Origin of the sequence: Paenibacillus sp. SSG-1 (genome assembly GCF_002224835.1) — a bacterium.
GTDB classification, from domain to species: Bacteria; Bacillota; Bacilli; order Paenibacillales; family Paenibacillaceae; genus Paenibacillus_AQ; species Paenibacillus_AQ favisporus.
The window spans coordinates 5,633,199-5,690,869 of the sequence record NZ_MBRK01000001.1 but is presented as its reverse complement, the minus strand read 5'-3'; the positions used below and the strand labels follow the sequence as shown (position 1 = coordinate 5,690,869).

Sequence of the window (57,671 nt, the reverse complement as noted above, 5' to 3'; positions counted from 1 at the left end):
TGCTTTTTACACGGGACCGGCCGGTTTGAATCAGGAAAACACCTCAGTGTTTGGGTGAAACGGGCTTGGGCGAGTCCTGATGGGGCAGGATGCCGAAAGCTTCATGCAAAAAGCGGGAAGGCGCCGACGGCTTGCCGTGGTAGTACGCGGGCGAGCTGATATACAGCCTCTCCATGGCCCGCGTGACCGCGACATAAGCGAGCCGCCGTTCCTCCTCCAGCGCCGCGGCCGCCAGCTGCTGCTCGTCCGTCAGCGCTTGCCCGGCTTTGATATCGGCCGGAGGCTGCTTCTTCAAGGCGGAGCTGTGCGGCAGAATCCCTTCGCTGGCGCCGATCCAATACACCTGACGGAACTCCAGCCCCTTGGCCCGGTGGATCGTCATGAGCTGAACGGCGCTGCCGCTGCGTTCCTCCCGGGCCGCCTCCATCTGCTCATGGCGGGCCGTCAGCTCGTCCGCATAAGCCACGAACTCCTCAACGCTATCAAAGCGTCCCGCTGCGCTCTCGAACTCCTCCAGCGTATCGCTCACCATCTCTTTATACTGGGTATAAATTAGAGGATCGCCTGCCTGAAGGTACTTGTCGTAGAACTGTCTGCGCATTTCCTGAATGGCATAAGCCGGTTTGAGGGATTTCAGCGACTTGATGAACCGGATCCGCTCCTTGACCGCCTCCTGCTGAAAAGGCTGAAGCCGTTCCCACCGGGCGAGATGGATGAGCGGGTACTTTTTGGCCTGGAGCTTCTCCTGCTGCCGGATATAAGCCATACCGTCCTCTTTCGGTACATACAAAGGACCCAGCACGCTCTGCAGCGATTCCTTCCGCCGGGGCGTCAGGCTCAGCCGCAGGTGATCCATTAGCGGTTTGATCAAGGTCTGGTCGTAGAACACCGGTGCGCTGCCGAACTGGACAAAAGGAATCCCGCACAGCAGCAGCTGCTCCAGTACGGCACGGCTGCTGTCGGACGTCCGGTGCAAAATGGCGATATCGCCATAGTCCAGCCCGTCCCGGCCGACATGCTCCTGGATATGCTGAACGACCCAGCGGGCCTCTTCATCCGGGGTTGCAGGGGTCAAGTACGCGGGCTTAAAGCCGCGTGCTCCTGCCGCGAGCAGTTCCTTGGGCCGGCGCTGCCGGTTATGCCGGACGAGGGCACTCCCCAGGCCGAGAATCCGGCTGTCGCTCCGGTAATTGATGTTGAGATTCACGATTTTGGTGCCCGGATAGACGCGGTCGAACTCAAGGATCGATTCCTGCCGGGCTCCGTTAAACGAATAAATGGTCTGGTCATCGTCCCCGACGACCGCCAAATTGTGCCGGGGCTCCGCCAGCCGCCGGACCAGGTCGTACTGGATCGCGTTGGTATCCTGAAATTCGTCGACCATCAAATAATGAAAGCGGTCCTGCAGCCGTTTCAGCGTAGCCGGGTTGTCGAGCAGCTTCCGGGCATGCAGGAGGATGTCGTCAAAATCCCACTGGTTCCGCTGTGCCTTCCAATCTTCATAACCGAGCAGAATGCGTTTGACGGCGGATTCTTCTTTGGTTGCCTCAGGCAGGTCAGCCGGCCACATGCCCTGCATTTTCCAGGCGGACAGTGCCGCGAGCAGCGTCTCGGGCTGATAGGATCCGGTGTGATCCAGGCGGCGCAAAATCATTTTCATGATGGTGTGCTGGGCCGTGAATTCGCCAAAAATTTGCTCGGTATATCCGTGCTGGCGTAGCAGCAGCAGTCCGAAGGAATGGAACGTCCTCGCTTCTACGGCACGCGCCGCGGCTGCGGAAATGCCGGGCATGCGTCCGATTCTTTCCTTGATCTCCTTGGCGGCCTTGCTCGTAAAAGTGACCAGCAAAATCCGGGAACCCGGAATGCCGCGGACCGCGATCAGGTAAGCCGTACGGGCGGCCAGAACGGTCGTTTTGCCGCAGCCGGCACCCGCCAGGGCCAGCATTGGCCCGTCGCCGTGGCGTACGGCATCGATCTGCGGCGCGTTCAGCAGGATGCCCATCCGCTCCAGTTCGCGAAAGAAAAACGCGTCCGCGTCGCCTGCGCCCACCAGCTCCCGGCTGGTGGAGAGGGATGCGGGGCGTGCCTGGGGAACCGGAGAGGAAGAGGGCACCTTCGCAGGCACGCTATGTATCGAAACATTCAGATGTATGGGGGGCTGAGCCATCGATAGGACCTCCTTTTATGGCTGTAAGGGATTGCCTTTTTCACAAGTGCACTGTAAATTTGGTATGATATATGCACATCCGGAAAGGATGCGCCTCAGCCGCTCGATTCCAAGCTCCAAGATTCAAGGCCGTTTGACGGCAGGCCCGGATTTCACAGGAAAGCTCCGGCATGGTATCTTGGTAATAGGCAGCCCGGGCAGCGGCCTGGGCAGATGACATGGGCTCAAGGGCACAGATTACTATTGTAAATGATCATTTGGAATGAATAAATGGGATGACATGGAAACTGGAGGAGAGAACTCATGAACATTATTCAGCGCCTCAAAGAAGGGGCTAACCGCGCAACGGAAAAAGCTCAGGGAACGCTGGAGGTCAGCAAGCTGAACAGCCAGATTGCCGACATCGAACGGGAAATGGGCATTCACTACAGAGAGATGGGAAAAGTGTTCTACGAAGGCTACCGCATTGGCGATATGAGCAAGGCTGAGAAGGAAATGGTCGACCTGTGCAAATCCTGCGACCTGCTTCAGGAAGAAATCGATGAGCTGCGTACCCGGATTGCCGAGCTGAAAAACGAGCGGCTGTGCAAATGCGGATACGTCGCCACGCTGGATGCCAACTTCTGTCCGTCCTGCGGGAGAAAGCTGGCGGATGATGGGGTGAAACCGAGCGAGCCCGCCAAACCGGTCGGTTTTGCTTTTGATGAAGAAGCGATTTTCGGGAGCAAGGCCCAAGATGAGCCAACCTACCGGGAAGAACCGGAGGAGCGGGAATATTCCGGCCAGCAGGAAGCCGCAGCCGCGGTGGAACAGGATTATGACTATGAGTTTCCGATGAGGGAAGCGTGGGATGATCTTGACCTTACCGACGAAAATGATCCGGAAGCGGAGCGGGAGCGGCGCCAGGCCGAGGAGCTCGAACGCGAGCGGGAACGCCAGCTGGAGCTGGACCGCCGCATCCGCTATTGGAAGGAAAACAGCGGAGATGACGATACGGGGGCGCGTGAAGAAGGTCCGCGCGATACGGTCAAATGCCAGATTTGCCGTGCAGACCTGCCTAAGGGCTCGAAGTGGTGCCCGAGATGCGGTGCGGAACAGATTTAGTTGTACGAGAAACAAACACGATTACGCTTAATAGAAGCTTTTTTGGCGGGCAGCGGTTTTAGGCAGCTTTGGGAGGACAAAACGTAATGGAACAACTGCTACATCATCTGCGGAATCTGGGATTCACGGAGATGGAAGCGAAAATAATGGTGGAGCTGGCGGGCAAGGGCCCGTCCTCCGGATATGAGGTGGCCAAGGGGCTGGGCGTGTCCCGTTCCAATGTGTACTCTACGCTGCAGCGGTTATGCCAGCAGGGATATCTGCACCGCAGCGAGGGGGATCCGGTCCGCTACAGCATGCTGAAGACGGAGGAGCTCACCCGGATGATCGCCGGGCAGATGAAGGAATCACTTTCGTTCATCGAGAACCGGATGCCGCGGGTGGAGCCGGATCAGCAGCCCTTCTACAACGTGGAAGGGGACCGGAACGTTATGGAGGCGCTGGCCCGAGAGCTTGAGCGGGCGGAGCACGAAATCGTCGTCGACGTTTGGCGCGAGGAAGCGGCTTTGATGCGCAGCGAGCTGGAGCAGGCCGAGCAGCGGGGGGTGAAGCTGCTCTGGTCCTGTATCGGCAGCGATACGGGCATGGAGCGGCTGCTTCCCTGGCCGGCGTGGAATCAGGACGCAGGGGACCGGCATGCCTTAAAAGGCCGCAAGTTCTCCTTCGTCATTGACCGCCGCTGGTGCATGCTGGGCATGCGCGGGGAGGATTGCGCGACGCAGGCGCTGGTCACCGAGCATCCTGTGATGGTGGAGCTGCTGCTGCATCATTTTACACAGGAAATGGTGCTCTACGAGGTGGAGCAGGACCTGGGCGGCGAGCTGGCGGAGCGGTACGGTCCGGCTTACGAGCGGATCTACCGCAAGTACGTGGAAGTCGATCCGCGCGAGGCTGACTCGGAAGTCATCGGGGATTTTGACGGTACTGAGGATTCGGAGGAAGTATAAAACACGAAAACGGGTACCGTTGAGACGGGGCCCGTTTTGTCTAGTGAAGTCCGGCGTTAGATGGTTCATGGCATGAACGATTTTCTGCGACGGAGCGGCCGCAACGAGGTTTCGGGGTTTGGGGATGTGCTAATCCCGTTACAGTTCGCGCAGCTTCATAAAAACCGTGTGATAATAATCACTGTTATGCGGTACAAATTGCTGTAAGCTCACTGTACAGGCAAAGGTTTCGGCGTCGGAAGCAGGCCGCGGTTCCGAAAGGATGCCGGTTGCCTGCATCTCCCCGATCTCGCCATTCGCCAGTTTGAGGGCATCGTCCAGGCCGACTTCGTAGAGACCAGTCAGTTCCTCGGCCTGAAGCCGGTAGGCGGCTAACGGCAGATCCAGCTTGGCGCCGAAGATGAAGCATCTCTCCCTGTCGATAAAAGCCTTTCCCCCGGCTGTCCCCCGATTCTCATAATCGGCGGTTCCGAGCGGGATCAGCTGGTCCAGGCTGACGGTCACGCCGAGTTCTTCCTCGAGCTCCCGGACTGCATCGGCAACGGTTTCTCCAGCCGCCAGATGTCCGGCTGCGGTAATATCGTAATAACCCGGGAAGGTGTCTTTGGACGTCTGGCGCTTCTGGAATAGAACCTTGCGTCCATCCGGCGTATCGCGCACGATCCAGCAGTGGAACGTATGGTGGAGATAACCCTTGGCATGAACCTCTTCGCGCGGAGCGGTGCCGATCCATTCGTGGTCGTCGTTATAAATGTCGAAGAACTCTTTCTTCATGTGGCGAAAACCTCCATTCATATTTTTGAATTATGGAGGATTACCGGAAAAGTAGCAAGACTGGAGAAGGCTGCTGAAAATAAGCTTTTAAGTATAGCGTTTTGATCATGAACAGAGAAGGGAGGAAGCATTGATGGAATGCATCGTACGGTTTGAGGTCAAATATCCGGAAGGGAACAAGCAGCTGCGAGGCTTGATCTGGACGGGAGAGGACGGACACCCCACCGAAGACCAGCTTATTCAGATGTTTAAGGACATGAAATATAACGTGAGGGCATCCGAATGGGAGCAGCTGCAATTTGTTCCGCTCGATCCGGGCGCGGGGTATACGTCGATTCGGATCACGGAGCTGGACACCGGAAAAGAGAAGTACACGGAAGACCGCGATTTGAAAAACGTCATCAGCACGCTGATGCCAAAAGGACCGCTCGGCCTCTGATTCCGGAAGTGAATTCCGAAAGGGGCTGGCGGTCTTTTTTATGGAAAAGGATAACACCTGCAAACCATCAGGAGAGCAAGCTCTCCATCAAGTCCGCTCGGTTCAGTCTCTCTGCTTGAATGAGCCCCCTCAAGCCTGCTGCGGCTCGGGATCGGTATCCAGTACAGAGGTGCAGTGCGCACAGCGTGTAGCTGCTGCAGGAATTTCCGACAGGCAGTACGGGCACTCTTTGGTCGTTTTCTCCGGCTCGGGCTTTTCATGCTCCCGGTTTTTGATCCAGTTGATGCCCTTAACGAGCAGAAAAATACAGAACGAGATAATCAGAAAATCGATCACCGTGTTCAGAAACTGTCCGTAAGCAATGACTGGAGCCCCGACTTTTTTTGCTTCCGCTAGTGTGGTGACCTTGCTGTCGTTCAGGCGGATAATGAGATCGGAGAAGTTCACACCGCCAAGAAGCACCCCGATCGGCGGCATAATAATGTCGCTCACAATCGAGGAGACGATTTTCCCGAACGCTCCCCCTATGATGACCCCGACGGCCAGATCGATCACGTTGCCGCGCACTGCAAATTCTTTAAACTCATGAATAAATCCTTTCATTTCACCAAACCTCCTGAGTGTCATGCTTCTATTCTAGCAGATTTTCTATAGGGCATTGTAACATTGAAACTGGTATTTGTTTCTGAAATGTTTTCAAATTGTCCATCAAATACCTCTTTATTTTTCAGCCCATTATGCGTTATACTTCATGCATTGTCATTTCATCAGTCTATACATGAATATAGGTTTCTCGTATATGTGCAGGAATCGGCCTGCATGTCTCTACCCGATCACCGGAATGATCGGACTACGGGATGAACGATATGTTTCGGGCGCTTGTCCGGAATGTTTGAGTTTGTCCTGAGTCCGTCTGTTTCCGCCGATCAAGGCAGGGGGAAGAGATGGGCTTTTTTTGTATTTTTACAGAGGAATGGAACGTCATCAAAGGGGGAAGCAAGTTGCAATTACTTAAGCAGAAAGTACTGGATGAAGGGATCGTACTCAGCAATCAGGTGCTGAAGGTGGATTCGTTCCTGAACCATCAGATGGATCCTGTTCTGATGAAGGAAGTCGGCCGCGAGTTTACGCGCCGGTTTGCCGGGGAGGCCGTGAACCGGGTGCTTACGATCGAATCGTCCGGGATTGCCCCCGGAATTATGACCGCCTTGGAGCTGGAAGTGCCGATGATCTTTGCAAGAAAGCAGAAGTCATTGACGCTTCGTGACGATATTTTCGTGGAAAAAGTATACTCCTTCACCAAGCAGGAAACGAACGAAATTACGGTGGCCAAAAAGTTCATCCAGCCGGGGGACCGGGTGCTGATCATCGACGACTTTCTGGCGAACGGCGAAGCGGCCTTTGGACTGGCCCGGATCGTGGAGCAGGCGGGCGCGACCGTTGCCGGAATCGGCATCGTGATCGAGAAGGCGTTCCAGCCTGGCGGGCGGCTCCTGAAGGAAGCCGGCTACCGCGTCGAGTCGCTGGTCCGTGTAGCGGCATTGGACGACGGCAAAGTGACTTTTGCAGATCAAGACTAGCTCATTTATAAACAATACACGGGAGGAATGAAACCGGCATGGAACAGAATCATCAGGCTGACACGACTCAATTTTCAGGCAAACGCCATCCGCTTAAAACCTTTTCGCTCGGGATTCAGCATGTGCTTGCGATGTATGCCGGTGCAGTCCTCGTACCCCTAATTGTAGGAGGGGCCCTGGACTTTACGACCGAACAGTTAACCTACCTGATCTCGATCGACCTGCTGGCCTGCGGCGTGGCTACACTGCTTCAGGTATGGGGCAACCGTTTCTTCGGCATCGGGCTGCCGGTTATGCTGGGCTGTGCGTTTCAGGCGGTATCACCGATGATCGCCATCGGTCTCAAGGACGGGGTCTCGGCCATTTACGGCGCGATCATCGCGTCGGGGATTTTCGTTGTTCTGTTCTCAGGGATATTCGGCAAGCTGATCAAGCTGTTCCCGCCGGTGGTCACCGGCTCGGTCGTCACGATTATCGGGGTGACGCTCATCCCGGTCGCGCTGAACGATTTGGGCGGTGGCCAGGGTGCCGAGGATTTTGGCAGTCCGCTGAATTTATGCCTCGGCTTCGGCGTATTGATCTTTATCATTTTAATGAACCGTTTTGCTACCGGATTTCTGCGTTCCATCTCGGTGCTGATCGGCCTGATCGCCGGAACGGTCGCCGCGGCGATTTTCGGCCATGTGGATTTGGGGCCGCTGAAGGAAGCCGGCTGGTTCCATGCGGTCAAGCCGTTTAACTTTGGAAAGCCGACGTTCCATGCCTCCTCGATCCTGACCATGATTCTGGTGGCGATCGTCAGCGTGGCGGAGTCCACGGGCGTCTTTATGGCGCTTGGCAAAATTGTCGATAAAGACATTTCCTCCAAAGACCTGGCCCGCGGGTACCGCGCCGAAGGCTTGGCGATCGTGCTCGGCGGGATTTTCAATTCCTTCCCCTACACCACGTACTCGCAAAACGTCGGTCTGGTTCAAATGAGCCGCGTCAAGACGCGCGATGTCATCGTCGTGGCCGGCGGCCTGCTGATCGTGATCGGATTTGTGCCGAAAATTGCGGCGCTGACCCAACTGGTGCCGACATCCGTGCTCGGCGGGGCGATGGTCGCCCTGTTCGGGATGGTCGTTTCCTCCGGCATCCGTATGCTTGGCGGACAGGTTGACCTGAACCGCTTTGAAAATCTGTTCGTTATCGCCTGCTCCGTCGGTATGGGGCTGGGTGTCAGCGTCGTGCCGGATTTGTTCAAGGCCATCCCGGAAGATCTCCGCATCCTTGTGGATAACGGCATCGTGGCCGGCAGCGTGACGGCGATTGTTCTGAATTTGATGTTCAACGGTTTTAAAGGCGGGGTCTCCTCAGCGGAAAAGGGAGAAGCCGCCCGGAATGAGCACGCCGCCTAATTCCTCTAAATAAAATAGAAGTTCAAAGGCCCGCCCCGTAAGAACACGGGGCGGGCCTTTTGATTGTGCGTCGATAGACGGTTTTCTTTTAGATATCAGAAAGCGCCGAAAATACCCGGATGGCGCCAGGATCCGCCCGGAAATCCATCGGGAGGGCGGACACGTCTTCGCCGTCGCCCTGCGCCAGGCGCGGGCGGTCAAACCTGATGCCGACCGTGTCTCCGCGAAAGAGGGTCACGATCGGCAGCTTCACATGCGCTCCCTTCAGGACCGTCGGGAACAGGAACAGCAGCTGCAGCCGGGAGCAATCGTGCACTACGCAGACGTCCAGCATGCCGTCATCCACCTTCGCCTGCGGATTGATGAGCAGTCCGCCGCCGTAGCTGGGCACATTGCTGACCGCGGTCAGCCAGGCTGACGGATAGCTGACCGTCTGGCCGCCGCAGGTCACGCTTACGGGACCCGGCTTGAACGTGACCAGCGTATGCAGAACGCCGATGACGTAAGCGAGGCGCCCGGCACCGACGGCGTTGCAAATCTTTTTGTATCGGCTGCCGTTCACGTTCTCGCTCACCTGCGCATCGAAGCCGGCGGCCACCGCCGTCATGACGGGCACGCCCGCGACCGAGATGAGATCGGCCGCTCGGGCGCTGCCGGTAAGAATGAGCTCCAGCGCGGCGAGCGGATCGCGGGGAATGCCAAACCCCCGGGCGGTGTCGTTGCCTGAACCGGCAGGAATTACCCCGAGCGGGATGCCGGTCCGCTTCAATAACGGCAGGAGGCTGTGGATCGTGCCGTCGCCGCCGATGACGACGATAGCGTTCCAGCTGTCGTGCTGATCCAGCGTTTCCGTCACCATCGCATCAACTTCCTCCGCACTAGCAGTCAACAGCGTTGCGTATGCAGTCTTTTTCAAATCGAGAGCCTCGCGCACCCGTTTCCAGGTACGGAGGCTCCTGCCGTTGCCGGACTTTGGATTAATGATAAATAAGTACATTACTTTTTCCCCCAACGCCAACGTAAACCCTTCATTCTTATTGTAAGAAGTCCGGACCGAAAAGGGAACGGTTTAGTCGGGCAGTATCTATGCTGCATTAGATGGGGCATATTGATAGGGCTAGCTTAGTGATGGGGCATATTACAGGTGCCGCAGCTGCTTTTCCGCGATGTCGCCGATCCAGGGGAGCTTCAGCCATTTTCCCTGCAGGGACGTAAACAGCATGACCACCCACACGACAAGCGTCAGGATGGACAGCAGGGCGGCAATAACCGGGCCGATCAGCGGGATCAGGCCGGACAGAATGTGGGCGATCATAATCGCGCCAAAAGTCAGAACGGACTGTAAGGCATGAAAGAGGACGAAGCGGCTGCGCTTCTCAACGGCAAGGAAGACGATGCCTCCGACAAAAGCGAACAGGTAGCAGAGCGTGGCGGCCATATTTTCCGGCAGACCGGTGGATGATTTGAAAGGGGACAAGATAGACCACTCCTTCTATACGGCAGGATTGTCTTCTATCATATGAACCCCGGAGACAAGTTATGAGCAGTGAAAAAGGCACCCGGCCGCCTGGGGTTCAGGTAGCAGGATGCCCTTAGTAATCCACTCTGTCCATTTATAAAAGAGAGCATTAAGCGAGTGGAGCTGCTCTCATGCCTGGCCTCCGTGGCCGCCTTGGCCGAACTGGCGCCGCGGGCCGACGATTTTCTCGCGTTTGTTGGTGTCGTTTTCTTTGGGAACCAGGCGCGGGTCCGTACGGCCCTCATGATGGTTATCGAATGTAAATTCGCTCAGCTTCCACTCCGTCGAGCCTAAAATCAGGTCAGCCGGGAACTCGTCGCCCCGGTGAAGCACTTCCTCTCTGCCCGCTTCGTTGGTATATACGCCGTCGACCTCAACTTTATCGTGGGAAATCGGCAGCATGCGTTTATCTTCATTAGTCATGACAAGTCCTCCTTCGTTCCATAGGAAATCCTTCAACGAACTGATTCTCATTTAAGTTACCCGGACCGGGAGCGGATTATCCCGCCGGGCCTAATCATTCCATGCTGCCGAGAATATGCTGCTGAAGGAGGGACCGCGGGTTTCTCCAGCGGCTGACCTTGCTGTCCGCAGTGAACACCACTACCGCATCCAGCTCTGGAAAAAGGTAAATTTGCTGCCCGCCGTGACCATGGGCACAGCTGAACGGCTGACCGCACATCCGGCCTGTCCACCACTGATATCCGTAGTCGCCAAAGGCGGGGTAACCGTCGAGCTGCCGGGTCAGCGCCTGTTCGAGCCATGCTTCGGGAATGACCGGGCGGTTCTGCCACAGGCCTTTATTCAGGCAGCACAGACCGAACTTGGCCATGTCACGGGCGGTCAGATACAAGCCGATATGACCCATCGTATGGCCTTCGGGGCTGGAAGACCAGGCGGCATACTCGATCCCGAGCGGTCCGAACAGATGCTGGCGGGCGTAGCTGTATGCATCCGTGCCGCAGCATTCCGAGATCAGCACCGAGATCAGGTGCGAATCGATGCTTCTGTATTGGAAGACGCTGGCCATGTGCGCATCTACCGGCAGCGAGAGGGCGAACGATGTCCAGGCACGGCTACGGTGAAATCGGTGGATCAACGGTTCGCCGAGCGTTTTGCCCGTCTGCCAGCGGAACCCCGTCGACATTGTAAGCAGGCGCCGAAGCGTCAGCACCTCCTCTAAGAGCGGGTCGGTCGTTTTCCGCGCATAGTCCCGCAGATAAGGCATCAGCGGTTCGTCCAGGCCGGGAAGCTCTCGTCTGCTCACTGCAATCCCTGCGAGGGTGGACGTGATGCTCTTTGTCGCCGAGCGGAGATCATGCAGGGTGCCGGGTCCTGCTTCATTATAGTACCGTTCATAAATAAGCCTGCCGTGTCTGACGACGAGAAAGCTGCGCATTTTCGGATAACGCCTCAAGATCTGGGCGTGTGCCTCTTCAAGCGGTTCAGGCCTGACGACTTCCTGCTCCGGCGAGGAGGTGGGGAAGGCAGGCGTGTGAAGCGGCGGGGAGGATAACAGCAGAACGGGACGATTCATTGGGACCGGCTCCTCTCTTCTGGATCGTTCTCCGGTACGGGCGATGGTTGACCGGTATCATTAACTTAACCCGAAATGCCGATATCCAAATAAACGGGCAGTCTGGAAAGTACTTTGATCCGGCAGGACTGCACTCGAAAAAAAGTAATTCCTTACATTTTTTTGGAAAGCTGTTTTCGGCATTAGAATATGATACAATGAAGGGAGTGATTCAATAACATCCTCTTAGGGTATTCTTAGTGTCAGATACCTTTAGCGGCAGCCGGGAGCGTTCAGCCCAAACCTATAACTGCAAATGACGACTTCACAGATGTCAGGTAAGGTCTTTTCGGCATTCTCAAACTGGAGCAATCCATTCAAGTGTTTTGGGAGGGAACTATCATGGCAACGAAAGGTCACAATGAAGTTAAAGAAAGTCTGCGCGAGATGACACGAATTTTCCGGCCCAAGGATCCGAAGAAGTTTGTTAAGGAGTACGTCCGGAAATATCATATTATGGGGGGATACGAAGAGGAATTAACCTCGGTTGTGGAACATGAGTTAGGGCGGATGAATTCGTCTGTTTCCTGACAAAGCTGGCCGTAACGAGCGTATCGCTTATTGAATTGCAGTTGAAGATTTGGACACGATTACGATGAAGCTGAAGAACAGCCTGATAACATGACCGTATTCCGCGGAACCTGCGCGGGATACGGTTTTTTGTATTTCCTGTACCTGCCTGCATGGCTCCGGGCATATACTAAACCACGGTCTGATTCATCATTCTTTAGCATCGGAAAGGACGTGCGGCGCTTGGAGATTACGCTGAAGAGCAGGGAAGAGATCGGATACATGCAGGAAGCAGGACGCATCCTTTCGTCCTGTCATCGGGGAGTTGCGGACAAAATCACGCCGGGCATAACGACAATGCAGATCAACGACTGGGTTGAGGAATATTTGGCCAGGCAGGGAGCCGTTCCTGAACAGAAGGGGTTTAAAGGATATCCTTACGCCACATGTGCTTCGGTGAACGATACCGTATGCCACGGCTTTCCCGACGAGGTTCCCTTGGCGGAAGGGGACGTGGTCACCATCGACATCGTCGTCAACAAAGACGGCTGGCTGGCCGACTCCGGATGGAGTTATCCCGTCGGCAGGGTCAGCAAACCGCTGGAGCGTTTGTTGAAGCGCACCGAAAAGGCGCTGTATAAAGGCATCGCGCAGGCCGTCGCGGGCAACACGATCGGAGATATCGGCTATGCGTTGGAGAAGGTGGCCAGACGGAGCCGATACGGCATCGTCAAGCCATTGGTAGGCCACGGCATCGGCCGGTCGCTGCATGAGCCGCCGGACGTGCCGGCGTTTGGGAATCGTCACGAGGGGCTGAAGCTTGTTGAAGGACTGGTCATCACCATCGAGCCGATTTTTACCCTCGGGCCTTCGGGGGCGGTGCTCTGGAATGATGACGGCTGGAGCGTGCAAACGGCGGACGGAAGCAGGGGTGTGCAGTTTGAGCATACGGTTGCCGTCACCCGGGAAGGCCCGTTGATATTAACGCAGCAGTGACCCGGAAGGATTCGCCACAATTTGTCATATTTCGATCGACAAAAAGAACCTGTCCGCAGGTTCTTTTTTGTTTGAATTTGACGATTCAAAAATTCCAGAACAGGTAAAAATGAATGTAATCGTTGAAACTTGGGTATACGAAGGAGGATGGACCGGGTTGCACGTAAAGGGGCTGGCAAGCGGGATGTAAACCCGCTGAAAACGATTGCAAAAGCTTTTGTGGCGCGACTTTCGGCACTTTTCGAACAATTTGTGAACTAGGTTGGAAACATTGACAAAATAGTACTGGAAACTTATATTTAATAGGTGATTGTTTTAATTGACAGTAGCAAATCATTCGTGATAGTGCAGGTGGATGGCCGTTGAATGTGCTTTCAGCGGAGCCTGCGAAAATGGAAAAAGTGGGGTAGATCAATGATGAAACGGTGGCAGGCTGTAAAGCGACTTCTTCCCTTGCTCGCAGTATTTTCTCTGCTTTTAGCCGGGTGCGGCCGCGAGGACTTGTCGGTTCTGAGACCACAGGGACCGGTGGCTCAAGAACAGCTGGGATTGATGAAGCTCGCAATCTCAATCATGATTGTGGTACTCGTAATCGTTTTCGCGATTGCGGCATACGTGCTTGTGAAGTTCCGCAGAAGAAAAGGGCAGAACGGTGTGCCTGAACAAGTTGAAGGCAACTTCAAGCTGGAAATCATCTGGACAGTGATTCCGCTCGTTCTGGTTATTATTTTGGCTGTTCCTACCGTACAGCAGATCTTTGCTTTCGGTGACGATCATTACAATGATAAGGACGCCGTACAGGTTAAGGTTACGTCGCACCAGTACTGGTGGGAGTTCGAGTATCCGCAGTACGGTGTGAAAACGGCCCAAACCCTGGTCATTCCGACTGGGAAGAAGATTGCGTTTGAGCTGAAAACGGCGGATGTACTCCACTCGTTCTGGGTTCCTTCGCTCTCGGGTAAGATGGATACCAACCCGGATGGTACCATTAACAGATTCAGCTTCAGCGCCGATAAAGAAGGCGTTTACCGTGGTAAATGTGCGGAGCTCTGCGGACCTTCCCACGGTTTCATGGAATTCAAGGTTAAAGCGGTTAACGGCGATTCCTTCAATAACTGGGTAACTGCCATGAAGGCACCGGCTGTGCTTCCTGAAGATCCGGCTTTGGCAGAAGCCTTCAAGAAACAATGCTTGTCCTGCCATGCTGTTGGCGACCAAGGTGGACCTGTAGGCCCTAACCTTACCGGCATCGGTTCCCGTGAATCGGTTGCAGGTATCTTGCTGAACGAAGGCCAAGATGGCGGGAAACCAGTCAAAGAGAACCTGAAAGAATGGCTCATGGATCCACAAGCCGTTAAACCAGGCAACAAGATGCCTAATCCGAAGGATCTCGGTCTGACTGACGAACAAATCGATGGTATTGCCGATTACTTGGCCAACTATAAATTGAATTACTAGTAACAGCAAGATTGAATAAGAGGGGGTACCAACCTTGGCTCATGCTCACAGTGTCAAGCGTCATACGGGCTTGATGGACTGGCTCACCACCGTGGACCACAAGAAGATAGCCATCCTGTATTTGCTTGCAGGCGGCTTGTTCTTCGGATTCGGCGGCGTGGAAGCCTTGCTGATCCGTCTGCAATTGATTAAGCCTATGAATGATTTAGTATCAGCGCAAACCTTTAACGAATTGATCACGATGCACGGAACGACCATGATCTTCCTTGGTGTCATGCCAGTGATCTTTGCATTGATGAATGCGGTAATTCCGCTGCAAATCGGCGCCCGTGACGTCGCTTTCCCATTCGTCAACGCACTTGGCTTCTGGACGTTCCTGTTCGGCGGAATCCTGCTGAACCTGAGCTGGATTATGGGCGGCGCGCCTGACGCCGGCTGGACGGCCTATACGCCGTTGTCGACTTCAACTTACAGTACAACGCACGGTGTCGACTTCTATACGGTCGGTCTCCAGATCGCCGGTCTCGGTACACTGATCGGCGGTATCAACTTCCTGGCGACGATCATTACGATGCGCGCTCCGGGAATGTCTTTTATGCGGATGCCGATGTTCACATGGACATCTTTCATTACTTCCGCGATGATCCTGTTTGCTTTCCCTGCCATTACGGTAGGTCTGGTACTGCTCTCATTTGACCGTATTTTGGGAGCGAATTTCTTTGAAGTATCCAATGGCGGTAACCCCGTTCTTTGGCAGCATATTTTCTGGATCTTTGGTCACCCTGAAGTATATATTCTCATTTTGCCTGCTTTCGGGGTTATTTCTGAAGTTATTCCGACTTTTGCACGCAAACGTCTTTTCGGTTACAGCTCGATGGTGTTCGCGACCATCCTGATCGCCTTCCTGGGCTTCATGGTTTGGGCTCACCACATGTTCACAACCGGTCTCGGACCGATTGCGAACGCGCTGTTCTCGATCGCGACAATGCTGATTGCCGTTCCTACGGGGATCAAGATTTTCAACTGGCTCTTTACGATGTGGGGCGGACAGATCCGCTTTACGAGCGCAAACCTGTTTGCGATTGGTTTCGTTCCTACATTCGTCATGGGTGGTGTTACCGGGGTCATGCTGGCATCCGCTCCTGCGGACTACCAGTTCCATGATACTTACTTCGTCGTTGCCCACTTCCACTACGTCATTGTAGGTGGTCTGGTATTCGGTCTCTTTGCGGGTCTGCACTACTGGTGGCCTAAAATGTTTGGCCGCGTACTCAACGAAACGATTGGTAAATGGACGTTCTGGTTCTTTGCAATCGGCTTCCATTTGACATTCTTCGTACAGCATTTCCTCGGACTCATGGGGATGCAGCGCCGTATCTTTACGTATCTGCCTAACCAGGACTTCGATACACTGAACTTGGTAAGTACAGTTGGGGCGTTCCTGATGGCTGTCGGCGTTCTGCTGTTCTTGTTCAACTGCTTTATAACAGCCGCCAAGCCAAAAGGCGTGGCCAACGATCCTTGGGAAGACGGACGTACGCTCGAATGGGCGATTCCATCGCCGCCACCTGAGTACAACTTTAAACAAATTCCGCTGGTACGCGGACTTGACGCTTACTGGAAAGAAAAAATGGCAGGCAACAAAGAGATGACTCCTGCAGAACCGCTGGGATCCATCCATATGCCTTCGCCAACGATTTTGCCTTTTGTAATGTCCGTCGGTATTTTCATCGCCGGTCTCGGACTGATGTTCAGCAGTGAGAAATTCAACAATTCCTTTATGAGCATGATCTTCAACAACTGGATCGTCGTCATCATCGGACTTGTCATTACGTTCGGATCGATGCTGCTTCGTTCGCTGTTTGACGATCATGGCTGGCATATCGAACCGGAAGAACTGGAAGAAGAGGGGGTTAAAGCATGACATCGGCACACGCAGAATCGGTAAACGGCTCATTGCCGCATGAACCGGAGAAAGCAACCCTGGAAGGCCGCAACAAAGTGCTTGGCTTCTGGCTCTTCCTTGGCGGAGAGTCCGTGCTCTTCGGTACCCTGTTCGCCACGTTCCTGGCGCTTCGCAACCAGACCAATGACGGCCCGACAGCCCATGAGCTTTTCTCGCTGCCAACGACGGCTGCAGCCACGTTGATCCTGCTTGTCAGCAGTTTGACGAGTGTATTCGCCGTACAGGCGTTGCACCGTCACAAAGTAGCTGCACTCAGATTGTGGTTGATCATTACGGTTATTCTGGGCCTTGGCTTCCTTGGCCTCGAGATTTACGAGTTCCACGAGTATGTCACCGCCGAGAAATTCGGCATGACGACAAGTGCCTTCAGTTCGGCGTTCTACACGCTGGTCGGTTTCCACGGAGCTCACGTTGCATTCGGTGTATGCTGGATCGGTATTCTGATCGGCCAGCTGTACAAAAAGGGGTTAACGGTCGTAACGGCTCCGAAGGTTTACGTGTCGGCCATGTACTGGCACTTTATCGACGTCGTATGGGTCTTCATCTTCTCGGTCGTTTACCTGCTTGGAAAGGTGGGCTAAGATTATGACTACGGTTGAACAGCATCAAGATGATACGGTAAAACACGGTCATCGTCATGAAGGACCGCAAAAGCATGTCATCGTATTTATTTTCTCCATTATCCTGACCGCCATCGCTTTTGCTTCGGTTATGGCTGGCGGGGTGAACGTCGCCTTCACGGTTATACTTCTCGTCGTGATGGCGGTGCTGCAGGCACTGGTTCAGTTGGGATACTGGATGCACTTGAAGGATAAAGGACATTTGATGCCGATTATCTTCATGTGCGGTGGCGCCTTTGTCGCATTTACTGCGATCGTCACAGCATTGTATTGGGTTTGGTGGTAAAATAAAAAGAGGCGGGCCGGATGCCCCCTCTTTTTTTAAATGGCATCAAGGTGTCACAATATCGACAGAAATTCCGCCCGGCGGGAGGAGGTTTTCATATGCTGGGGTTAGAATATTTTAGCTTTGCCGCCTTGTTCAGTCCGTTGTTTCTGGCGTTTATGCTGCTGGTAACGGCCGCGTATTTTGTTGTTATCGGCCCGCTCAGTGAGAAGTTCGCGGATGCCGAGCCCGTATCGATTGGCAAAAAGATCATGTTCGTCAGCGGTATGTTCTTCCTGTATCTCGCTCAGGGCGGGCCGGTGAGTCTGCTGGGCCACATTATGTTTACGTTCCACATGACATCGATGGCGTTGTCTTACCTGGTGGCTACGCCGCTTATTATGCTGGGGATTCCGACCTGGCTGTGGCGTGCTTTTGACCGGATCAACCCGTTCAAAAAGCTAGGTTTTCTGACCAAGCCGGTGGTCGCAGCTGTCGTATTTAACGGATTGTTTTCGTTCTACCATATCCCTGCGATCCACGACTATGTCATGCTGCATTTTGCGGTGCACCGGCTGTACTATATTGTTTTGTTCATCGCTGCCGCGCTTATGTGGTGGACGCTCATTAATCCGCTGCCGGAGAAACACCAGGCATCGGGCCTTGCGAAGATCGGGTTTATTTTTCTGAACATGGTGCTGCTGACGCCTGCTTGCGGCCTGATCATTTTCTCAACGCAACCGATGTATGCGACCTACAGCGATCCTAATACGTGGGCCAAAGCGATGGGATACTGCGTATCGGGCGATACGTCGGCTCTGCTGCAGACTTTTGGCGGACCAAGCTTTTTCTATGGGCTGAGCACCAAGGTCGACCAACAACTGGGCGGCATCGTCATGAAGTTCATTCAGGAATTTATATTCGCTTCGATGCTGGCGAGGGTATTCTTCCGCTGGTACAAGAGCGAAAATAAAGAGGATGACGACGATATCATTCCAACCGATCTTTCTGACGGTTCTTTGAACCGGGCATGAGTTGGTCTAAGCGTTAAGGAGGATTTTCATGGATTTGTATACGCTGTTCCCTACGATCAGCACTTCATTCATCGTCATCAGTGCGATTCTGGTGGCCATCGGATGGGCCTTGATCGTTCAAGGCAAACGGGACGCCCATAAAAAAGTGATGATCTGGGGCGCTATTGCAGCGCTGCTGTTTTTCATTATTTACGTGTCCAGAACGGCCTTTGTCGGCAACACCTCATGGGGCGGCTCGGACGAAATGAAGATCTACTATCAGATCTTCCTGATCTTCCATATCGTTCTGGCGACGGTTGCCGCGGTATTCGGGATTACAACGCTGGTTCTGGCATTTCGGGAAAAGTTTGCGAAGCACCGGAAATGGGGCCGGGTTACGGCAAGTATTTGGTTTGTCACAGCCATCACCGGTGTTGTGGTTTACGTGCTGCTGTACGTCCTGTATCCTGGCGGGCATACGAAGCCGGTATGGGATGTTATTTTGGGAGCATAACCCGAGTGGATCGGGTAATAAGAAAGTCCGGCGGATTAATCCGCTGGGCTTTTTTTATGAAAAGCCGCTGATTCTGCTGGAAAGCCAAGGTTTTTCGTGTTTGTTTAATAGGGTGAAATAACGCCAAGTTTTCTTTGCCGGATGCCAGTTCCGAAGTTCTGTATTGCATTGTTTAGGATACTGGCGTCAGGTACTGTTAAAATGGTTAAAAAGTTTTAGAAAGACGAGATATATAGATTGAACCAGAGTTATGCATTGAACTTCTTGTTATAACGGTCCCATACGGCCCTATAACAATTATTTCTTTAGTTTCATTCAATCTAGCGGAAACTTTTGTGCTTCTTCAAACGTTATTCATATATAAGGTTCAATGAACGAAGCTAAGAGAAGGTATGGGGATGACATGAGGCGAAGAAGGAATTTTATACATAGTAAAAAAATGGTGTGGGTCTTCATCATGCTGCTCTTTTGCGGCTTCATTGTCATGTTTACCACTTCGCTCATCCCGAAATACATACCGGCTGTGACCGACGGTGACCATACAGCCCAGGCCGGCGGAACAGACAGGGATCCGGCAGGGGGTCAAGGGACCGGCAGTCCCGGCGGAGGAACCACCGGCCAGCAGCAGGAAGCTGGCTTCAAACCAAGCCGCGTTCAATGCGGCGTGATGAAGCTGAGACATGGCGCTCGAAAGCCGCAGGATGATCAAATCCCGCTGTACTGCATCGAAGGGAAATATCATGTCGGAGACACACCCATGATGCAGCCGGCAAGCCCGCTGCAGGTGAAGATCGACACCGTCATCCCGGAGAAGATTCTGTCGGATCTGGGAGCGTTCTGGTTAAGCGATTCTTCCGGAACATGGGGGCATCTGCTCCTCGCCCCGAAACACTGGGAAGTCGTCCGGGCCGATACCGGAGCCAACGGATCGGTGGGCCTTGAGCTTGCTGACCCGCAGCACCCGGACCGCAGGGCCGTGTACTTGGACGGCGGCCCCTGTCAGGGCTGCAACATTGCGTTAATCGGTTCCTATTTCACGGCATTAAAGAATTGGGCCGAAGAAAAGGGCTTTCCCGGGAAGACGATGAAGTTCCTGCATCATGCTTACGTTCGGAACCATGTCGTTACGTATGTTTTACCACCGGGCAGCACGGCTTATAAGACGGTCGGCGCTGCGTTTGAGCGCCATGAACCCCAGGATGCGATGTTTACCCGTTACGAAATCAGCGTTCCGCCGGAGGATTTGGATATGGCGAACGTCATGCTGGATTTCTTTGCACGCTTTCCGAGTTCCGTTGCCGCCGATCTTTCGGTTCAGCCATACTTGGGAATTCCAATCGTTTCCTAACTCAATATGCACGGCTTCAAGCGGCACCCGACAATGGGTGCTGTTTTTTTGTTAATATTTTCATTTCGCCGTTGCATCTCCGGTAAGCACACTGTATACTGTGTATAAACATATACACAGTATACACACTGAGTGGTGAATAAGCACAGTGAACCTGTGCTGTATATACACCCTTATGGATTACGGAAAAAGCGAGGGCGATTGTTGTTGAACACCATAAAAGACGCTTGGATGATGGTACGAAAGGATCTGCGCAGCGAGAAAAGGTACCTCCTGTGGTCGATCATATTTGCTGCCTACATGGGAGGAACTACAGGGGTCATGATGCTGGGGCGCGAAGAGGCACGATCTCTTGGTCCGGTAGCTGATTTCATCCTGCTGATGTTAGTTCCGATGCTGGGGTTTTACTTTTCCCGAAGATCCTTCAAGTATTTAACGGAAGATTCCTATACGCGAATGCTGGCGTTCTTCCGGGTGCTACCGATCTCTAACGGCGTGGTCCTGGTATACCGGGTGATGCAATCGGTGTTAGCCTTTGCCGCGAACGGCATCATTTTCTTCGTGATTATGTATATCGTGCAGGGGACCTTGCTGGATCATATGCGGTTTGACCATTACCTGGCTTTTGCGCTGACATGGATCGGTTACGGGCTTATGATGACTGGACCCTATATCTATTTTGAGTTTTCCAATCATGGCAAAGCTTATCTGCTATCGACCCTCATTTTCCTCGTTGGCTCCGTAGTGGCAGCGGCAGTCGTTTATGCGGCGGGAGGGAACCTGCTGGTGTACACGGTGGAGGTATCCAAACAATGGAGCCTGCTATCGCCGGCGATGTGGGGGATGCTGCTGGCCGGAGTCATCAGCCTCGTGCTGTGCTCAATCGGAACGCTCCGCAAGCTGGAATCTAGAGATCTGGTGTAAGCTTTGAAACCAATAAGAGGATTGACGAGTATAGCAAGGTGAGGTGCGAAAGGTGTGGATACCTATACAAGTGAATGAGAACAGCGCTGAACCGCTCTATCATCAAATCGAATCCCAATTAAGATCGCTGATCATCAGCGGACAGATCGAGGAGGGAACCCTTTTGCCGTCAATTAGAGAGTTTGCCAACGGGCTGAACTGCAGCGTAATTACGGTTCGAAGAGTGTATCAGGATCTGGAGAGCGAAGGACTTCTGCGCACGAAGCAGGGAACCGGCACATTTGTCGCCAAGGTTGGTACTTCACAGCGTGAAGTATTCCGGCGGGAGGCGGTAGAAGAGGCGCTCAGCCATGCGGTGGATGTCGGGATGTCCGTCAAATGCGAGGAAGATGAGCTGAGGGAGCTGTTTTTATCGATACTGAAAAGAAAGTACCATCCGGAGAAGGGAGAAGGTGAGTTATAAATGGAACAGCCCATCATTCGAATGGAAGGCGTGACCAAGCAGAGACGGCATAAAACGATCGGACCGATCGACCTGACCCTGCCGAAAGGCTATGTGTACGGGCTGATTGGCGAGAACGGCTCCGGCAAGAGCACACTGATCCACATGCTGCTGCAGACCGTGTTTCCGGATTCGGGGCGCATTTCCTGGTTCGGCCACGCTTACAGTAAAGGCATTCCTATGGAAGTGCGCAGATCGATCGGGTATGTGGCGGAAAAATCCAACCTGGAGGAGGATAACCTAACCGCCGAGGAAGCCGCTGCTTTTCGGGCGTACTGGTATCCGGAATGGGATCAGCCTTATTTTGAAAAGCTGTGCGATCTGTTCCAGGTACCGAAAGCGACGAGGCTGCGCAAAATGTCCAAGGGGGAGCGCCGCAAATACGAAATCGCCGCGGCCCTTGCGCCGCATCCGAAACTGCTGCTGCTGGATGAACCATCTTCGGGTCTGGACCCTTTTGCCTGGAAAATGATGATCGAGGTGCTAAGGGAATGCCTGCAGACCGAAGATACGACGATTGTACTGTCCACGCACATCATTGATGAGGTGAAAAGGCTGGCGGACTACGTCATGCTGATTCACCACGGCAAGTGGATGGGGATGGCGGAGAAGGACAGTCTGCTGGATAACTGGAAGGAAGTGTGGGCAGGGTGCCCCGAGGCCGATCTGGAAGAACTGCCGAACATGGTGCAGACGCAGCAGGAATCCCATGGCGTTACGCGTGTGGTGACGACGTCCTGCCGTGAGCTGGAACAGATCCTGTACGATTCAGGTATCAACGTGCTGAAGACACGGGCTTTGGAGCTGGACGAGATTTTAACGTTGTGGGTGCAAGGATATAAGCCTGCCGGCGTGCAGGAGGGGGAGGAGCAGACACATGGAACCATTAAAACTAGTTAACGTGGTCAAACAATACGGAGACAAAACCGCAGTCAACCTAATCTCGCTGGAGGTCGGGAGAGGAGAAATTTACGGGCTGCTTGGGGCGAACGGTGCCGGCAAAACGACGACGATGCGTATGGTGCTTGGCCTGATTTATCCGGACGGGGGAGAGATTCTGTATAACGGCAAGCCCTATCATGCGGGGCTTCAGCAAATCATGGGATACCTGCCGGAAGAAAGGGGACTGTATCCGAAAATCAAGGTCAGCGAGCAGATCGTCTATCTGGCCCGTCTTCGGGGCATGTCGCAGCAAGACGCGGATAAGAGCCTGCGCTACTGGCTGGAACGCTTTGACGTTCCGGAGTATTACGATAAGCGGATCGAGGAGCTGTCCAAGGGCAATCAGCAGAAAATGGGCTTTATCGCCGCCATCGTGCACAAGCCGCAAATCGTCATTTTGGATGAGGCGTTCAGCGGACTGGACCCGGTCAACGTTGAACTGCTGAAGGCAACTGTTAAGGAACTGCGGGACGAGGGAACCAGCATTCTATTTTCCACGCACCGGATGGAGCATGTCGAAGAGCTGTGCCAGCGCATTACGATTTTGCACAAATCCAATACGGTCGTTCAGGGAAATATCCGGGATATCAAGAGCCGTTATCCGCGTGAGGAAGTGCTGCTTCATACGATAGGCGATGTCAGCGGCCTGGATGCGATCCCGGGAGTGACGGCAGTGGAACGCATCGATCGGGGATACCACATCCGGATCGCTGCGCCGGAAACGGCACAGGCCATTCTGCAGAAAGCGATGCAGGAAACCACGGTGGAGCGCTTTGAAATCAAGGAGCCGACGCTGAACCAAATCTTTATTCAAGAGGTGGGTGATTCGCATGAATAAGCTTGGGACGATTATCGGCTTTACGTTTAAAAATAAAGCCAGAACGAAATCTTTTCTGATTACTACTCTGATTCTTGCACTGCTCATTACGATCGGCATGAACGTGCCGTATATCATTAAGCTGATCAAGGGTGACGACGCATCCAAGGCCGAGCAGATCGGAATTCTCTACGGTTCGCAGCCGGTCATTGCCGCGGAACTGGAGAAGTATGCCGCGCAGTCCGGCAATAAGGACTATACGTTCGTCAAATACGAAGGGACCGCTCCGGATCAGGCGAAAAAGGACCTGGAGGACGGGAAGATCGAGGGGTACCTCTCTTTTGACGGCGGGGAAGGGGCATTTCCTGCTGTCACCTTCACCGGCGGTGAAGACGGCATGGGGCAGGGAATCAGCAGCTTTCTGATGCCCGCGCTGCAGACGGTCAAGACGACCGTAATCGCCAAGGATGCGCTGTCCGCGGAGCAGATCGCCGCTCTGAACGAACCGGTCAAGCTCGATACGGTGCGGATTAACGCGGAGGGTAAGACGGAGGCGGGGGGAGACACCCATCGCGAAGACATGCAGAAAGCCATGAACTATGTGGTCGTTTATGTGCTGCTGATTCTGTTCTTTACCTCCAATATGATGACAGGCAATATGATCGCAGCCGAAGTAACGTCGGAGAAAAGCTCGCGGATCATGGAAATCCTTATCACCAGCGTTTCGCCGCTGGCCCAGATGTTCGGGAAAGTGATCGGTATTTTCCTGGTCGGGATCGTGCAAATTGCAGTGTTTGGCGTCGTGGTCGGGGCGAACCTGATGCTGCCGCATAACCAGGACATTCTGCAAGGATACAGCCTGAGCATCTCGGATATTAACCTGCCGGTGCTGCTCTACGGACTGGTGTTCTATATACTGGGTTACTTCCTGTATGCGGTGCTGTACGCGGCCATCGGATCGATTGTCAGCCGTACCGAGGATCTCGGCCAAGCCGTAATGCCGATTACGATGCTGGGTCTGGCCTCGTTCTACATCGGACTGTTCAGCATTACTGCATCGGGCAGCATGCTGATCAAGGTGACGAGCTTCATTCCGTTCACCGCTCCTACCGCGATGCTCGTCCGGATCGGGATGGGAACGGTGCCGACCTGGCAGATCCTCATATCGCTCGTTTTGCTGCTGGTGTCCATTCTGTTTTTTGGATGGCTGTCCGCGAAAATCTACCGCACCGGCGTCCTGATGTACGGCAAGCGCCCATCCATCAAAGAGCTGCGCAAGGCCATGAAAGCTTACAAGATTTAGGCACGGATTCTAACTTGATAAGGAGAGAATCGGCATGAGTAAAAAGGCTTTTCCATACGTCATTGCGGCAGGCATGCTGCTGATCGTCGGTCCGCTGACCCTGAAGCATACGGGTGTGGCATTAAACGACTTTGCGGACGGCCTGCTGACTGGGGCGGGAATGGGCTGTACGCTGCTGGCGCTGATCAAGATGCCGCGGAAGACGGCAGAGCAGTAACAGCCCAGTCTATAAACTACAATAAGGGGAATTTCTGAATGAAAAGTTGGAAACGAACGCTCTTATCTCTTATGATTTCTGCAGGAATGCTCGCTACGGCGGCTCCGGCCATGGCTGCTCCGCTTGCGCCGGAACTCAAGGTCAATAACAAGACCATCGATTTTGCCACGAGTGCGCCTATTGTCGATCAGGGCACTACGCTGGTTCCGCTGCGTACGACGCTCGAAGCGCTAAACGTAAAGCTGACCGATGTAGAGAACGGAACCATTCATGCCGCTCAGGGTGATCAGAAGATCACTGTGAGCAGCAAGACGAAACAGGTTGACGGCGTGACTTACGTGCCGGTCCGGACCATTGGTGAAGCCGCCGGTTACACGGTCTATTGGGATCCGGCAACCCGCACGGTATTCCTGCTCTCGAAAGCAACGAAGGAAGCCGGCCGCGGCTTCATGTGGGAAGTGCAAAATAACGGGAACACGGTGTACCTGGTAGGGTCCATGCATATTGCGGACGACAGCTTCTACCCGCTTCGCCCGGAATTCGAGCAGGCCTTTGCCGAAGCCGATTATTTGGGCGTTGAGATTGACCTCAGCAAGGCAGCCGACGAAGAGCAGCAGAACATGATCATGAAGCTGGGCATGTACCAGGACGGCACGACGCTAAAGGACCATGTGTCCAAGGATACCTATGCAAAAGTGGGGGACATTCTGGAGCAAAACGGAATGAAACGGGATGCACTGGATGCCTTCAAACCATGGGTCGTGGAGACAACCATCAGCAGCCTGAAATCGGTCATGGCCGGATACGAGGCAACGGAAGGCATTGACCTGTACTTCATTCAAAAGGCGCTGGAGCGCAAAATTCCGATCGTGGAACTGGAATCCTACGAGTCCCAGCTGAGCATGTTCGATCAGTTCTCCAAAGAGCTGCAGGAGAAGAACCTCAATGCAGCACTGGACAATTTCGACGTCCTGGACGACGGCGTTGACCAAATGGCGGACATGTGGAAAAAAGGGGACGAAAAGGCGCTGCTGGAGCTGACGAACAGCATGGCAGGAGACGCGGAGTATAACAAAGCGATGCTGATCGATCGCAACATCGGCATGGCCGATAAAATCGACGGATACCTGAAAAGCGACAAGAAAGCGGAGTACTTCATCGTCGTCGGCGCAGCCCACTATCTGGGTGAACATGGCGTGATTAAACTGCTGGAGGATAAAGGTTATACGGTTGTACGTAAATAATCATCCTGTAATGCGTGTTTCATGCGGCGGCATTGCCGGTTAGCCGGTTAGTCTGGAAAAGAAAAAACTTAAGCCGGGGACTCCTGCGTCCCTACAGGCTTAAGTTTTTTTATATACCTAATGGACCTATTCATCTGTGTTATCCCTTAAAGGCAGTGTCAGATGAAAGGTAAACAATCGATTCCTATGCTGGAGCGTCAAAGTTCCTCCGTGCAGCTCCACAATGTTCCGGGCAATGGAAAGGCCAAGACCGGCGCATCCCGTAATCTCATAAAGTTTTAATTTGACATGATTTTTCTGCTGATTTTTCGGGTATTTTTGTTCTTCGCGGTAAGGTAAAATTCAAACCATCTATGCAGATCTCCTACAGAGGTGAACCCATGAAATATGATAACCCGGTCATCAAAGGGTTTTATCCCGATCCCAGCGTTTGCAAGGTGAACGATACTTATTATCTCGTTTGCAGTTCGATGCAGTATTTTCCCGGCGTCCCTCTTTTTGAAAGCAAGGATTTGATCAACTGGACCCAGATCGGCCATTGTCTGACGCGCAAGAGCCAAATTCAGCTGGACAAGGTCAACAGCTCGGGCGGTGTATTTGCTCCTACCCTGCGGTATAACGGCGGACGGTTCTACATGACCACGACCAACGATACGACGCGCCAAAACTTCTATGTATGGACGGACGACATCTACGGAGAATGGTCGGACCCGATCGGTGTGGATCAGGGCGGGATCGATCCGGATTTGTATTTTGAAGACGGCAAAGTTTATTTTATGAGCAACGGTGTGGACGATGATGGTATCGGCGGCATCGTGCAGTGTGTAATCGACATCGAAACCGGACGGAAGCTGACTCCAAGCCGCTCCATCTGGCAGGGGACGGGAGGACGCTATCTCGAAGCCCCGCATTTATACAAAATCGACGGACGCTATTATTTAGTAGCCGCAGAAGGGGGCACCGAGTTTGGCCATATGGTGACCTACGCGCGGGGGGATTCTCCTTCCGGACCGTTTGAACCGTATTCCCATAACCCTGTGTTAACCAACCGGAATATGGGCGGCTATGAAGTGCAGGCGGTAGGCCACGGCGATCTCGTTCAAGACGAGAAAGGAAACTGGTGGCTGCTTCACCTCGGATTCCGGCAGATGGGACAGTGGATTCCTTATCATCATCTGGGGCGCGAGGTATTTTTGACACCAGTTACGTTCGGGGAGGACGGCTGGTTCACGGCAGGACATCATGGCACGACATTGTCGTCCTTTGAAACCGACCGCATTCCGGATGAAGTCGTGCAGCAGGAGAAGAAGCGCTATACTTTTGGAAATATGGAATGGGGCAAAGACTGGTGTTATCTGCGCCATCCGGATCTTGGAAACTATTCGTATGAGCATGGCGTGCTGGAGCTGAGAGGCACCGAGATAACGCTCGATCAAGCGGATTCTCCCACTTTCATCGGAATTCGCCAAAAGGATTTTGAAGCGGTGATTTCCTGCGACGTAAGCCTCACTCAAGGCGAAGCCGGCATTACGCTCTATATGGACGAGAACCATCATTACGATTTGGCGATACGTCAAGGCGGAAGCAGATATGAAGTCATTGAGCGCCTGAATGTTGGGGATATCAAGTCCATCGAGAAGGCTGTCGATTTGAAAAATAGCAGCCGCGCCTCCCTGGTGATCCAGGCCAGCCCTACGCACTACCGGTTCCTTCTGCGAGCGGACGGCCAGGAAATACAGCTTGGCACCGCACAGACGAAATACCTTTCATCTGAAGTAGCGGGAGGATTTACGGGTGTCATCATCGGTTTGTACGCATGCGGCAAAGACGCTGCTGCCCAATTTTCGAATTTCACATGCGAATATCTATAATTTTTCAATCGATAGGGAGGGCCGTAAGGTTCTCTATCTATTAAAAAACCGACGTGAAAACGTCGGTTTTTTGCTTTTTAAATGCGTCGTCACAGCCCTCTTGGGGCAACGGAAACGCCAGAATGCATCGACGTCGAACGGCGCGGAATGAGGCGGGTCGGCAGCTTGATCTGCCTGTACTCGGGTTCGTCGTTTTCGATCTGCTCGATAATGAGCTTTCCGGCCTCCCGGCCCAACTCCCGTTCCTGCTGCACCACGGCTGTCGGGGGAACGATGCTGAAATCGGGGTATACGACGTCATCAAAGAAGACCACGGAGAGATCCTCAGGTACCCGCAGTCCCATAGCCAAGGCAGCTTGGATGACATGCGGACTGAAATTCGAAGAAAGGGCCGCGGTCATATGCGGGTTGGCCTGCAAAAACTGCTGGATCATCTCGATGACCTCTTCGTCGCTATTGTCCATCCCCAAACGGGTCATCTGCAGGCTGCGGTCGATGAGAATGTGGCGGTCTTCCAGTGCCTGCTCGTATCCGGCGAGCCGATCCTCAATACTCGAGGTTCCTTCCGATTTGGTGGAGATAAATCCGATATGCCGATGCCCCAGATCGTACAAATGCTGAACGGCCTGTTGGCCTGCTTCGTAGTTGTTGGAGCTGACCGAGTTGGTCTCCACTCCTTTCAACAGCCGGTCCAACAGCACCAGCGGAAATCGGTTCAGTGTCAGCGACAGAATTTCGTTATTGTAATTTTCGCCTTCTACGGGATAGATGATCAGTCCGGCGACGCCGGCCTGCTTCATCTCGCGTATTTTCTGGATTTCACACTCCTGGGAGTCATTCGTTTTGGAAAAGAGCAGATGATAGCCTTTCTCCGCTAAAGAATCCTCAATACCGCTGAGCAAATTGGCGGTAAAACGGTTGTCCAAGCGGGGCAGCAAAAAGCCGACGGTCTTGCTTGCCGGCAGTGCCGCTTCGGTCGACAGCGGGGAAAACAGAGCTTCCGTTCTTTGTTCCGACACGAAGGTTCCTTTTCCCTGCATGCGGTATACGATGCCTCTGTCCACGAGGTCGGACAGCGCATTCTTGACCGTAATCCGGCTTACTCCGAATTGATCCGAGAGCTCATTCTCCGAGGGGATCCGGTTCATCGGCTTCCAGTTCCCGCTGCGGATCTGCTCCAGGATATAATTTTCGATTTTTTTATACATGGGAGTAAACTTTTTCGTCATGTTTGGCGCTCCATTCGAGAATAGGTCTGTTTAAAATATATTACAATTATCCAACCCGAACAAGTATAAAATACAAGTTATTATATCGAATGGTATGTTTTTATAGTTCCTTTCCCTAAATAACCTAGTGAAAAATACGAGTTATTTCAATGGTTATTCGTGTTACTATTCTTATCAATAACCAAGTTGTAATAAAAAAATAAACATTTACATTAAAAAATAAGATGTTTATATTGTTATCATAAGTTGAGTCGAACATCGTGAAGGCATCGTGGAAAAGAAGGCTGGAAGCGATGCGGGGCAAGGGTGGTACTTGTCATATTTTAACAAGGGGGTGGTATCCAAATCCGCCATATTGAAAGGGATTGCAATCCGTAGGGTCCTTCAGAAATAAAAATCCATATTAACCGATTAAGCGAAAAGGTGGTTATCCCATGAAAAGAAAAGCAACCTTGATGGTAACGATGCTGTCCGTTCTTTGCTTGTTTGTAAGCGCTTGCTCAGGCGGACAGAAGCAGGAGGGCGGCAGCAGCGCGGAAGGCAGCAAGCATTTGACCATGTGGACCTGGAAGGTCGCTTACACGCCGGGAATCGAAGCGGCAGCCAAGCTGTACGAGGAGAAGACCGGAGTGAAAGTGGATGTCGAGACCTTTACGCCTGACGATACTTACAGACAAAAGTTTCAGGCGGCGGCCAACTCGAAAAATCTCCCCGACGTCGTCAACTGGTGGGCGACAGCGGGCGACTCCATCGAAGGCTCCGTGCTTGAGCTGTCGGGCGAAGTCGGCGACGACGTGCTGAGCAAGTATTATGGTACAGCCATGGATCCGATCAAGGTGACCCAGAGCCAAGTCGATTCCTGGCAGAAGGACAAAAACGCCACGACGGTGCAAAAGTCGCTGAAGGCGGGGCAGTTCTACGGGCTGCCGCTCGATATCGGCGGATTCTTTACCTTTTACGGCAACAAGCAGCTGATCGAGAAGGCGGGGCTTACCGCCGAAGCTCCGAAAACGTGGGAAGAGTTCGTCACGATGATGGAAACGATCAAGAGCAAGACGGGAACACCGGGACTTGTCTTTGGCGCCAAAACGTCCGACCTGTGGGAGAACTGGGCCGGATCCGCGCTGGCGATCATGTATGGCGGGCCTCAATCGTATATTGACCTGCTGGAACGAAAAGCGAAAATGAGCGACCCGGAACATCTGCCGGTTGTTCAGGCGGTAAAGACGCTCGCTGACAAAGACTTGCTGATGCCGGGGATTTTGTCAACGGATATCGACGGCGCGGACCAGGCGTTCGCCGCGGGCAAAGCCGCATTTGACCTTGGCGGTTCGTTCACGATGTCCACGCTGCTCGCGATGGGCATGAAACCGGAGGATATCGTCACGTTCCCTGTGCCGCCGATTGACGGCTCGAAGATCACTTCCTGGACGACAGATCCGTTCACGCTGACGATGCTGTCCGTGAATAAAGATTCGAAGAACAAGGATGCCGCGCTTGATTTTATCAAGTATATGACCACGGATCCGGATGCGGCCGTTGCGTTCGCGAATGCGGCCTATACGGTTCCGGCCCTGAATTTGGGCGACCGTGCCAAAGATCTTGATCCGAACCTGAAGGCGATCGTTGACTCGTTCGCCACCGAGCCCGGACCGTATTCGGAAGCGCAGCCGGCGATCAGCGCTTACCGGGGCAAGAACAAGGAGTGGGAAGTGTATGCCCAGTCCATCCAATCCATGATCGAAAAGAAAATGACGGCCGAACAGGCTGCGAAAAAATTCGACGATACGATGAAGAGCCTGCAGGCCAGCGGCAACTGATAACCGGCTCTGGCTGTATGATGCAAACGGCGGCAGGGACATGCGCCTTTCCGCCGCTTGCTTAATCCAAATCCAAAGGTGATGGAAGATGATAACAACTAGAAATAAATGGGTACCGTATCTGTTTTTGCTGCCGGGTGTTCTCCTGTTTCTCGCCGTTGGCGTCTATTCGGTCGGCTTCTCGATTCTGCTCAGTTTTTACAACTGGTCGGGGATCGACTTTTCGACGGCCCGCTTCGAAGGCCTTGCTAACTTCAGGCAGTTTCTGCTCGGGGATGACCCCATCGTCACTCAGAACTTTTACAACTCACTGCTGCATAACGTCCTGATCGGTGCAGCCCAGGTCGTTATCGTCATCCCCATCGCGATCGTGCTGGCGTTCGTCCTGCAGAATACGAAGATGGCGTCGCTGTACCGCACGGTGTACTTCCTGCCGATGATCGCATCGGGCGTGGCGATTTTTTATGTATGGAAAGGACTGTTTGAGCCTACCGGCGCTTTTAACTCCCTGTTTCATGCGATCGGACTCGACTTTCTGACCGTACCCGGGGGAATGCTGGGGAGCTCGTCCACGTCGCTGATCGGCATCATTATTACTTCGATATGGGGCGGCCTTCCGGGCACGCTGATTCTGTATTATGCCGGATTAACCTCGATCGATCCCACCTTGTATGAGGCCGCGAACGTTGACGGAGCCAGCAAGCTGACGATGATCACGAAAATCACATGGCCGCTTCTGAAGCCGATTACGCTGATCGCGGTCATCCAGATGGTCAACGGCGCGTTCCAGGCGTTCGAGAACGTGTTCATCATGACCGGCGGCGGACCCTCGGGCAGCTCGGAGGTCATCGGGACGCTCGTGTACCGGACGGCGTTCCTGAATAACGATTACGGGCTGGCCAGCGCGATCGGATGGATATCTTTCCTGATTACCGGAGCCATTGCCATGTTCAGTATCCGGTCGTTCAAAGTCGACATTTAGAGGAGGACCCGAGATGGTCAAGACTATCAAACACATCATTCTGGTTTTATACGGGCTGACCTGCGTGTATCCTTTCTTGTGGATGATCGGCACCTCTTTGAAAACATCCCAGGATGCGCTGGCCAATCCGCAGTCACCCCTCCCCAAAGGGGCGCCTGAGTGGTCCACGTTTGCAGAAGTGTGGAACAAGCTGAACTTTTACCGCTTTTTCGTCAACAGTGTGGTCGTCAGCATCATCGTCATTATTGGAGTCGTTCTGATTTATACGATGATGGCGTATTCGTTCGCCAAGTTCAGATTTAGAGGCAAAAAATTCGTGTATTACACGTTCATCGCGCTGCTGCTCGTTCCTGGCGTGACGACGCTCATTCCGCTGTATATCAACATGACGAATCTCGGCCTGCAGAACACGTACGTCGGGATGATCCTGCCGATGATTAACGGGGCCGCGCCGTTTGCCATTTTCCTGTTTACGAGCTATTTCCGGACCATATCGCATGAGCTGTACGAGTGCGCCGTTCTGGACGGCTGCGGCAACTTCAAGATTTACTGGCGTGTCTATCTGCCGCTGGCCCTGCCGGCGATCGGAACGATCGCCATTCTGAACTTTATCGGAAGCTGGAACAACATTCTGTGGCCGATGATTATCGTCGACAAGCAGGAGATGTTCACGCTGCCGATGGGGCTGATGTACCTGGATTCCTCCTCATTTAAAAAATGGAACGAGCTGATGGCCGGAGCGCTGATCACCGTCATTCCGATCCTGATCGCGTTTCCGTTTATGCAAAAGATGTACGTTAAAGGCATGACCGTCGGTTCGGTCAAAATGTAAAACGCATCATTCATGCCGTACCATCGATAGCGCACTAGAAAACATACAAGAATGGGATGAAAGAGATGACCATAAAAACAGCGCATATTATTGCGCATTCGCATTGGGATAGAGAGTGGTATTTGCCATACGAAAAACACCGGCTGAAGCTGGTCCGCCTGATGGAGGATTTGATCGAGGCCTTCGAGCGGGACCCGGAGTTTGCCAGCTTTCATTTGGACGGCCAATATATCGTCCTGGAGGATTATTTGCAGATGATGCCGCACCGGGCGGAACAAGTGCGTTCACTGGTCGAACAGGGGAAGCTGATCGTCGGCCCCTGGTACATTCTGCAGGACGAATTTCTGGTCAGCAGCGAAGCGAATGCGCGCAACCTGCTGATCGGGATCCTCGCTTCGAAAAAGATGGGGGGATACGCGAAAATCGGTTATTTTCCCGACTCCTTCGGCAATATGGGGCAGGCACCCCAGCTTATTCGCCAGGCGGGCATCGATGTCGCCGTATACGGGCGCGGCGTCAAGCCGGTGGGCTTCAACAACGAGATCCAGTCCGGTAACGAACATACGTCAAAATACTCCGAGATGTACTGGGAATCTCCCGACGGCTCCCGGGTGTTGGCGATCCTGTTCGCCAACTGGTACAACAACGGGATGGAGATTCCGACGGACCCTGAAGCCGCGAAGACATATTGGGCAGAAAAGCTGGCGGCCGCCGAAGCGTTCGCCTCGGGACCGGAGCTGCTCTTCATGAACGGCTGCGACCACCAGCCGCTGCAGAAGGATCTGTCCAGGGCGCTGCGCACCGCCGGCGAGATGCTGCCGGACGTGGAGTTCCGCCATTCCAGCTTCCCCGAGTATATAGAAGCGCTTCGTCAGGCGAACCCGGATGCCCTCGATGTTGTGCGCGGCGAGCTTCGAAGCCAGTGGACGGACGGGTGGATCACGCTCGTCAATACCGCGTCGGCCCGGGTGTACATCAAACAGCAAAACGTGCGGAGCCAGACCTTGCTGGAGAAGGTGGCCGAGCCGCTCGCCGTCATGGCCCATTTGACCGGCGCGGCCTATCCGCGGCACGAACTGCTGTATGCGTGGAAGACTCTGCTGCAAAACCATCCGCATGACAGCATTTGCGGCTGCAGCGTTGACGAGGTGCACCGCGAGATGATGACGCGCTTCGCCAAGTCGCAGCAGGTTGCGGAGTCGATCGCTGCGGACAGCGCCGCGGCGGTAGCTGCTGCCGTGGACACCTCCGGCTTTGACCCGGAATCGGCGCGGCCTTTCGTCGTCTTTAACACGTCGGGCCACCCCCGTTCCGGCGCGGTTCGCATGACGGTGGACATAGAGCGCCGCTACTTCGATCATCAGGCTCCGCACGAGAAATACGAAGCGTTCAAAGAAGAGTACCGGGTTTTTGATCCGGAGGAATGGATCGTAACGGACGAAGGAGGCAAGCCCGTTGAGGCTAACATCGAGCCGATCGGCCCGGTATTCGGCTATGACCTCCCGGATAACCGGTTCCGTCAGCCTTATTGGGCTTTTCAGGTGGATGTGGAGCTCTACGTCAAGGACGTCCCGGGAATCGGTTATCGGACCTACGCCCTTGTCCGCAAGGAGTCCCTGGTCGAATCCGAATCCGTTTCGCCTGCAGGCGGCGTGAATGCAGGTGGTAACGCGATGGAGAACTGTTATCTTCGGGTGGAGATCTCGGAAGACGGCTCCTTTACACTGTTGGATAAAGTGAATGGCCGGAAGTATGAAGGGCTTGGCATTTACGAGGACACGGGTGACATCGGGAACGAATACATGTACCGGCAGCCGGATGGAGAAGCGCCGCTGACGACGGAGGGCCTTTCGGCGGATATCCGGCTGGTGAAGCATACGCCGCTGGCCGCCATATACCGGATCGAGCGCGTCTGGAACCTGCCGCTTGGAGCGGATGCGCTGCTGGACGAAGAGATTCGCTCCATGGTCCCTTTCCGGTACCGCAAATCCCGCCGCGTTAGCGAGACGGCCGGGGTGAAGATCGTCACGGAGCTCACCCTGGGCAAGGACAACCGCTCTGTCGGCATCCGGAGCATGATCGACAACACGGTGAAGGACCACCGCATCCGCATGCTGTTCAAGACCGGACTGGCAACGGGCCATGTGATGGCGGACTCCATTTATGAAGTGGCTCGGCGCCCGATTCAGCCTGAAGCCGCGTGGAGCAATCCGAGCAACGCCCAGCATCAGAACGCGTTCATCAGCTTGAGCGACGGCATCGCGGGACTTACCGTCGCGAATCAGGGACTGAACGAATACGAGGTGCTTCCGGCGCATAACACGATGGCGGTCACGCTCGTGCGCGGCGTCAGAGAGCTTGGGGATTGGGGCGTATTCGCGACACCTGAAGCGCAGTGCCTGGGAACGCATGTCCTGGAAATGGAGCTGATTTCCCATGATGCCGATGTGGTTGAATCGTGCGCATTTATCGAGGCTTATCAATTCCCGGTTGCATGGACGGTTCGGCAGACGGGCGTGCACGGCGGCAAGCTGCCGGCAAATCATGCGTTCCTCGAATGGGAAGGCGATCGCCTTGCCTTCAGCGCTCTTAAGCTTGGCGAGGAGAATGAGGATCTGATGTTCCGGGTATTTAACGTTTCAACGGCTGAGCCGTCTACATTGTCGGTCACGCCTTCGTTCCAGGTGAACGGCGTCTATGAGAGCACCATCATTGAACAGCGCGGGGAAGAGATGGGGAAAAGCGAGCAAAGCCGGTATACGGTAGAACTGGGGCCGGCAAAAATTCAGACAGTCGGCATTCGTCCGGCTCTGCGTTAATATAGTCCATTTTGGGGAGGGGAAAGCGGTATGGCCAAAATAACGGCAGTACGCTGCATTCGAACGAGACATGATGGAAGCTGGGTCATCGTTAAAGTCATGACGGACCAGGACGGATTGTACGGCATCGGCTCGGCCAGTGATATTTACCAGCCGGGAGCCGTGGTCAGTGTCATTGAGGAACTGCTGGCACCGGTGCTTATCGGACGGGATGCCGGCCAGATCGAGGACCTGTGGCAGACAATGTATACGAGCGGTTACTGGCGCAACGGCTCCACGCTCCATACCGCCATGGGCGGTATCGACATGGCGCTGTGGGACATCAAGGGGAAGGAAGCGGGGATGCCCGTGTACCAGCTTCTGGGCGGCGCGGTCCGTTCGGCCGTTCCTTGTTATGCCCATGCCAACGGTGCCACCTACGAGCAGCTGGAGGAAGAGGTGCATGCCTTCCAGGAGCAGGGCTTCGGCGTGATCCGCTGCCAGCTTGGGGGCTACGGCGGAGGCGGATTCGTCACTCCGCAGGGAGTATCGAAATTCCCTCCTGCCAGCGTGTTCGATGAAGCGAGCTACATCACGGCGATCCCGGACATGTTCGAGAAGCTGCGTGTACGGTTCGGCATGAACCTGGGCTTTACGCATGACGTTCACGAGCATCTGACGCCTTCCGGCGCCGTCAGCTTATCGAGAGCGCTGGATCCGTACCGCCTGTTCTTCGTAGAGGATCTGCTGCAATCGGAGCATACGGGATGGTACCGGCGGGTCAAAGAAACGAGCACCACGCCGCAGGCCGTCGGCGAATTGTTTGTTCACCCGCAGGAGTGGCTCCCGCTGGTGCAGGAGCGCTTGATCGACTTTGTCCGGATGCGCGTCTCCAAGGCCGGCGGCATTACCCCATGCCGCAAAATTGCCGCCGTCTGCGAAGCTTTCGGCGTTCGCACCGCGTGGCAGGAAGGCGGGGAGAACGACCCGGTCAACCAAATCGCGGCCGCGCATCTGGACATGGCGATCATGAGCTTTGGCGTACAGGAGATCAACCATTTCCGCAGCGAGGAGAAGGAGGCCTTCCCGGGCCACGCAGTTTTGGAGCACGGGCATTTGAAGCTGAACGATAAACCGGGGCTTGGCATCGATATCGACGAGCATAAGGCGGCAGCCCTGGTAAAGGATCAAGGTTCCCTGGCAGCATACCATCACCCATACAAGCTGGACCGCAAGCCGGATGGAACGCTGATTCGTCCGTAAGGTCCGGCTGGAAGGAGGAAAAGATCATGAAACAAATCGTCGTGACCGGCTCGGAAGGAAAACTGGGCCACTACGTCGTTCAAGAGCTTAACCATGCAGGATACCGGGTCATCGGAACGGATGCCCGCCCGGCAAGCGGGAGAAACCGTTATGCCCGCTATGTCCAGGGGGATTTGACCCAGCTTGGCGAGGTGTACGGTATTTTGGCCGAATCGGATGCGGTGGTTCACCTGGCTGCCGTGCCGAATCCCATCAACTTTTCGCCGGAGCGGATCTTCGCCAACAATGTCATGGCGACATACAACATCCTGGAGGCTTCTTCGAAGCTCGGCATCCAGCGCGTCGTATTCGGATCGAGCGAATCGGCCTATGGATTCTGCTGGGCGAAGCATCCCTTTCCGCCGCATACGCTCCCCGTTGACGAGGAGCATGTGCTGCTGCCGCAGGAAAGCTACGGGCTGTCCAAGCAGGTGAACGAACAGACGGGCGATATGTTCGCCCGCCGTACCGGCATGGAGATCTATGCCCTCCGCTTCTCTTTGATTCTGGCGCCGAATGAATACGATCGGGAGATCGCTGCCTTCAGCGATACCGCCAGACATCACCGCATTCTATGGAGCTATGTCGACGCGCGCGACGCCGCTTCCGCCTGCCGGCTTGCGCTGGAAGCACCCGTGCAAGGACAGGCAGAGGCATGCCGTCTGAACGTCACATCCAGCGACTTGCTGAGCGATGCAAGCGTCAGCGAGCTGGCAGCCAAATATTATCCGCAGGTGCCTTTTCCAGGCAAGGACCCAGGTAAGTTGACGGCGCTCGTGTCCAACGCCCGGGCGAAGTCGGTCCTGAACTGGGAGCCTGCTCATTCCTGGAGGAATGCCGGCCGTTAAGGCCGGTTTTCCTTAAGGTTCATAGATGAAGCAAGCCGCCTGCTGAAAGGGGGAGGTGCCGCAAGCTAAATTGGATACGGGACAAGCTCGGGTGTATTGCCGATGGTTTTTTTGCTGCAAAATTGAAAGCGAATACAATCATGATCCCGCAGCGAAGCAGCGTTGCTTTCGTGCAGCTTGATAAGCAAATCAAGCATGGGAGGAATAATCGTGAACAATCGATGGAGCTTTAGGCGCTTTATCGCGCAAATAACCGTCATCGTGATGGTCGTCTCCTTATTCTGGATGGCCCCGGCTCCACTTAGAGCCGCCGCCGATGGTGAGGATGCAGATGGCGGAAGCCAGCTTCCGCCATCCGCCCCGGTAACGGTCACCGATTCCGTATACATTACGCTCGGGGAAACGCCGGAAGGGCAAGGCATGACCGCCCGTCCGGGGGACGGTCCGGAGGAAGGCCTGCCGGTGGGCGAAATGGACGGTAAGACGTACTGGAAGACCAATCAAGCGGTAAATCCGAATGATCCGGCACAGAACATCCTCTACTTTTATTTCAATGTGGATGACGATTTTGCGGGAGATCTTAGCGATCAGGACGTTTTGGTAACGGCCGAATATTATGACCAAGGCAATGGGGACATGGTGCTTCAGTATGATTCCAAGCAGTCCGCTTTTAAGGACGCCCCGCTGTTTTCGTACGAAAATTCGGGGACCTGGAAGACGCATACCTTCAAGCTGAGCGACGCGCGCTTTGAGAACCGTACAAACGGTGCGGATTTCCGGATCGGCGTCACCGGCGCCGGAGCGAAGGCACAGAATCCCGAGCTGTATTTGGCGAAGGTGACCGTGACGAAGCAGCCCCGTGAATCGTCGGGGACCCACGAAACCAAGGTCTATGACACGGCATATCCGACGGACGATATCGTCATTGCCGACCGCAGTGTGACGGATTATGGCGCCAAAGGGGATGGGAGCACGGATGACACACGCGCCTTCCAGGAAGCGCTGGCCGATGCGGGAAGCCAAGGCGGGGGCGTCGTGTACGTGCCTTCAGGCATGTACAGGCTGACAAGCGAGCTTGTCGTCCCGACAGGAGTCACGCTCCGCGGCGATTGGGCGAATCCGGAAGCGCAGGGCGGCAAGGTTCTGGGCACCGTTCTTGCCGTCTACGCCGGTAAGGGACAGGAGACAGGCACGAGCTTCATCAAGCTGCAGCCTTCCAGCGGCGTGACGAACCTGTCCATCTGGTATCCGGAACAAAACGCATCCGATCCGTCTCCATATCCGTGGACGATCGAACAGCTACCCGGCGACAGTGCGACCGTCAAGAATGTCACGCTGGTCAATGCTTACCAGGGGATCAAGATCGGACCGGACTGGAACGAACTGCATTACGTCAAAAATCTCTATGGTACCACGCTGAAGACAGGCATTTTCCTCGATTATACGACGGATATCGGACGGCTGGAGGGGATTCATTTGTCCCCGGATCTCTGGTCCGGCTCGGGCCTCGCGGGATCGCCCGAACGCGGCGAACTGCATGATTACATGACGGGCCACGCCGAGGGCATCGTCATGGGCCGCTCCGATTGGGAATACATGTCGGACATCCATATTTCCGGATATGAGACGGGCATGCGGATGACGACAAGAACCGGCAGCCTTGAATCGGCCAATGCGCAGCTGTACAAGATCCAGGTCGAGGATTGCCATGTCGCGCTCAAGATTGAGGGCGTCAACAATTACGGCCTGCTGATTTCGGACAGCCGGTTCGAAGCTGGCGCCGGGCAGCATCCGATTGCCATTTACGCGACGCAGGGCTTCAATTCTATTGTTCAGTTTAACGGCGTTACAGTTGGCGGGCACCCCGATCAGGCGGTTCTGAACGAGGGCAGCGGCACCTTATCCTTCGAAAACAGCACGTTCGCAAACTGGGGGGACGGCAGCGAAGACTATGCGATCGTCGCCCGCGGCGGATCGCTGATACTGGGGGCTTCCAGCTTCGCCAAACCCGATCGGCATCTCCTGCTTGAAGGGAATGTCGGAACGGTAAATTCCATCAACTCGGGATATGACGGCAAGCTGTCCGTAACCAATCACAGCCAATCGACGGACCTGAATATCCGCCAAGACGACAAGTATGTCCTGGACCGCCTTCCTGAGGTGCCATCTGTGGATATCGCCGCACGTCCCAAGCCGGCGACGAGCGGATTGTTTAATGTGGTGAATGCTCCGTACTCCGCCGATCCGACCGGGAATGAGGATGCCTCCCAGGTGATCCAGCAGGCTCTAAGCGATGCCGGTGATGCTGGCGGCGGCACGGTGTATATGCCGGCCGGGATCTACCGGGTCGAGCAGCCGCTCGTTGTACCGGCCGGCGTAGAATTGCGCGGCAACTTTGATGTTCCGCATCATACGATTGGCGGCGGCACGGTCATTTTTACGAACTACGGGGAAAATGAACCGGACGCCCCGGCGTTGATCCAATTAAAAGCAGCTGCGGGCCTTCGCGGAATATCCGTATATTACGACCATCAAACCTGGACCGAAGCGAATCCGGTCAAGCCTTACCCATGGACCGTTCAAGGCCAAGGGAAGGACGTTTACCTGATTGATACGACGCTGGTCAATCCATACCAGGCCGTCGATTTTGGAACATACGATACGAGCGGGCATTACATCGATTACGTGGCAGGTTCCCCGCTGAAGGAAGGGATTTACCTGGGCGGAGGTGCGCAGGGCGGATACTTGCGGAACGTCCAGTTCAATCCGCATTATTACGGGCGCAGCAATTACCCGAACCATCCATCCACCGGCGCGGACTCCGACATGGTCTGGAGTTACCAGAAGGACCATCTGGATGCTTTCCGCATCGGCAACGTGAAACAGGAGACCATTTTTAACACCTTCGTCTTCGGTTCGAAGTTCGGCATCCATTTCGAAGGACAGGACGGGCAGGGACCTGAAGCCGTCGTGATCGGCCACGGGACGGACGGAAGTAAAAAAGGAGCCGTGCTGGAGGGCGCGGACAAGGCGGGACTCCAGTTCATCAACACGGAGCTGGTCTCGATCAGCACGACCGATAAAGTCTACGTTGAGGTCGGCAAAGACTTCGGCTCCAAAGCGGTGTTTTTCAATTCTTCGATGTGGGGCGATACGAACCGTTCCTTCGATATCTTCGGCGGCACCGTGCGGATTCAGCAGGCCAACTTCACCAAAGTCGGCGACATCGGCATTAACGCCGTCGGCGGTGACATCGGACTGTACGACTCCTATTTCCAGCAGTCCCAAACGACCCATGTGTATGCCGGGCCGGGCATCGACAAGATGGTCGTATCCAACAACCTGGCCAGCGGGGGACTTCAAATTCAGAACGATGCGCCGGGCAAAGTGTCGGGAAGCAATCTCTATCCTGTGACGCTGAAGTTAGAGAAGGCGCCCTTCGATCCTTCACACCCGGAAAATACAGGAACGGTGCTGTCGATAACCAATGCGGCCGGAGATGGAACGCTGAAGGGACAAATCGAATGGGTCAGCCCCGGCATGTATGAAAAAGCGTTGAAGCCGATCCGTTTTGACAATCTAAAAAAGGGCGAAACCCGCAGTGTGGCCATCCCTTACTTATCAGCCGATTCCCTGAAGTTCAGGGTTGCGCTGGATAACGGGGAACGTTATGAAACGTCGGTCAAGCTGTCCCAGTCCTTCGCATCGCGAAGCGAGACCGCGGACCACACGCCAACCATTGAAGTGTCCGGTCCGGAGCATTACTACAGCGTTGGCGGAAGCTGGGGAGGCGCCGATGATCTCGGGCTCACCTCCAAGGTCACCTGGGATGAAGCCCACTTGTACGTTAACGTAGATGTCAAGGACAACGTCCACAGCCAGACGTTTACAGGCGGCGATATATGGCAGGGCGACAGCCTGCAGGTCGGTATCGACCTGGCGAAGGAAGACGGCGCGGCCAGCCGCCAGGTGAACGAGCTCGGGTTTGCGCTGAACGAGGACGGCAGCGTGCAGAAATGGAGATGGCGTGCTCCGGATGGGATAACGCCGGGTCCGCTGGAATCCGTTCAGGCAGTCGTTACCCGCGACGAAACAGCCAAGGTGACGCATTATGAGCTGACCCTTCCATTTGAGGCGCTTCACGGTGCGGGCTACGATTTCCGCGCAGATAAACCGATTGGGCTTGCGCTGCTCGTCAACGAAAATGACGGGGACGGCCGGTCCGGATTCATGGAGTTTAACGGAGGTATCGGCACAAGCAAGGATGCCGGATTATTCGGCAATCTGTACCTCCTGCAGGACGATTATGTGAAACTGCTGGAGAAATCGGCTCAGGCCAGCGTGAAGTCGGCGGAGCAAAAGAAAGACGTCAGCACCGTCGATGCCGCTGCCAATTTCGTGCTTCTTCTGCCGGATGGCGGACTGAAGAAATCCTTGCAGGCCCGGCTTGCTGCCATTGGCACGAAGCCCGGAACGGATCCGGGCGGAGAAGAGCATCCCGGGGGACCGGGATCGAATGGAGGAGGGAACTCCGGTTCCGGCTCCAGCTCTGGTTCCGGTTCGGCAGGGAGCGGTATACCAACCGGCCGAGGCTCCAATCCAGATCCATCCGGAAAGAATAGCTTGACGTTATCGCCGGTATTGAATCAAGCGTCCAAGCTGGCGAGCGTCCGCCTGGACAGCAAGGAGGCTGAGCAGGCATTCGGCGGAATTCAGGCAGGCCAAGACGGGACGAAGACGCTGGTCGTGCAGCTGAAGGCTGCTGCCGGGGCCGAAGGGTATGCCCTGGAGCTGCCTTCAGAGCTGGTTGCGGATAGACAGGCAGCACGCTCGCTGGACATTCATACGGAATTGGGGAACCTGTGGATTCCGGGCGATCTGCTGGCCGCATCCAAGGAACAGCTTGGCGAATCCGTCGTCGTGAGCATCAGCAAGGCGAATCGCGCAGGAGAGGGCAAGGATGCGGCATCCATCTTCGGCGAAAGACCGGCGGTCTCGGTGCAGCTCGCTACTGCCAAGGGAGTATCGCTCCAATGGACGGATGCGCCCGCGCCGATTAAGGTCATGCTGCCTTATCAGCCGAGCTCCGGCGAAGCGAAGAATCCGGAGAAGCTCGTCGTACGGCTGGCCGGAGAACAAGGGCAATATACACCGGTTCCAAGCGGCAAATACGTCCCGTCTTTGGGACACATCGTATTCAAGGCTTGGCAGCCTGGAGTGTACGCCGTTGGTTACGATGAGCATACGTTTCAGGATATCGGGAACCTCGCTTGGGCCCGTCAGGCCATCGAAGCTCTTGCGGCCAAAGGGATCGTTCACGGCGTATCCGAGTCGGCCTATCAACCGCAAGCGATGATCCGAAGAGCGGACTTTGCGGCTCTTCTGGTTCAAGCTTTTGAACTCAACCGGAATCACACCGAAAGCGCCGAGCGGTTTACGGATGTGCCGCAAGATGCTTACTATAACGAGGCCGTCGGCATCGCGAGAGCGCTCGGAATCGTTCAGGGGGGCGGGACCCTTTTCCTGCCGGACGCCCCGATCAAGCGGGAAGACGCGGCCGTCATGATCTACCGCGCCATGGATGCGGCAGGCATCCTGCCGGCAGCGGCTGGTAGCCAAGCCTCCGCGGGCGGATTCGCCGACTCGGATGCGATTGCAGCCTATGCCCGCGATGCCGTCCAAGCTTTGGCGGATGCGAAGCTGCTGCAGGGTGACGGCGGCAAGTTCCATCCGAAAGAACCGATCACGCGGGCGGAAACGGCGGTTCTGGTGTACCGCTTGTATAATCTGCTGCCTTAGGGCAAGTTGGCAATGACATGCCTGTGCACAGCATCGCTTGCGAGCGATCGTGCACAGGCTTTTTTTGCGTCCTTTCATCGGATGGGATTCAGGGGGGTGGTGAAGAGGCGGGAGTCGCGTTTTCTTTTCATAAGGCCTGAATAGTTTAAAATCGCCTCATGGAAGGCGGGTGGCGCCTAATCGTATGCTAGGGGAGTGGAGAGGAAAGAGAGACGGATCCACGGAAAGGAGGGACGCTCAACTTAAGTGTTCCGGCAGCGCAGCTCCGGGGTTTAAGACAGAATGATCCAGGCTGCCGAAAGGTCGGCATCAGGTTGAGTCCGCGCAAGGGGCGCGTATACAGCAGCTCAAATGAATCAAGGAGGGAAATTAGATGTACATTCCGCCAGTCCGAAAATATGTTTTCAGAAGTTTGTCTGCCATTATGCTGGTTGTCATGGTGCTGTCATTATTCCCCGGGGCGGTCTTGGCCGCATCGGCCTTCAGCCAAACGCCCGCTTCCAGCTTCAGCTCGCAATCCGGCATTCAATTGGAAAACTCCACCGAAGGCGGGCAGAACGTGGCGTTTATCGATAACGGCGATTACATCGCCTTTTCGAACGTGGACTTCGGAAGCGGCGCTTCCTCCATCGATGTGAGGGTGGCCAGCAATAATAACGGGGGGCAGATTGAGGTACGGCTGGACAATCCGAACGGAACGCTGATCGGCACGGTGACGGTTCCGGGTACGGGAGGGTGGCAGTCTTGGGTGACCCGCTCGGCACCGGTCAGCTCCGTCACCGGGGTGCATACACTGTATTTAAAATTTACCGGTGGGACAGGCAATCTGTTTAATGTACTGTGGTTCAAGTTTAACAGCGGTTCATCCAGTGACGGAGACGTCGTGGGCCACCTCTTTGCCGGCTATCAAGGCTGGTTCAATGCAGCGGGGGACGGGTCGCCGAACGGCGGCTGGGTGCATTGGTCCAAAAACAGCAGCGCCCCGTCTGCGGGCGGAAACGTGAATTTCGAGCTGTATCCGGATACTCGCGAATATTCGAAGCTGTATCAGACCGACCTGGCCAATCTGGGCAACGGCAGCCCGGCCAAGCTGTTCTCTTCGTACGATCAGGACACGGTAAACAAGCATTTCGAATGGATGAAGACGTACAACATTGACGGTGCAGCGCTCCAGCGGTTCGGGGCCGACGAGAGCGATACTCCAAACGGCTGGAAGACCAACCGGGACAGCGTTGCCGTCAAGGTCAAAAATGCGGCCGAAACGTACAACCGCAAGTTTTATGTCATGTACGACATTACGGGGATGAATGCAGGCAACTGGGTCAACGCCGTTAAGCATGATTGGTCAACGAACGTGGTCAATACGATGCACCTGACCTCTTCCCCGGCCTATGCCAAACAGAATGGAAAAATCGTCGTCTGCATTTGGGGGATTGGCTTTACAGATCGTCCAGGAACGGCCGCAGAATCAGCCGAGCTGATCCAATGGTTCAAAAACCAGGGCGTGTACGTGATCGGGGGCGTTCCTACCTACTGGAGAACCGGAAATAGGGATTCTAAGCCGGATTTCATGAATGTCTACAAATCGTTCGATATGATCTCCCCTTGGTCGGTCGCGCGGTTCGGCACGCTGCAGGGTGCGGATGATTTCAAAAACGATACGTTGGGGCCGGATTTCACCTTCACCCAGCAAAACGGTATCGCGTATCAGCCGGTCATCTGGCCCGGATCCGCTTGGTCGAACATGACCGGCGGACCGCGGAACGAAAACCCCCGCTTGCACGGCGATTTCATGTGGAAGCAGGCGTATAACGTCAAGAGCACCGGGATTCAAACGGGGTACATCGCGATGTTCGACGAGTACGACGAAGGCACCGCCATCGCCAAAATGGCCGAGAACAGCTCCATGATTCCGACAAATCAGTATTTCCTGACGCTGGACGCCGACGGGGTATCGGTCTCATCGGACTTTTACCTGCGGTTGGCAGGCGACATCAACCGGCTGTTTAAAGGCCAGATTCCATTGACGGCCGAGCATCCGACAAGCCACCGGTAACCGCTCACTCATATTCAATACAGCACTTGCATGCCTGTGCACAGCATCGCTTTCGAGCGATCCTTGCACAGGCTTTTTTTTGCGGCCCTAGCGGGCGCAGCGGTTCCGGCATTCGGCAAATTCGTGGGCCAGCTTCAGCCTAAACGCAGACACGTTAAAAATGGACTGCAAACATTAATTCCGCCTCATTTTGGCCCTGTGATGAATGCGCTACCATTAAAGAAGAAACGGCAGTTAGATAGCGTGAGGTGAGAACGGTGGGAAGCATTACATTTAATCATGTATTCAAACGGTACAAGGGCGAATCCCGCCCCGCCGTGAACGACTTCCATTTGTCCATTGAAGAAGGGGAATTTCTTGTTCTGGTCGGACCTTCCGGCTGCGGCAAATCGACGACGCTTCGCATGCTTGCGGGGCTTGAGGAGATCAGCAGCGGCGAGCTGTATTTGGACGGCAGATTCATCAATTATGTCTCCCCCAAGGATCGCGACATCGCGATGGTTTTTCAGAATTATGCCCTGTATCCCAATCTGTCCGTTTATGAAAATATCGCCCTCGGCCTAAAGCTCCGCAAGACGGCGAAGCATGAAATCGATGTGCGCGTGAAGCGGGTGGCGTCCATCCTGGAAATCGCCCATCTGCTGGACCGCAAGCCGAGTCAGCTGTCCGGCGGCCAGAAGCAGCGGGTCGCGCTCGGCAGGGCGATCGCCCGTGAGCCTCAGGTGTTTCTGATGGACGAACCGCTGTCCAATCTCGATGCCAAGCTGCGCGCGCAGACCCGGGCCGAGCTGATCAAGCTGCAGAGCGACCTGAAGCGGACGACAGTGTATGTCACTCACGACCAGGTCGAAGCGATGACGATGGGCACCCGCATCGTGGTGATGAAGGACGGGGTCATTCAGCAGGTGGCCGCCCCGCGCGCATTGTACGACGAACCGGCCAATGTGTTTGTCGCCGGATTCATCGGTTCGCCTCAGATGAACTTTCTAAACGGCACCATCGAGAAAAACGACGGAGATTACTATTTTTCCAACAAACGGATGAGGCTGCTCCTGCCTGAGGCCACTGGCAGAAATTTTGAGCGGGCCCCGAAAACCGTCCGGAACGTCATCTTGGGCGTGCGGCCGGAACACGTCATTCTGAAGCGCGGCAGCACGGAGGAAGCCGGTTTCATTACCGGGCTTGTGCAAATGACGGAAGCCACCGGCGCGGATTCCTATGTTTACGTGCAAATCGGCTCCTATCCATTGATCGCCCGTACCGATCCTGAACAGACGTACGCCGCCGGGGACGTAGTCTCTGTAGGCTTGCAGATGCACAAAATCCACTTTTTCGATGAGAGTACGGAGGAATTGGTGGGGAGAGGTGAGGTATGAAAAAACGCACCTTGCCCCGCTTCGCGCGCATTTCCCTGAGACTGCTGATCATTGCAGCGCTTCTGTTCGGACTCGTCCGCTGGCTGTCAGCCGATGAGCCTGTGGTTTACTCCACCAGCGTCACCGCCGCCGACCTGCTCGATCTGGCAAGCAAGGAAGGCGAGCTCCCTTACGCCCAGCTCATGAAGGGGCAGGAAGGCGAAAATGCCGCTGCGGAAGAGAAGTCTATTCGGCTCGATCCGGTCAATTACGAGGCGGCATCCACCGATGCGGACCTGGCCAAGGAGACCGAGAGCGGTCGAAACATGCTGAGCTGGAGCAACGAATCCGGCTGGGTAGAATGGACCTTTACGGTCCGCGAGGCTGGCTGGTATGAGCTCCATTTGGACTATAAGGCGCTGCTGGGCAGCGGAAGCTCCGTGATCCGCGGGGCCATGATCGACGGGCAATACCCTTTCCCGGAATCGGAGCGCATCGAGCTGGAACGGATGTGGAAGGACGCGAAATATCCGTACGAAGTCAACGAAATCGGGATGCAGGTCCGTCCCCAGCAGATTGAACTCCCCGAATGGACGGACAAGGCGGCAAGCGATTATTCGGCTTCTTCCCGGCCGCTTCTGTACCGGCTTGAGCCCGGGCAGCACACGCTCAGGTTGACCGGAGAGAGGGGGGCTGTCGCGATCCGGGACATTTATTTCCGGACCCAGCAGCCGATCCCGGCCTATGCGGAATATGTCAAGCAGCAGCCTGCGATGAAGGTCCAAGAGAGCTGGTTCAAGGAGACGGAAGCCGAGCAGTTCCAGCGCAAGTCGAGCCTGTCCATTCAGACGGACCGCTGGTCGGAGCCGTACATTTCACCGGATCCCAAGGGCCGCATCACCTATAACGTGCTCGGAGGGAACCGTTGGAAGCAGCCGGGCGAGTGGGTGGAGTGGAGCTTTGAGGTTCCGGCCGACGGCTGGTACGTCATCGATCTGAAAAACTTCCAAAACTACAGATCGGGGTTCAAAGCGTATCGGACGATCGAAATCGACGGAAAAGTCCCGTTCGAAGAGCTGCTTCATTACGGTCTGGCGTATCACAAGGAATTTGAAATCTCGGCGATATCGGATGCGGAAGGAAGGCCCTATCAGTTTTACCTGAACAAAGGGACCCACACGATGCGAATGACGGCCGATTCAAGCACGATGCAGCCGATTCTGATCGCGTTGAAGGATACCCTGAAGCAAATATCGGATTTCGACCGTCATATCCGGCTCATCACCGGCAATTACAGCAAAAGCGCCTCGGATGCCAATCTGGATGCCAGCCGCACCTGGGATATGAATAAATACGACCCCAATGCGGGCAAAACGCTTCAATCCTTGATCGACCGCCTGAAGCTGATCCGGGACTACATTAACCGCGTCAATGAGGGCAGCTCCGACCTGTCGCAAGCGATCGCTTCAGCGGTGAGCATGCTGGAAGAGATGGCGGCCGACGTCAACAACGTTCCGAACAAGGTGAACGATTTTTCCACGATCCAGGCCAACATCGGCACCTGGATGTCCACACTGACCCAGCAGCCGTTGATGCTCGATTATTTCGTGGTAAGGACGCCGGATGCCAAAACCGGCCTCAAAGAGCCTACGGCGCTCTCCCGGATTCCGTATTCCATCGCCGACTTCGCCCGTTCCTTTACGATGGATTACGACCTGGACGGGGAGAAGAAGGATGGGGCGCTGGAGATCTGGGTCGGCCGCGGCCGCGATTACGTTGATGAGCTGCGGGAGCTGGTGAGCCAGGATTTCACGCCGAAAACGGGGATTCAGGTCAATATCAATCTCATGCCGAATCCCAACATGCTGATTTTGGGTAATGCCGCCGGCGACGTGCCCGACGTAGCGCTTGGGCTGGCAGAGGCCACGCCGGCCGATTATGCGATGCGGGACGCCGTTCAGGATCTGTCCTCTTATCCGGGATTTGCCGATGTCATGAAACGGTTCATCCCGGGCGCGTCGAGAGCCCTGACCTACAACGGCGGCACTTACGGCCTGCCGGAGGTGCAGAACTTCCAGCTGCTGTTTTACCGCTCGGATATTTTCGAGAGCCTGGGCTTGAAAGCACCGGACACTTGGGACGACGTGTTTGACATCCTGCCGACGCTGCAGGAGAACGGCATGACGATGAATGTTCCGAAGGCGGATTTCGCCACCCTTTTTCTCGAAAACGGCGCATCGCCGTATACGCCCGACGGGCTGAAGTCCAGCCTGTTCAGCGATTCGGGGCAAAAGGCGTTCAAGCAGTGGACGCAGCTGTACACCAAATTCAACCTGCCGATCGACATACCGGCTTTTTTCCAGCATTTCCGCGACGGTGATATCCCGATCGGCATATCCGATTTCAACACGTACGTGCAGCTGCAGGTGGCTGCGCCTGAGATTACGGGGCACTGGAAAGTCGCGCCCCTGCCGGGGATCAAGCAGCCGGACGGTCAAGTGGCCCGCTGGTCGCCGCAAGGACTGTCCACGGCCATGATCATGAAGAAGAGCGACAAGAAGGATGCGGCCTGGCAGTTTCTGAAATGGTGGACTTCGGCGGATGTCCAGTCGAGGTATGCCGGGGACATGGAGTCGTACTACGGCATCGAGTACCGCTGGAATACGGCCAATGTCGAGGCGATGAAATCGCTGAGCTGGCCGTCCGAAGACCTGAAAGCGATCCGGGAACAGGCCCGCTGGGCGGCGAACCTGCCCAATGTTCCAGGATACTACTTCCTGGCCCGTGAAATGGACTTCGCCTGGAACAAGACGGTATTTGACGGCGTGCCGGCGAGCGAATCGCTGGAAGAGGCCAGCCTGTCGCTGCAGCGGGAGATGGACCGCAGGCAGCGGAACTTCGGCATTGCGGGAGGAAACTTGCACGTGCCGCAGATTACCGAACCTTTTAACTGGGAGGAGGCTAAGCCGTGAAACCAGAAGTTACGCCCGCTTTGCCCGTCGTGAAGCGGCCATCCCCGGCAGCGGTCAAGCTGAAACGGTTTGTGCTGGATTTGAAGAAGGATGTCTTCTGCTACGCGTTCCTGGCTCCTTTTCTCATCTGCTTTCTCGTCTTTATCGTCATTCCGGTCGTGATGGCTGCGACGCTCAGCTTCACGTCCTACGACGGATTCAGCAAGCTGCATTTTATCGGCTTTGACAACTTTATTGCGCTGTTTACGCAGGACATTATTTTTTTGACCAAGGCGCTTCCGAACACGTTCGTGTTCGCGCTGATCGTTGGACCAGGCGGGTATCTGTTGTCTTTCCTGTTTGCCTGGCTCATTCATCAGCTGCCGATGAAGGTTCGCGATTATTACACGCTGGTGTTCTATGCGCCGTCGATGGCGGGCGGCGTGGCGCTGACGGTCGTCTGGATTGCCGCTTTCAGCGGCGACCGCGTCGGTTATTTGAACAACTTCCTGCTGAATATGGGCTGGATCGATTCCCCGGTAACTTGGCTGCAGGATCCGAAGTACCTGCTGAACATCATGATTCTGGTATCCCTCTGGATGAGCTTCAGCGTAGGATTTCTGGCGATGCTGGCGGGTCTGCAGACGGTCAACCGGGAGCTGTATGAAGCCGGACGGATTGACGGGATATCGAACCGGCTGCAGGAAGTGTTCTACATTACCGTGCCGTCCATGAAACCGCAAATGCTGTTCAGCGCCGTCATGACGATCGTTTCGACCCTGAAGGCCGGCAGCATTTCAACCCAGCTGACCGGGATGGCGATTACGCCGCAGTACGCGGGGCACCTCATCATCAACCATGTCGACGATTACGCGTTCATCCGGTTCGAACTGGGCTATGCTTCAGCGGTTTCGGTCATTCTGCTGCTCCTCAGTTACTTCGTGATGAGGTTTGCCTACCGGATGTTTAACTCGAAGGAGGAACTGTAAGCCCATGATGCCCAAATTGCGCCGGCTCCGCACGGCGTCGCCCTTTCAGGTCATGTTGATCACGCTTTTTACCGGCTTGGCCTTGTTCATGTCGCTGCCGATCGTCTTCATCTTCAATCATGCGTTTAAGCCGCAAAACGAGCTGTTCCTGTTTCCGCCGCGGTTTTTCGTCCGGCATCCGACCCTGCACAATTTCGAAACGCTCTTTCTGCATGCGTCCAATGCGACGGTGCCGTTCACACGGTATTTGTTCAACAGCCTAATAGTCGTTTCGCTGACACTGGTCAGCGTCGTGGTGGTCAGTACGATGGCGGCTTATGTTCTGGCCAAATACCAGTTCCATTTCAAACAGCTCATCATGTCGCTGATTACCCTGTCCTTGATGTTCGCGCCCGAAACGGTATCCATTCCGAGATATCTCGTCATCAACGGCATCGGGCTGAACAATACGTATCTCGGGCATATCCTGCCGTCGCTTGCATCGCCCGTCGCGGTGTTTATGCTCGTCGGCTTCATCTCACAAATTCCGAGCGATCTGATGGAGGCGGCCCGGATCGACGGCGCGGGGCATGTCGGCATCTTCGTGCGCATGATTCTGCCCTTGTCCGTCCCGGCGATCGCGACCATCTCGATTTTGACGTTCCAAGGCGTATGGGGAGACGTGGAGACTTCAACCCTGTTCATGCAAAAGGAGACGATGCGGACGCTCGCTTTCTACGTCAACAGCCTGCTGAGCGGTTTGCAGAACAACGTGGCGGGGCAGAACATGGCGGCGGCGGCCGGGCTGCTTATTTTCATCCCGAATCTGATCATTTTCCTGCTCTTTCAGCGCAGAGTGCTTGAGACGATGGTCCATTCCGGTATCAAGTAATGTCATCAGCAAAGGAAGTCGGAACGATGAAAAAATGGTTTCCATTACTGCTAGTCTTTATGGCCGTCTTGACGTCCCTGCCGGGTACCGCCATGGCCAAACCTCCATATATGACATCCTATTATGACTCGAACCAGTCGTCCTGGTTTCGCATCCAGCCGATATACCGTCCGGCCGGGGCTATCTCCGCCGATTTCGGGGAGCCGGCCGATCTCGATATCGCCGCCGACGACCGGGTCTATATCGCCGACAAGAAGAAAGACCGCATTGCGGTGCTGAATCCGGACGGTACGCTGCTCCGGACGATCGGCGACGCCGAGGGCCAAGGTCAGCTCTCGGGACCGGAAGGTGTATACGTTACTCCGGATAACGAGGTGTACGTGGCGGACTCCGGAAATCAGCGGATTGCCGTGTTTGACGGGAGCGGACGGTTTCAGAGGGAGTACAAGAAGCCGGAGACCCCGCTGCTCGGCTCGGAGCATTTTGTCCCTGTCAAGCTTGTCGTAGACCGGCGCGGCGTGATGTACATCCAGCTGAACTCCTCGTACCAGGGACTGGTCAGGCTGAATCCGAAAGGCGAATTCATGGGCTATTTCGGTGCGAACAAGGCGGATCAGTCGATGCTGAACTGGCTGAAGAAGCTGGTGCTGAACAAGGAGCAGCTGTCCAAGGAAAAGGGCGCGCTTCCCAAGCCGATTACGAATGTGGCGATTGATCCGGACGGATTTGTGTACACGGCCACCGCCGGCGGGGAAGGGAAGGGAGCGATCCGCAAGCTGAATGCAGGCGGGGTGGACGCTTTTAAAAACAAGACGCTGGTGAACGGACACGGCATCGTCGACGTTGCCGTTGATCCGGAAGGCTTTCTGTACAATATCGACCTCGACTCCATGAGCATCAATCTTTATGACCGCAGCGGTGAAGCCATGTTCGAGTTCGGCGACATCGATAAGGAGACGCAGCAGTTCGGCGTGCTCGGTTATCCGACCGGGATCGGCATCGACTCGGATCATGCGATCTGGATATCCGACAGCGGTACCAATACGGTCCACAAATACGTCCGTACCGCTTTCGGCAGCAGCGCGCTTCAGGCGCTCGCACTGTATGCCGAAGGGAAATATGAAGAGAGCAAACCGTACTGGGAGGCGGTCTATGCCCGCAACGATATGTACAACGGGACCTTTCAAGGCTTGGGCAAAGTGTTTTTGCATGAGGACCGCAATGACGAAGCCTTGAGCTACATGAAAGCCGCTTTCGATACCGACGGCTATTCGAAGGCTTTTTGGCAGATCCGGATGGAATGGCTTCAGCGCCATTTTGTCGCCCTGGTGGCCGGACTGGCCGCGGTGATGCTTGCCCTTTACTTCGGCTATCGTCTTATCCGCTGGTTCCTGCGCAGGCGTCCGCTGCCGGCATCCTGGAAGGAGCCGCTGGCGTACATCCGTAATTTGGGCTACGTCCTGATCCATCCTTACGAGGGGTTCTACAAAATCAAGGAGGCGAGGATTCCCGCCTGGATCACGATTTCCCTGCTGCTCCTGGTCATCGGCATCAAGCTGTGCAGAGTTTATCTGACCGGGTTTTTGTTCCATCCTGTCGACCTCTCGGAAGTCAATCTGATGAAGGAACTCGGCCTGTTTGCCCTGCCATGGGTCACCTGGATCATCGCCAACTACCTGGTCTGCAGCATCAAGGACGGGGAGGGCCGGTTCCGGGAAGTCATCCAGGGCAGCGTCTATGCGCTGTCGCCCTATGTGTTCTTTTCGGTCCCGACGATCCTGCTGTCCAACATCGCATCGCTGGATGAGGCTGTCATCATTCATGCATTGAACACGATCATGACCGTATGGCTGCTCGTCATGTTCATCGTGATGACGCAGGTGATCCACAACTTCGATTTCCTGGAGACGCTGAAAAACTCGGCTATCTCGGTGTTTGCAATTCTGACGATCTGGATGTTCGGCTTCATCATTTTCGGATTGTCCTATAACCTGTATGACTTTTTCTATGAGCTTTACAAAGAGGTGAACATCTATCATTAACGCTGCCAAACGACGATTCCGCCAAGCAAAATGGCCTGCCGCCATCGTACTGGCTCTTCTGATCATGCTTCTGCTGCTGGTGTTCAAGCCTTGGGAGCAAACGACAGCCGAACGATTCTCCCAAACGGGCATCGCCGCGAACCTTCCGACTCCGGACGCCCTGTATGAGGGCGATCCCTGGAAACCGGCCGCAGGGGCTGACGGGTATGCGCTGGCGCTGGAGAACGAACATTATGCGTTGTACGTCCGCCCGGATAACACCCAGATCGCCGTGCTGGATAAGGCATCCGGCTACCGCTGGACCAGCAATCCGACCAAGGAGGAGCTGGCCGGTGAAACGGTCAAAGGACAGCTGCTGGCCAACCTGCAATCCCCTTTTCTGCTGACCCATGTCCGGACGCAAGGAGCCGATCAGACGGTCAGGGAGACGCTGAGCAACCAGACGGCCGGCATGCAAATCGCCATGATCCGCAAGCCTGAGGGGCTGCAAATCGAATACTTGTTTCCCGCCAAACAGCTGGGGTTTGTCATGCAGTATGAGCTGACGGACAGCGGCCTCAAGGTCAAGGTGCCTGCGGCCGGCATTCGGGAGGAAGGAGCGTCTGCGCTGTTCTCGCTCGACGTGCTGCCTTATTTTGGAGCCGCACCCGCCAAAGAGAATGGTTATGTGTTCGTTCCCGACGGCCCTGGAGGACTCATCCGCTTCGATCAGGAGCATGCGAGCCTTACCCGGGGTTACTCGCATCAGGTTTACGGCAGCGAGGTGACCAATGAGGAGAATGGGACGCGCACCGGAGAACGGAGGGAAGACATCGCTTACCCTGTGTTCGGGTTGAAGAAGGGCGACCATGCCTTTCTGGCCGTCATGACCAAGGGGGAAGATTCCGCCAACGTATCCGCCGTGGCGCCCGGACTCAAGTCGTCATTCTACCAGGTATTTTCCAGTCAAATCTATCGCGAAGAATATCTCTACCGGATGAGCCGGCTGGCCGCGCCGAGCAAGGCCGTTCAGAAGGAACGGCTGAACCGGGACCGGGAGGTCGAATACCGGTTCCTGAACGGCGCGGACGCGGATTATGTCGGTATGGCGGGAGCTTACCGGAGCTACCTGCAGGAGACCGGCCGTCTTACCGAGGCGCTGAAGCCGGTGGAGCATGTGCCGCTGTACCTGAAAATCATGGGCGGCAATTACGAAAAGGCCTTTGGCCGAATCCGGTATGTGGCCGCCACGACCTTCGAGCAGGCGGGGGAAATCGTCAGCACCCTGCAGAGCAAGGGCGTTGCTTCGTTACGCACCATTTTCTACGGCTGGCAGAATGAAGGCGACTACAACATGGAGAAGCGGTTTCCGATCGATCCGGCGCTTGGCGGCGAAGACGCCGCGAAGACGTTCATTTCCGGGATGAAGGAGCGGGGCGTCCCTGTCAGCTTCAGCGAGGACTTCCTCTGGGTCGACAGCCATTCCTCTTTTTCCGGCAAAACGGACGCCATCCGGGGGATCGACGGGACCGCCTATGTCGACGACGACTGGTATATCGCCAAGCCCGCCTATACGGCGGTAACGGCAGCAGATACGGTAAACAGGCTGAAGAAGCTTGGCGTGGACGGCATCCATTTCAGCGGAATCGGCGAGATGCTGCTGAACGATTACGAGCCTTCCGGCATCCAAACCCGGGAATATGCAAAAACCGTCTACGACGGGTTGCTGAAATATACCCGGGAGGCACTGGGAAGCGCGTCGGTCAACCAGGGGGATGCTTATGCGCTTGGCCAAACGGATTACATTGACGGGCTGCCGTCCGAATCGAGCTACGATTTCATGATCGACGAGACGGTTCCCTTTTACCCGATCGTGCTGCATGGCTTCGTTCCTTATACGTTCGGGGACGGCAACCTTCGCGACGATGAGGATGCTGAATTTTTGCGGGCGATCGAATATGGGGCGCTGCCCTCGTTCTTTGTGACCCATGACGATTCCCGCAAACTGAAGGACACTCCCTCGAACTTTTTGTACAGCAGCCGTTTCGATAAATGGGAACGACGGATCGAGGAGGAATACGCGAAGTTCGATTCACTGAGCCAACTGTATGCCATGAAGATCATCGGCCATGAAGAGCTGTCCGGCCAGAAATATGCCACCACTTATGAGGACGGCACGAGGGTTATCGTGGATTACGGAGTCAAGGACTTTACCGTGGAGAAAGGAGCAGGAAAATGAGCAGCGTTCCGGATTTCAAACGAAAAGCGGCCCAATATCATCTGAAACGATACGGCGTCGGACTGCTGTTTATGCTCCCCTGGATCATCGGGTTCTGCGTGTTTGTGGCGATTCCGATCGGCTGGTCCATGTTCATGTCCCTGCACAAGGTCGCGGTGGTGCCGGGGGGATTCAAATATACGTGGCTTGGTCTGCAAAATTACCGCGATGCCTTTCTCAAGGACAACGTGTTTCCGATCGAACTGATCACCTACTTTCAGGAAATGATCCTGATGGTGCCGATTATCGTCATCTTTGCCCTGCTGATTTCCCTGCTGCTGAACCAGCAGTTCCCCGGCAGGTTCGTGTACAGGGCGCTGTTCTTCCTCCCGGTCATCTTTGCGACAGGGCAGGTGCTGTCCGAGCTGTTTACGCAGGGCGCGGGCGATATACCGTTTCTGGACCAGTACAATCTGGAGCCTGTCGTCCGGCAGTATGTCGGGGGAGAATTGGCCAAAACGGTCATGGAAGTGCTTGGGCGTGTTGTTCTTATTCTCTGGTACTCGGGCGTGCAGATTCTGATCTTCATCGCTGGCTTCCAGACGATTTCTCCGTCAATTTACGAAGCAGTACGCATCGACGGCGCTTCTCCATGGGAGAGCTTCTGGAAGATTACGCTTCCGGCCAGCGTTCCGTTTATCAGCCTGAACGTGCTCTATACCATCATCGACCTGTTTACCTTCCCGCTGAATCCGGTCCTGAAGCACATTAAGGACAACATGTTCAAAGTCGACACCGGATATGGCTACGCCAGTGCGCTCGCTTGGATTTATTTCGGCTTTATTTTCGTCCTGCTCGCGCTCGTGACGGGACTATTCAGCCGCAGCATGCGGCTCAAGGGAGGAAGACCATGAATACGGAACCATGGGTTCAAAGGGCCAGAAATTACGCCACGAGCTTCTTGTGGAGCCGTAAGGCGCAGAAGTACAAGATGGTCATGCTGGGCAGGAATCTGTCGGACGGTCTCCTGGCGAAAATGGTCATTTATGTGCTGCTGTCCATCGTGGCCTATCTTTACTTGCAGCCGCTGCTCTATATGATCAGCACGATGCTGAAGACGGTCAGCGATTTGCTGGACCCCAGCGTCAAATGGATTCCCCGGGTCGTCACCTGGGAGAACCTGACCAAAGCCTACAAAGGGCTGCAGTATCCGGAAGCCCTCCGGAACACCGCTCTTATCGCCCTGAGCTGCTCGATTGTCCAGGTATTGATATGCTCGATGACCGGCTATGCGCTCGCCCGGCTGGCTGTTCCGTTTAAAGGGCTGATCACGGCGCTGGTGCTGCTGACGTTTCTGATCCCGCCGCAGGTGATCATTATTCCGCTGTATGTGATTTTCAGCAAGCTGGGCCTGCTCAACACGCTGTTTGTTTTCCTCGTGCCGGCGATTTTTGGGCAGGGGCTGAAGGGAGCGCTGTTTATCCTTATTTTCCGCCAGTTCTTCAGGGCGCAGCCGCCCAGCCTGGAGGAGGCCGCCAAACTGGACGGCGCTTCCGCTGCAAGGCTGTATTTCCGGATCATGCT

At 55.0% G+C, this 57,671-nt stretch carries 46 protein-coding genes, 1 pseudogene and 1 riboswitch (1 of these 48 only partly in view); of the genes and pseudogenes, 38 read left to right on the top strand and 9 right to left on the bottom strand.

From position 1 onward, the window contains the following. Positions 1 to 43: 43 nt before the first annotated feature. Positions 44 to 2,170 carry an ATP-dependent helicase gene (locus BCV73_RS26080; RefSeq protein ID WP_089549099.1) on the bottom strand — a complete coding sequence of 709 codons (2,127 nt, stop codon included), beginning with the start codon at positions 2,168 to 2,170 and terminating at the stop codon, positions 44 to 46. Between the two features lie 303 nt (positions 2,171 to 2,473). Between BCV73_RS26080 and BCV73_RS26075 the strand changes: the two genes are divergently transcribed. Continuing rightward, the gene (locus BCV73_RS26075) at positions 2,474 to 3,274 is read left to right on the top strand and encodes a zinc ribbon domain-containing protein (RefSeq protein ID WP_076172864.1); all 801 of its coding nucleotides are present in this window, start codon (positions 2,474 to 2,476) and stop codon (positions 3,272 to 3,274) included. Positions 3,275 to 3,360: 86 nt separating this feature from the next. Further along, positions 3,361 to 4,221 carry a TrmB family transcriptional regulator gene (locus tag BCV73_RS26070; RefSeq protein ID WP_089549098.1) on the top strand — a complete coding sequence of 287 codons (861 nt, stop codon included), beginning with the start codon at positions 3,361 to 3,363 and terminating at the stop codon, positions 4,219 to 4,221. Between the two features lie 138 nt (positions 4,222 to 4,359). Here BCV73_RS26070 and BCV73_RS26065 read toward each other — a convergent pair whose 3' ends face one another. Next, positions 4,360 to 4,995 (bottom strand): NUDIX hydrolase, encoded by a 636-nt coding sequence (locus tag BCV73_RS26065; RefSeq protein ID WP_089549097.1) that lies wholly within the window; start codon positions 4,993 to 4,995, stop codon positions 4,360 to 4,362. A gap of 133 nt (positions 4,996 to 5,128) precedes the next feature. Here BCV73_RS26065 and BCV73_RS26060 point away from each other — a divergent pair, with 133 nt between their 5' ends. Next, positions 5,129 to 5,434, top strand: coding sequence for a hypothetical protein (locus BCV73_RS26060; protein WP_089549096.1), 306 nt, complete (start codon positions 5,129 to 5,131; stop codon positions 5,432 to 5,434). Positions 5,435 to 5,563: 129 nt separating this feature from the next. Here BCV73_RS26060 and mscL read toward each other — a convergent pair whose 3' ends face one another. Next, a complete protein-coding gene (gene mscL, locus BCV73_RS26055; protein ID WP_089549095.1) occupies positions 5,564 to 6,037 on the bottom strand; it encodes a large conductance mechanosensitive channel protein MscL in 474 nt (157 codons plus the stop codon). Between the two features lie 170 nt (positions 6,038 to 6,207). Further along, positions 6,208 to 6,307, top strand: a riboswitch (purine riboswitch). A 128-nt stretch (positions 6,308 to 6,435) separates the two neighbouring features. On the opposite strand from mscL, the gene BCV73_RS26050 reads away from it, so the two are divergent. After that, positions 6,436 to 7,014, top strand: a complete 579-nt coding sequence (locus BCV73_RS26050) for a xanthine phosphoribosyltransferase (RefSeq protein WP_076172869.1) — start codon at positions 6,436 to 6,438, stop codon at positions 7,012 to 7,014. Between the two features lie 38 nt (positions 7,015 to 7,052). Next, positions 7,053 to 8,411 (top strand): nucleobase:cation symporter-2 family protein, encoded by a 1,359-nt coding sequence (locus BCV73_RS26045; protein ID WP_089549094.1) that lies wholly within the window; start codon positions 7,053 to 7,055, stop codon positions 8,409 to 8,411. 88 nt (positions 8,412 to 8,499) lie between these two features. Here the strand turns inward: BCV73_RS26045 and BCV73_RS26040 are convergent, their stop codons facing one another. The 4 genes from BCV73_RS26040 to BCV73_RS26025 all read right to left on the bottom strand — a co-directional run bounded on the left by BCV73_RS26040 (position 8,500) and on the right by BCV73_RS26025 (position 11,467). After that, positions 8,500 to 9,408, bottom strand: a complete 909-nt coding sequence (locus BCV73_RS26040; RefSeq protein WP_089549093.1) for a diacylglycerol/lipid kinase family protein — start codon at positions 9,406 to 9,408, stop codon at positions 8,500 to 8,502. A 141-nt stretch (positions 9,409 to 9,549) separates the two neighbouring features. Beyond that, on the bottom strand, positions 9,550 to 9,888 hold the full coding sequence (locus tag BCV73_RS26035) for a DUF4870 domain-containing protein (RefSeq protein WP_076172872.1): 339 nt from the start codon (positions 9,886 to 9,888) through the stop codon (positions 9,550 to 9,552). 171 nt (positions 9,889 to 10,059) lie between these two features. Continuing rightward, complete coding sequence (locus BCV73_RS26030; protein WP_076172873.1) at positions 10,060 to 10,353, bottom strand: transposase; 294 nt, start codon at positions 10,351 to 10,353, stop codon at positions 10,060 to 10,062. A 94-nt stretch (positions 10,354 to 10,447) separates the two neighbouring features. Continuing rightward, the gene (locus tag BCV73_RS26025) at positions 10,448 to 11,467 is read right to left on the bottom strand and encodes a serine hydrolase domain-containing protein (RefSeq protein ID WP_089549092.1); all 1,020 of its coding nucleotides are present in this window, start codon (positions 11,465 to 11,467) and stop codon (positions 10,448 to 10,450) included. Positions 11,468 to 11,848: 381 nt separating this feature from the next. On the opposite strand from BCV73_RS26025, the gene BCV73_RS26015 reads away from it, so the two are divergent. The 16 genes from BCV73_RS26015 (at position 11,849) to BCV73_RS25940 (ending at position 26,145) form a co-directional block, all read left to right on the top strand. Beyond that, positions 11,849 to 12,037, top strand: a complete 189-nt coding sequence (locus BCV73_RS26015; protein WP_036651115.1) for a hypothetical protein — start codon at positions 11,849 to 11,851, stop codon at positions 12,035 to 12,037. 222 nt (positions 12,038 to 12,259) lie between these two features. Continuing rightward, positions 12,260 to 13,012: a type I methionyl aminopeptidase gene (gene map / locus BCV73_RS26010; protein ID WP_089550406.1), complete on the top strand. Its 753-nt coding sequence runs from the start codon at positions 12,260 to 12,262 to the stop codon at positions 13,010 to 13,012. Positions 13,013 to 13,426: 414 nt separating this feature from the next. Continuing rightward, positions 13,427 to 14,470 (top strand): cytochrome c oxidase subunit II, encoded by a 1,044-nt coding sequence (gene coxB, locus BCV73_RS26005; RefSeq protein WP_089549091.1) that lies wholly within the window; start codon positions 13,427 to 13,429, stop codon positions 14,468 to 14,470. Positions 14,471 to 14,543: 73 nt separating this feature from the next. Next, entirely contained in the window at positions 14,544 to 16,394 is a 1,851-nt protein-coding gene (ctaD, locus tag BCV73_RS26000) for a cytochrome c oxidase subunit I (protein WP_076172975.1), read from the top strand. Next, positions 16,391 to 17,017 carry a cytochrome (ubi)quinol oxidase subunit III gene (locus BCV73_RS25995; RefSeq protein ID WP_076172877.1) on the top strand — a complete coding sequence of 209 codons (627 nt, stop codon included), beginning with the start codon at positions 16,391 to 16,393 and terminating at the stop codon, positions 17,015 to 17,017. The genes ctaD and BCV73_RS25995 overlap by 4 nt, the downstream gene beginning before the upstream one ends. Positions 17,018 to 17,021: 4 nt before the next feature. Beyond that, positions 17,022 to 17,342: a cytochrome C oxidase subunit IV family protein gene (locus BCV73_RS25990; RefSeq protein WP_076172878.1), complete on the top strand. Its 321-nt coding sequence runs from the start codon at positions 17,022 to 17,024 to the stop codon at positions 17,340 to 17,342. Positions 17,343 to 17,440: 98 nt separating this feature from the next. Next, on the top strand, positions 17,441 to 18,355 hold the full coding sequence (gene ctaG, locus BCV73_RS25985) for a cytochrome c oxidase assembly factor CtaG (RefSeq protein ID WP_076172879.1): 915 nt from the start codon (positions 17,441 to 17,443) through the stop codon (positions 18,353 to 18,355). Positions 18,356 to 18,383: 28 nt separating this feature from the next. Continuing rightward, positions 18,384 to 18,848 (top strand): DUF420 domain-containing protein, encoded by a 465-nt coding sequence (locus BCV73_RS25980; protein ID WP_089549090.1) that lies wholly within the window; start codon positions 18,384 to 18,386, stop codon positions 18,846 to 18,848. Between the two features lie 439 nt (positions 18,849 to 19,287). After that, positions 19,288 to 20,196, top strand: coding sequence for a DUF4850 domain-containing protein (locus BCV73_RS25975; protein ID WP_218828194.1), 909 nt, complete (start codon positions 19,288 to 19,290; stop codon positions 20,194 to 20,196). A gap of 231 nt (positions 20,197 to 20,427) precedes the next feature. Continuing rightward, positions 20,428 to 21,120: a hypothetical protein gene (locus tag BCV73_RS25970; protein WP_143811901.1), complete on the top strand. Its 693-nt coding sequence runs from the start codon at positions 20,428 to 20,430 to the stop codon at positions 21,118 to 21,120. A 52-nt stretch (positions 21,121 to 21,172) separates the two neighbouring features. After that, positions 21,173 to 21,583, top strand: a complete 411-nt coding sequence (locus BCV73_RS25965) for a GntR family transcriptional regulator (RefSeq protein ID WP_076172883.1) — start codon at positions 21,173 to 21,175, stop codon at positions 21,581 to 21,583. Then, positions 21,584 to 22,522, top strand: coding sequence for an ABC transporter ATP-binding protein (locus tag BCV73_RS25960; RefSeq protein ID WP_089549087.1), 939 nt, complete (start codon positions 21,584 to 21,586; stop codon positions 22,520 to 22,522). It begins immediately after the preceding gene. Beyond that, entirely contained in the window at positions 22,500 to 23,402 is a 903-nt protein-coding gene (locus tag BCV73_RS25955) for an ABC transporter ATP-binding protein (protein ID WP_089549086.1), read from the top strand. Before BCV73_RS25960 ends, BCV73_RS25955 begins: the two co-directional genes overlap by 23 nt. Beyond that, entirely contained in the window at positions 23,395 to 24,684 is a 1,290-nt protein-coding gene (locus BCV73_RS25950) for an ABC transporter permease (protein WP_089549085.1), read from the top strand. The genes BCV73_RS25955 and BCV73_RS25950 overlap by 8 nt, the downstream gene beginning before the upstream one ends. Before the next feature lie 34 nt (positions 24,685 to 24,718). After that, a complete protein-coding gene (locus tag BCV73_RS25945) occupies positions 24,719 to 24,901 on the top strand; it encodes a hypothetical protein (protein ID WP_089549084.1) in 183 nt (60 codons plus the stop codon). Positions 24,902 to 24,939: 38 nt separating this feature from the next. Next, a complete protein-coding gene (locus BCV73_RS25940; RefSeq protein ID WP_089549083.1) occupies positions 24,940 to 26,145 on the top strand; it encodes a TraB/GumN family protein in 1,206 nt (401 codons plus the stop codon). Positions 26,146 to 26,271: 126 nt separating this feature from the next. Here BCV73_RS25940 and BCV73_RS36150 read toward each other — a convergent pair. After that, positions 26,272 to 26,400, bottom strand: a pseudogene (locus BCV73_RS36150) (ATP-binding protein); the annotation flags it as partial. A 125-nt stretch (positions 26,401 to 26,525) separates the two neighbouring features. Here BCV73_RS36150 and BCV73_RS25935 point away from each other — a divergent pair. Then, positions 26,526 to 28,016: a glycoside hydrolase family 43 protein gene (locus BCV73_RS25935; protein ID WP_089549082.1), complete on the top strand. Its 1,491-nt coding sequence runs from the start codon at positions 26,526 to 26,528 to the stop codon at positions 28,014 to 28,016. Positions 28,017 to 28,105: 89 nt separating this feature from the next. Here the strand turns inward: BCV73_RS25935 and BCV73_RS25930 are convergent, their stop codons facing one another. Further along, on the bottom strand, positions 28,106 to 29,245 hold the full coding sequence (locus tag BCV73_RS25930; RefSeq protein ID WP_089549081.1) for a GntR family transcriptional regulator: 1,140 nt from the start codon (positions 29,243 to 29,245) through the stop codon (positions 28,106 to 28,108). Positions 29,246 to 29,679: 434 nt separating this feature from the next. Here BCV73_RS25930 and BCV73_RS25925 point away from each other — a divergent pair, with 434 nt between their 5' ends. The 16 genes from BCV73_RS25925 to BCV73_RS25850 form a co-directional block, all read left to right on the top strand. Further along, positions 29,680 to 31,065 (top strand): ABC transporter substrate-binding protein, encoded by a 1,386-nt coding sequence (locus tag BCV73_RS25925; protein ID WP_089549080.1) that lies wholly within the window; start codon positions 29,680 to 29,682, stop codon positions 31,063 to 31,065. Between the two features lie 88 nt (positions 31,066 to 31,153). After that, positions 31,154 to 32,047, top strand: a complete 894-nt coding sequence (locus BCV73_RS25920; RefSeq protein ID WP_076172897.1) for a carbohydrate ABC transporter permease — start codon at positions 31,154 to 31,156, stop codon at positions 32,045 to 32,047. Positions 32,048 to 32,060: 13 nt separating this feature from the next. Next, positions 32,061 to 32,879, top strand: coding sequence for a carbohydrate ABC transporter permease (locus BCV73_RS25915; RefSeq protein ID WP_076172898.1), 819 nt, complete (start codon positions 32,061 to 32,063; stop codon positions 32,877 to 32,879). 65 nt (positions 32,880 to 32,944) lie between these two features. Then, the gene (locus tag BCV73_RS25910) at positions 32,945 to 35,698 is read left to right on the top strand and encodes an alpha-mannosidase (RefSeq protein ID WP_089549079.1); all 2,754 of its coding nucleotides are present in this window, start codon (positions 32,945 to 32,947) and stop codon (positions 35,696 to 35,698) included. 30 nt (positions 35,699 to 35,728) lie between these two features. Next, entirely contained in the window at positions 35,729 to 36,940 is a 1,212-nt protein-coding gene (locus BCV73_RS25905; RefSeq protein WP_089549078.1) for an enolase C-terminal domain-like protein, read from the top strand. Between the two features lie 26 nt (positions 36,941 to 36,966). Then, on the top strand, positions 36,967 to 37,827 hold the full coding sequence (locus BCV73_RS25900; RefSeq protein ID WP_076172901.1) for an NAD-dependent epimerase/dehydratase family protein: 861 nt from the start codon (positions 36,967 to 36,969) through the stop codon (positions 37,825 to 37,827). A 210-nt stretch (positions 37,828 to 38,037) separates the two neighbouring features. Further along, positions 38,038 to 43,626 carry a glycosyl hydrolase family 28-related protein gene (locus BCV73_RS25895; protein WP_143811900.1) on the top strand — a complete coding sequence of 1,863 codons (5,589 nt, stop codon included), beginning with the start codon at positions 38,038 to 38,040 and terminating at the stop codon, positions 43,624 to 43,626. A 373-nt stretch (positions 43,627 to 43,999) separates the two neighbouring features. After that, the gene (locus BCV73_RS25890; RefSeq protein WP_089549076.1) at positions 44,000 to 45,682 is read left to right on the top strand and encodes a carbohydrate-binding protein; all 1,683 of its coding nucleotides are present in this window, start codon (positions 44,000 to 44,002) and stop codon (positions 45,680 to 45,682) included. A gap of 257 nt (positions 45,683 to 45,939) precedes the next feature. Then, the gene (locus BCV73_RS25885; protein WP_089549075.1) at positions 45,940 to 47,058 is read left to right on the top strand and encodes an ABC transporter ATP-binding protein; all 1,119 of its coding nucleotides are present in this window, start codon (positions 45,940 to 45,942) and stop codon (positions 47,056 to 47,058) included. Then, the gene (locus tag BCV73_RS25880) at positions 47,055 to 50,009 is read left to right on the top strand and encodes an extracellular solute-binding protein (RefSeq protein ID WP_089549074.1); all 2,955 of its coding nucleotides are present in this window, start codon (positions 47,055 to 47,057) and stop codon (positions 50,007 to 50,009) included. The genes BCV73_RS25885 and BCV73_RS25880 overlap by 4 nt, the downstream gene beginning before the upstream one ends. Continuing rightward, complete coding sequence (locus BCV73_RS25875) at positions 50,006 to 50,977, top strand: carbohydrate ABC transporter permease (protein ID WP_256993008.1); 972 nt, start codon at positions 50,006 to 50,008, stop codon at positions 50,975 to 50,977. The genes BCV73_RS25880 and BCV73_RS25875 overlap by 4 nt, the downstream gene beginning before the upstream one ends. 4 nt (positions 50,978 to 50,981) lie before the next feature. Beyond that, positions 50,982 to 51,848, top strand: a complete 867-nt coding sequence (locus tag BCV73_RS25870) for a carbohydrate ABC transporter permease (RefSeq protein ID WP_089549073.1) — start codon at positions 50,982 to 50,984, stop codon at positions 51,846 to 51,848. A gap of 26 nt (positions 51,849 to 51,874) precedes the next feature. After that, positions 51,875 to 53,890 (top strand): YIP1 family protein, encoded by a 2,016-nt coding sequence (locus BCV73_RS25865; RefSeq protein ID WP_179232068.1) that lies wholly within the window; start codon positions 51,875 to 51,877, stop codon positions 53,888 to 53,890. 64 nt (positions 53,891 to 53,954) lie between these two features. Next, the gene (locus tag BCV73_RS25860; RefSeq protein ID WP_089549071.1) at positions 53,955 to 56,108 is read left to right on the top strand and encodes a DUF5696 domain-containing protein; all 2,154 of its coding nucleotides are present in this window, start codon (positions 53,955 to 53,957) and stop codon (positions 56,106 to 56,108) included. After that, positions 56,105 to 57,001 (top strand): carbohydrate ABC transporter permease, encoded by an 897-nt coding sequence (locus BCV73_RS25855; protein WP_143811899.1) that lies wholly within the window; start codon positions 56,105 to 56,107, stop codon positions 56,999 to 57,001. The genes BCV73_RS25860 and BCV73_RS25855 overlap by 4 nt, the downstream gene beginning before the upstream one ends. Then, a protein-coding gene (locus BCV73_RS25850) for a carbohydrate ABC transporter permease (RefSeq protein WP_076172909.1) crosses the window boundary here: on the top strand, positions 56,998 to 57,671 show its 5' portion. The gene runs 304 nt beyond the window's last position; 674 of the gene's 978 nt are visible here — the first part of the coding sequence; the start codon lies at positions 56,998 to 57,000; its stop codon lies off the right edge, out of view. The genes BCV73_RS25855 and BCV73_RS25850 overlap by 4 nt, the downstream gene beginning before the upstream one ends.

What these genes read in the sequence shown, in the direction of transcription:
- BCV73_RS25950 (WP_089549085.1), top strand. Translation starts at nt 23,395, where the DNA reads ATGAATAAGCTTGGGACGATTATCGGCTTTACGTTTAAAAATAAAGCC.
- BCV73_RS26075 (WP_076172864.1), top strand. Translation starts at nt 2,474, where the DNA reads ATGAACATTATTCAGCGCCTCAAAGAAGGGGCTAACCGCGCAACGGAA.
- BCV73_RS25960 (WP_089549087.1), top strand. Translation starts at nt 21,584, where the DNA reads ATGGAACAGCCCATCATTCGAATGGAAGGCGTGACCAAGCAGAGACGG.
- mscL (WP_089549095.1), bottom strand. Translation starts at nt 6,037, where the DNA reads ATGAAAGGATTTATTCATGAGTTTAAAGAATTTGCAGTGCGCGGCAAC.
- BCV73_RS25890 (WP_089549076.1), top strand. Translation starts at nt 44,000, where the DNA reads ATGTACATTCCGCCAGTCCGAAAATATGTTTTCAGAAGTTTGTCTGCC.
- BCV73_RS25980 (WP_089549090.1), top strand. Translation starts at nt 18,384, where the DNA reads ATGGATTTGTATACGCTGTTCCCTACGATCAGCACTTCATTCATCGTC.
- BCV73_RS25955 (WP_089549086.1), top strand. Translation starts at nt 22,500, where the DNA reads ATGGAACCATTAAAACTAGTTAACGTGGTCAAACAATACGGAGACAAA.
- BCV73_RS25945 (WP_089549084.1), top strand. Translation starts at nt 24,719, where the DNA reads ATGAGTAAAAAGGCTTTTCCATACGTCATTGCGGCAGGCATGCTGCTG.
- BCV73_RS25970 (WP_143811901.1), top strand. Translation starts at nt 20,428, where the DNA reads ATGATGGTACGAAAGGATCTGCGCAGCGAGAAAAGGTACCTCCTGTGG.
- BCV73_RS26065 (WP_089549097.1), bottom strand. Translation starts at nt 4,995, where the DNA reads ATGAAGAAAGAGTTCTTCGACATTTATAACGACGACCACGAATGGATC.
- ctaD (WP_076172975.1), top strand. Translation starts at nt 14,544, where the DNA reads ATGGACTGGCTCACCACCGTGGACCACAAGAAGATAGCCATCCTGTAT.
- BCV73_RS26060 (WP_089549096.1), top strand. Translation starts at nt 5,129, where the DNA reads ATGGAATGCATCGTACGGTTTGAGGTCAAATATCCGGAAGGGAACAAG.
- BCV73_RS26080 (WP_089549099.1), bottom strand. Translation starts at nt 2,170, where the DNA reads ATGGCTCAGCCCCCCATACATCTGAATGTTTCGATACATAGCGTGCCT.
- BCV73_RS26015 (WP_036651115.1), top strand. Translation starts at nt 11,849, where the DNA reads ATGGCAACGAAAGGTCACAATGAAGTTAAAGAAAGTCTGCGCGAGATG.
- BCV73_RS25910 (WP_089549079.1), top strand. Translation starts at nt 32,945, where the DNA reads ATGACCATAAAAACAGCGCATATTATTGCGCATTCGCATTGGGATAGA.
- BCV73_RS25915 (WP_076172898.1), top strand. Translation starts at nt 32,061, where the DNA reads ATGGTCAAGACTATCAAACACATCATTCTGGTTTTATACGGGCTGACC.
- BCV73_RS25935 (WP_089549082.1), top strand. Translation starts at nt 26,526, where the DNA reads ATGAAATATGATAACCCGGTCATCAAAGGGTTTTATCCCGATCCCAGC.
- BCV73_RS25925 (WP_089549080.1), top strand. Translation starts at nt 29,680, where the DNA reads ATGAAAAGAAAAGCAACCTTGATGGTAACGATGCTGTCCGTTCTTTGC.
- BCV73_RS25930 (WP_089549081.1), bottom strand. Translation starts at nt 29,245, where the DNA reads ATGACGAAAAAGTTTACTCCCATGTATAAAAAAATCGAAAATTATATC.
- BCV73_RS26070 (WP_089549098.1), top strand. Translation starts at nt 3,361, where the DNA reads ATGGAACAACTGCTACATCATCTGCGGAATCTGGGATTCACGGAGATG.
- ctaG (WP_076172879.1), top strand. Translation starts at nt 17,441, where the DNA reads ATGCTGGGGTTAGAATATTTTAGCTTTGCCGCCTTGTTCAGTCCGTTG.
- BCV73_RS26040 (WP_089549093.1), bottom strand. Translation starts at nt 9,408, where the DNA reads ATGTACTTATTTATCATTAATCCAAAGTCCGGCAACGGCAGGAGCCTC.
- BCV73_RS25880 (WP_089549074.1), top strand. Translation starts at nt 47,055, where the DNA reads ATGAAAAAACGCACCTTGCCCCGCTTCGCGCGCATTTCCCTGAGACTG.
- BCV73_RS25990 (WP_076172878.1), top strand. Translation starts at nt 17,022, where the DNA reads ATGACTACGGTTGAACAGCATCAAGATGATACGGTAAAACACGGTCAT.
- BCV73_RS25995 (WP_076172877.1), top strand. Translation starts at nt 16,391, where the DNA reads ATGACATCGGCACACGCAGAATCGGTAAACGGCTCATTGCCGCATGAA.
- BCV73_RS26030 (WP_076172873.1), bottom strand. Translation starts at nt 10,353, where the DNA reads ATGACTAATGAAGATAAACGCATGCTGCCGATTTCCCACGATAAAGTT.
- BCV73_RS25905 (WP_089549078.1), top strand. Translation starts at nt 35,729, where the DNA reads ATGGCCAAAATAACGGCAGTACGCTGCATTCGAACGAGACATGATGGA.
- coxB (WP_089549091.1), top strand. Translation starts at nt 13,427, where the DNA reads ATGATGAAACGGTGGCAGGCTGTAAAGCGACTTCTTCCCTTGCTCGCA.
- BCV73_RS25920 (WP_076172897.1), top strand. Translation starts at nt 31,154, where the DNA reads ATGATAACAACTAGAAATAAATGGGTACCGTATCTGTTTTTGCTGCCG.
- BCV73_RS25900 (WP_076172901.1), top strand. Translation starts at nt 36,967, where the DNA reads ATGAAACAAATCGTCGTGACCGGCTCGGAAGGAAAACTGGGCCACTAC.
- BCV73_RS26025 (WP_089549092.1), bottom strand. Translation starts at nt 11,467, where the DNA reads ATGAATCGTCCCGTTCTGCTGTTATCCTCCCCGCCGCTTCACACGCCT.
- BCV73_RS26045 (WP_089549094.1), top strand. Translation starts at nt 7,053, where the DNA reads ATGGAACAGAATCATCAGGCTGACACGACTCAATTTTCAGGCAAACGC.
- BCV73_RS25860 (WP_089549071.1), top strand. Translation starts at nt 53,955, where the DNA reads ATGCTTCTGCTGCTGGTGTTCAAGCCTTGGGAGCAAACGACAGCCGAA.
- BCV73_RS25975 (WP_218828194.1), top strand. Translation starts at nt 19,288, where the DNA reads ATGGTGTGGGTCTTCATCATGCTGCTCTTTTGCGGCTTCATTGTCATG.
- BCV73_RS25855 (WP_143811899.1), top strand. Translation starts at nt 56,105, where the DNA reads ATGAGCAGCGTTCCGGATTTCAAACGAAAAGCGGCCCAATATCATCTG.
- BCV73_RS25940 (WP_089549083.1), top strand. Translation starts at nt 24,940, where the DNA reads ATGAAAAGTTGGAAACGAACGCTCTTATCTCTTATGATTTCTGCAGGA.
- BCV73_RS25870 (WP_089549073.1), top strand. Translation starts at nt 50,982, where the DNA reads ATGATGCCCAAATTGCGCCGGCTCCGCACGGCGTCGCCCTTTCAGGTC.
- BCV73_RS25865 (WP_179232068.1), top strand. Translation starts at nt 51,875, where the DNA reads ATGAAAAAATGGTTTCCATTACTGCTAGTCTTTATGGCCGTCTTGACG.